Annotated in this window: 55 protein-coding genes and 1 riboswitch; of the genes, 25 read left to right on the forward strand and 30 right to left on the reverse strand. The window is 67.8% G+C overall.

The features are described from left to right. Positions 1-135 precede the first annotated feature (135 nt). The 4 genes from LDO86_RS17950 to LDO86_RS17965 all read left to right on the forward strand — a co-directional run bounded on the left by LDO86_RS17950 (position 136) and on the right by LDO86_RS17965 (position 6,658). Positions 136-1,548, forward strand: coding sequence for an MFS transporter (locus LDO86_RS17950; RefSeq protein WP_018771783.1), 1,413 nt, complete (start codon positions 136-138; stop codon positions 1,546-1,548). 256 nt (positions 1,549-1,804) lie between these two features. Further along, positions 1,805-4,312: an FAD-dependent oxidoreductase gene (locus LDO86_RS17955; RefSeq protein ID WP_018771784.1), complete on the forward strand. Its 2,508-nt coding sequence runs from the start codon at positions 1,805-1,807 to the stop codon at positions 4,310-4,312. A gap of 514 nt (positions 4,313-4,826) precedes the next feature. Beyond that, positions 4,827-6,305 (forward strand): HNH endonuclease signature motif containing protein, encoded by a 1,479-nt coding sequence (locus LDO86_RS17960; RefSeq protein ID WP_018771785.1) that lies wholly within the window; start codon positions 4,827-4,829, stop codon positions 6,303-6,305. 134 nt (positions 6,306-6,439) lie between these two features. After that, the gene (locus LDO86_RS17965; protein ID WP_018771786.1) at positions 6,440-6,658 is read left to right on the forward strand and encodes a hypothetical protein; all 219 of its coding nucleotides are present in this window, start codon (positions 6,440-6,442) and stop codon (positions 6,656-6,658) included. A gap of 77 nt (positions 6,659-6,735) precedes the next feature. Here the strand turns inward: LDO86_RS17965 and LDO86_RS17970 are convergent, their stop codons facing one another. The 3 genes from LDO86_RS17970 to LDO86_RS17980 all read right to left on the reverse strand — a co-directional run bounded on the left by LDO86_RS17970 (position 6,736) and on the right by LDO86_RS17980 (position 10,948). Beyond that, positions 6,736-9,084 carry an FdhF/YdeP family oxidoreductase gene (locus LDO86_RS17970; RefSeq protein ID WP_018771787.1) on the reverse strand — a complete coding sequence of 783 codons (2,349 nt, stop codon included), beginning with the start codon at positions 9,082-9,084 and terminating at the stop codon, positions 6,736-6,738. A 140-nt stretch (positions 9,085-9,224) separates the two neighbouring features. Continuing rightward, positions 9,225-9,845 carry an MBL fold metallo-hydrolase gene (locus tag LDO86_RS17975; RefSeq protein WP_018771788.1) on the reverse strand — a complete coding sequence of 207 codons (621 nt, stop codon included), beginning with the start codon at positions 9,843-9,845 and terminating at the stop codon, positions 9,225-9,227. Continuing rightward, on the reverse strand, positions 9,842-10,948 hold the full coding sequence (locus LDO86_RS17980) for an S-(hydroxymethyl)mycothiol dehydrogenase (RefSeq protein ID WP_224084132.1): 1,107 nt from the start codon (positions 10,946-10,948) through the stop codon (positions 9,842-9,844). Before LDO86_RS17980 ends, LDO86_RS17975 begins: the two co-directional genes overlap by 4 nt. 317 nt (positions 10,949-11,265) lie before the next feature. Between LDO86_RS17980 and LDO86_RS17985 the strand changes: the two genes are divergently transcribed. From LDO86_RS17985 to purM, 3 genes are read left to right on the forward strand one after another with little or no spacing between them, the layout of a single operon-like run. Continuing rightward, positions 11,266-11,580, forward strand: a complete 315-nt coding sequence (locus LDO86_RS17985; RefSeq protein WP_018772123.1) for a hypothetical protein — start codon at positions 11,266-11,268, stop codon at positions 11,578-11,580. 57 nt (positions 11,581-11,637) lie between these two features. After that, complete coding sequence (purF, locus tag LDO86_RS17990; RefSeq protein WP_018772124.1) at positions 11,638-13,308, forward strand: amidophosphoribosyltransferase; 1,671 nt, start codon at positions 11,638-11,640, stop codon at positions 13,306-13,308. Beyond that, the gene (purM, locus tag LDO86_RS17995) at positions 13,305-14,450 is read left to right on the forward strand and encodes a phosphoribosylformylglycinamidine cyclo-ligase (RefSeq protein WP_018772125.1); all 1,146 of its coding nucleotides are present in this window, start codon (positions 13,305-13,307) and stop codon (positions 14,448-14,450) included. Before purF ends, purM begins: the two co-directional genes overlap by 4 nt. A gap of 47 nt (positions 14,451-14,497) precedes the next feature. Here the strand turns inward: purM and LDO86_RS18000 are convergent, their stop codons facing one another. Further along, positions 14,498-15,271, reverse strand: coding sequence for a VOC family protein (locus tag LDO86_RS18000; protein ID WP_018772126.1), 774 nt, complete (start codon positions 15,269-15,271; stop codon positions 14,498-14,500). A 126-nt stretch (positions 15,272-15,397) separates the two neighbouring features. After that, complete coding sequence (locus LDO86_RS18005) at positions 15,398-15,631, reverse strand: DUF3073 domain-containing protein (protein WP_018772127.1); 234 nt, start codon at positions 15,629-15,631, stop codon at positions 15,398-15,400. A gap of 272 nt (positions 15,632-15,903) precedes the next feature. Here LDO86_RS18005 and LDO86_RS18010 point away from each other — a divergent pair, with 272 nt between their 5' ends. Further along, positions 15,904-16,581: a septum formation family protein gene (locus LDO86_RS18010; protein WP_018772128.1), complete on the forward strand. Its 678-nt coding sequence runs from the start codon at positions 15,904-15,906 to the stop codon at positions 16,579-16,581. Between the two features lie 46 nt (positions 16,582-16,627). On the opposite strand, the gene clpB is transcribed toward LDO86_RS18010, so the two are convergent. From clpB to LDO86_RS18035, 5 genes are all read right to left on the reverse strand, one after another. Further along, the gene (gene clpB / locus LDO86_RS18015; RefSeq protein WP_018772129.1) at positions 16,628-19,270 is read right to left on the reverse strand and encodes an ATP-dependent chaperone ClpB; all 2,643 of its coding nucleotides are present in this window, start codon (positions 19,268-19,270) and stop codon (positions 16,628-16,630) included. Between the two features lie 161 nt (positions 19,271-19,431). Then, on the reverse strand, positions 19,432-20,517 hold the full coding sequence (locus LDO86_RS18020) for an ABC transporter ATP-binding protein (RefSeq protein ID WP_018772130.1): 1,086 nt from the start codon (positions 20,515-20,517) through the stop codon (positions 19,432-19,434). After that, positions 20,514-21,374 (reverse strand): ABC transporter permease, encoded by an 861-nt coding sequence (locus LDO86_RS18025; protein WP_043425686.1) that lies wholly within the window; start codon positions 21,372-21,374, stop codon positions 20,514-20,516. Before LDO86_RS18025 ends, LDO86_RS18020 begins: the two co-directional genes overlap by 4 nt. 38 nt (positions 21,375-21,412) lie before the next feature. Next, entirely contained in the window at positions 21,413-22,315 is a 903-nt protein-coding gene (modA, locus tag LDO86_RS18030) for a molybdate ABC transporter substrate-binding protein (RefSeq protein WP_018772132.1), read from the reverse strand. Further along, positions 22,312-22,722: a TOBE domain-containing protein gene (locus LDO86_RS18035; RefSeq protein WP_018772133.1), complete on the reverse strand. Its 411-nt coding sequence runs from the start codon at positions 22,720-22,722 to the stop codon at positions 22,312-22,314. The genes modA and LDO86_RS18035 overlap by 4 nt, the downstream gene beginning before the upstream one ends. 118 nt (positions 22,723-22,840) lie before the next feature. Between LDO86_RS18035 and LDO86_RS18040 the strand changes: the two genes are divergently transcribed. From LDO86_RS18040 to LDO86_RS18050, 3 genes are read left to right on the forward strand one after another with little or no spacing between them, the layout of a single operon-like run. Next, complete coding sequence (locus LDO86_RS18040; RefSeq protein WP_018772134.1) at positions 22,841-23,710, forward strand: DUF4031 domain-containing protein; 870 nt, start codon at positions 22,841-22,843, stop codon at positions 23,708-23,710. Continuing rightward, positions 23,707-24,516, forward strand: a complete 810-nt coding sequence (locus tag LDO86_RS18045) for a 2-phosphosulfolactate phosphatase (RefSeq protein ID WP_018772135.1) — start codon at positions 23,707-23,709, stop codon at positions 24,514-24,516. The genes LDO86_RS18040 and LDO86_RS18045 overlap by 4 nt, the downstream gene beginning before the upstream one ends. 56 nt (positions 24,517-24,572) lie before the next feature. Further along, a complete protein-coding gene (locus LDO86_RS18050; RefSeq protein ID WP_018772136.1) occupies positions 24,573-24,956 on the forward strand; it encodes a VOC family protein in 384 nt (127 codons plus the stop codon). Here LDO86_RS18050 and LDO86_RS18055 read toward each other — a convergent pair. Both LDO86_RS18055 and LDO86_RS18060 read right to left on the reverse strand, forming a co-directional pair. Next, positions 24,953-25,369 carry a YccF domain-containing protein gene (locus LDO86_RS18055; RefSeq protein WP_018772137.1) on the reverse strand — a complete coding sequence of 139 codons (417 nt, stop codon included), beginning with the start codon at positions 25,367-25,369 and terminating at the stop codon, positions 24,953-24,955. The two genes, LDO86_RS18050 and LDO86_RS18055, sit on opposite strands and share 4 nt — an antisense overlap. Positions 25,370-25,453: 84 nt before the next feature. Beyond that, the gene (locus LDO86_RS18060) at positions 25,454-26,065 is read right to left on the reverse strand and encodes a phosphoribosylanthranilate isomerase (RefSeq protein WP_018772138.1); all 612 of its coding nucleotides are present in this window, start codon (positions 26,063-26,065) and stop codon (positions 25,454-25,456) included. Between the two features lie 105 nt (positions 26,066-26,170). On the opposite strand from LDO86_RS18060, the gene LDO86_RS18065 reads away from it, so the two are divergent. Then, complete coding sequence (locus LDO86_RS18065) at positions 26,171-26,740, forward strand: HutD family protein (protein WP_018772139.1); 570 nt, start codon at positions 26,171-26,173, stop codon at positions 26,738-26,740. Here LDO86_RS18065 and LDO86_RS18070 read toward each other — a convergent pair. The 8 genes from LDO86_RS18070 to LDO86_RS18105 are packed head-to-tail and all read right to left on the reverse strand — an operon-like array spanning position 26,724 to position 34,868. Beyond that, positions 26,724-27,998, reverse strand: coding sequence for a Gfo/Idh/MocA family oxidoreductase (locus LDO86_RS18070; protein ID WP_018772140.1), 1,275 nt, complete (start codon positions 27,996-27,998; stop codon positions 26,724-26,726). The genes LDO86_RS18065 and LDO86_RS18070 overlap by 17 nt on opposite strands. A 45-nt stretch (positions 27,999-28,043) precedes the next feature. After that, a complete protein-coding gene (locus LDO86_RS18075) occupies positions 28,044-29,399 on the reverse strand; it encodes a hypothetical protein (protein WP_018772141.1) in 1,356 nt (451 codons plus the stop codon). Beyond that, on the reverse strand, positions 29,396-30,484 hold the full coding sequence (locus LDO86_RS18080) for an ABC transporter ATP-binding protein (protein WP_018772142.1): 1,089 nt from the start codon (positions 30,482-30,484) through the stop codon (positions 29,396-29,398). The genes LDO86_RS18075 and LDO86_RS18080 overlap by 4 nt, the downstream gene beginning before the upstream one ends. Positions 30,485-30,507: 23 nt before the next feature. Beyond that, positions 30,508-31,392 carry a carbohydrate ABC transporter permease gene (locus tag LDO86_RS18085; RefSeq protein WP_018772143.1) on the reverse strand — a complete coding sequence of 295 codons (885 nt, stop codon included), beginning with the start codon at positions 31,390-31,392 and terminating at the stop codon, positions 30,508-30,510. Next, the gene (locus LDO86_RS18090) at positions 31,389-32,303 is read right to left on the reverse strand and encodes a sugar ABC transporter permease (RefSeq protein ID WP_018772144.1); all 915 of its coding nucleotides are present in this window, start codon (positions 32,301-32,303) and stop codon (positions 31,389-31,391) included. The genes LDO86_RS18085 and LDO86_RS18090 overlap by 4 nt, the downstream gene beginning before the upstream one ends. Further along, on the reverse strand, positions 32,303-33,631 hold the full coding sequence (locus LDO86_RS18095; protein ID WP_018772145.1) for an ABC transporter substrate-binding protein: 1,329 nt from the start codon (positions 33,629-33,631) through the stop codon (positions 32,303-32,305). Before LDO86_RS18095 ends, LDO86_RS18090 begins: the two co-directional genes overlap by 1 nt. 59 nt (positions 33,632-33,690) lie before the next feature. Next, positions 33,691-34,545, reverse strand: a complete 855-nt coding sequence (locus LDO86_RS18100; RefSeq protein WP_018772269.1) for an IS3 family transposase — start codon at positions 34,543-34,545, stop codon at positions 33,691-33,693. Further along, positions 34,542-34,868: a transposase gene (locus tag LDO86_RS18105; RefSeq protein ID WP_018772270.1), complete on the reverse strand. Its 327-nt coding sequence runs from the start codon at positions 34,866-34,868 to the stop codon at positions 34,542-34,544. Before LDO86_RS18105 ends, LDO86_RS18100 begins: the two co-directional genes overlap by 4 nt. Before the next feature lie 332 nt (positions 34,869-35,200). Here LDO86_RS18105 and LDO86_RS18110 point away from each other — a divergent pair, with 332 nt between their 5' ends. From LDO86_RS18110 to LDO86_RS18140, 7 genes are all read left to right on the forward strand, one after another. Continuing rightward, entirely contained in the window at positions 35,201-36,382 is a 1,182-nt protein-coding gene (locus LDO86_RS18110) for an ROK family transcriptional regulator (protein WP_056391782.1), read from the forward strand. A gap of 88 nt (positions 36,383-36,470) precedes the next feature. Further along, a riboswitch (guanidine-III (ykkC-III) riboswitch) is annotated at positions 36,471-36,535 on the forward strand. 10 nt (positions 36,536-36,545) lie between these two features. Continuing rightward, positions 36,546-36,869: an SMR family transporter gene (locus tag LDO86_RS18115; protein WP_018770085.1), complete on the forward strand. Its 324-nt coding sequence runs from the start codon at positions 36,546-36,548 to the stop codon at positions 36,867-36,869. Beyond that, entirely contained in the window at positions 36,869-37,246 is a 378-nt protein-coding gene (locus LDO86_RS18120) for a multidrug efflux SMR transporter (RefSeq protein ID WP_018770084.1), read from the forward strand. Before LDO86_RS18115 ends, LDO86_RS18120 begins: the two co-directional genes overlap by 1 nt. Before the next feature lie 22 nt (positions 37,247-37,268). Then, positions 37,269-37,895: a nucleoside/nucleotide kinase family protein gene (locus tag LDO86_RS18125; RefSeq protein ID WP_018770083.1), complete on the forward strand. Its 627-nt coding sequence runs from the start codon at positions 37,269-37,271 to the stop codon at positions 37,893-37,895. Positions 37,896-37,934: 39 nt separating this feature from the next. Next, positions 37,935-38,948: an aldo/keto reductase gene (locus LDO86_RS18130; protein ID WP_018770082.1), complete on the forward strand. Its 1,014-nt coding sequence runs from the start codon at positions 37,935-37,937 to the stop codon at positions 38,946-38,948. A 45-nt stretch (positions 38,949-38,993) separates the two neighbouring features. Then, positions 38,994-39,296, forward strand: coding sequence for an antibiotic biosynthesis monooxygenase (locus tag LDO86_RS18135; RefSeq protein WP_018770081.1), 303 nt, complete (start codon positions 38,994-38,996; stop codon positions 39,294-39,296). Positions 39,297-39,317: 21 nt separating this feature from the next. After that, positions 39,318-39,968, forward strand: a complete 651-nt coding sequence (locus LDO86_RS18140) for an MBL fold metallo-hydrolase (RefSeq protein WP_018770080.1) — start codon at positions 39,318-39,320, stop codon at positions 39,966-39,968. A 72-nt stretch (positions 39,969-40,040) separates the two neighbouring features. Here LDO86_RS18140 and LDO86_RS18145 read toward each other — a convergent pair whose 3' ends face one another. Then, positions 40,041-41,933: a DEAD/DEAH box helicase gene (locus LDO86_RS18145; RefSeq protein WP_018770079.1), complete on the reverse strand. Its 1,893-nt coding sequence runs from the start codon at positions 41,931-41,933 to the stop codon at positions 40,041-40,043. Between the two features lie 316 nt (positions 41,934-42,249). Between LDO86_RS18145 and LDO86_RS18150 the strand changes: the two genes are divergently transcribed. Beyond that, positions 42,250-43,008 carry a class I SAM-dependent methyltransferase gene (locus tag LDO86_RS18150; protein ID WP_018770078.1) on the forward strand — a complete coding sequence of 253 codons (759 nt, stop codon included), beginning with the start codon at positions 42,250-42,252 and terminating at the stop codon, positions 43,006-43,008. Here LDO86_RS18150 and LDO86_RS18155 read toward each other — a convergent pair. Both LDO86_RS18155 and LDO86_RS18160 read right to left on the reverse strand, forming a co-directional pair. After that, complete coding sequence (locus LDO86_RS18155; protein WP_018770077.1) at positions 43,005-44,411, reverse strand: MFS transporter; 1,407 nt, start codon at positions 44,409-44,411, stop codon at positions 43,005-43,007. The genes LDO86_RS18150 and LDO86_RS18155 overlap by 4 nt on opposite strands. 8 nt (positions 44,412-44,419) lie before the next feature. After that, positions 44,420-45,766, reverse strand: coding sequence for an MFS transporter (locus tag LDO86_RS18160; protein ID WP_018770076.1), 1,347 nt, complete (start codon positions 45,764-45,766; stop codon positions 44,420-44,422). Positions 45,767-46,167: 401 nt separating this feature from the next. Here LDO86_RS18160 and LDO86_RS18165 point away from each other — a divergent pair, with 401 nt between their 5' ends. Together LDO86_RS18165 and trmB are read left to right on the forward strand one after the other, a co-directional pair. Beyond that, positions 46,168-46,350, forward strand: a complete 183-nt coding sequence (locus LDO86_RS18165; protein ID WP_224084133.1) for a hypothetical protein — start codon at positions 46,168-46,170, stop codon at positions 46,348-46,350. 44 nt (positions 46,351-46,394) lie between these two features. Then, the gene (trmB, locus tag LDO86_RS18170) at positions 46,395-47,318 is read left to right on the forward strand and encodes a tRNA (guanosine(46)-N7)-methyltransferase TrmB (RefSeq protein ID WP_018770074.1); all 924 of its coding nucleotides are present in this window, start codon (positions 46,395-46,397) and stop codon (positions 47,316-47,318) included. Positions 47,319-47,335: 17 nt separating this feature from the next. Here the strand turns inward: trmB and LDO86_RS18175 are convergent, their stop codons facing one another. Together LDO86_RS18175 and LDO86_RS18180 are read right to left on the reverse strand one after the other, a co-directional pair. Continuing rightward, complete coding sequence (locus LDO86_RS18175; RefSeq protein ID WP_018770073.1) at positions 47,336-47,782, reverse strand: hypothetical protein; 447 nt, start codon at positions 47,780-47,782, stop codon at positions 47,336-47,338. 5 nt (positions 47,783-47,787) lie between these two features. Beyond that, complete coding sequence (locus LDO86_RS18180; protein WP_018770072.1) at positions 47,788-49,362, reverse strand: hypothetical protein; 1,575 nt, start codon at positions 49,360-49,362, stop codon at positions 47,788-47,790. Between the two features lie 286 nt (positions 49,363-49,648). Here LDO86_RS18180 and LDO86_RS18185 point away from each other — a divergent pair, with 286 nt between their 5' ends. Further along, on the forward strand, positions 49,649-50,467 hold the full coding sequence (locus tag LDO86_RS18185; RefSeq protein ID WP_043425048.1) for a DUF1206 domain-containing protein: 819 nt from the start codon (positions 49,649-49,651) through the stop codon (positions 50,465-50,467). A 29-nt stretch (positions 50,468-50,496) separates the two neighbouring features. Next, on the forward strand, positions 50,497-50,976 hold the full coding sequence (locus tag LDO86_RS18190) for an SRPBCC family protein (RefSeq protein ID WP_134165060.1): 480 nt from the start codon (positions 50,497-50,499) through the stop codon (positions 50,974-50,976). On the opposite strand, the gene LDO86_RS18195 is transcribed toward LDO86_RS18190, so the two are convergent. Both LDO86_RS18195 and LDO86_RS18200 read right to left on the reverse strand, forming a co-directional pair. After that, on the reverse strand, positions 50,973-51,626 hold the full coding sequence (locus tag LDO86_RS18195; RefSeq protein WP_018770069.1) for a zf-HC2 domain-containing protein: 654 nt from the start codon (positions 51,624-51,626) through the stop codon (positions 50,973-50,975). The two genes, LDO86_RS18190 and LDO86_RS18195, sit on opposite strands and share 4 nt — an antisense overlap. Next, positions 51,623-52,123 (reverse strand): sigma-70 family RNA polymerase sigma factor, encoded by a 501-nt coding sequence (locus tag LDO86_RS18200; RefSeq protein ID WP_056391805.1) that lies wholly within the window; start codon positions 52,121-52,123, stop codon positions 51,623-51,625. Before LDO86_RS18200 ends, LDO86_RS18195 begins: the two co-directional genes overlap by 4 nt. Before the next feature lie 233 nt (positions 52,124-52,356). Here LDO86_RS18200 and LDO86_RS18205 point away from each other — a divergent pair, with 233 nt between their 5' ends. Beyond that, positions 52,357-52,914 carry a hypothetical protein gene (locus LDO86_RS18205; RefSeq protein ID WP_224084134.1) on the forward strand — a complete coding sequence of 186 codons (558 nt, stop codon included), beginning with the start codon at positions 52,357-52,359 and terminating at the stop codon, positions 52,912-52,914. A 23-nt stretch (positions 52,915-52,937) separates the two neighbouring features. On the opposite strand, the gene LDO86_RS18210 is transcribed toward LDO86_RS18205, so the two are convergent. From LDO86_RS18210 to LDO86_RS18220, 3 genes are all read right to left on the reverse strand, one after another. Continuing rightward, positions 52,938-53,690 carry a hypothetical protein gene (locus tag LDO86_RS18210; RefSeq protein ID WP_224084135.1) on the reverse strand — a complete coding sequence of 251 codons (753 nt, stop codon included), beginning with the start codon at positions 53,688-53,690 and terminating at the stop codon, positions 52,938-52,940. Further along, the gene (locus tag LDO86_RS18215; protein ID WP_224084136.1) at positions 53,683-54,261 is read right to left on the reverse strand and encodes a sigma-70 family RNA polymerase sigma factor; all 579 of its coding nucleotides are present in this window, start codon (positions 54,259-54,261) and stop codon (positions 53,683-53,685) included. The genes LDO86_RS18210 and LDO86_RS18215 overlap by 8 nt, the downstream gene beginning before the upstream one ends. Before the next feature lie 182 nt (positions 54,262-54,443). Then, the gene (locus LDO86_RS18220) at positions 54,444-55,139 is read right to left on the reverse strand and encodes a protein tyrosine phosphatase (RefSeq protein WP_224084137.1); all 696 of its coding nucleotides are present in this window, start codon (positions 55,137-55,139) and stop codon (positions 54,444-54,446) included. Positions 55,140-55,194 lie beyond the last annotated feature (55 nt).

Genomic DNA, 55,194 nt, shown 5'->3' on the forward strand with positions numbered 1-55,194 from the left:
ATGGCAGCACCATCGATCAAAGCAGCGCGGGGCGCCGGAACCGGGGAACGACGCCGAAGCCTGTCCGTGGGTCCAGGAAACAGCGCTCTGGCACCTTCAGCGGTTTGCGCTGAAGCCGGAAGGGAACGAATCTCAATGATCAATCCAACCAAGACGACGGCCCCCGTCGACACCTCCTCATCAAAAGAGACCAGCTCCAAGTTCAAGCGCCGCTTCATGATGCGGCTTGTAGCGGTCTTCATAGGCGGGATGTTCCTCGACGGTTACATCCTCGGAATCATCGGCCCGGTCACCGGATCCATGCGGTCAGATCTCCAGCTCGACGCACTATCGCTGGGCATGATCGCTGCAGGCCCGCTGGCTGGTATCTTCATCGGCTCCCCGCTGGCTGGCTGGGCTACTGACAAGTTCGGACGCAAGCCAATGTTCCTGGTGGACATGGGCCTGTTCCTGGTCGCCTCAGGAGCCCAATTCTTCGTAACCTCTGGAGACGGCGCCGTGATCCAGCTGGCCATCATCCGATTCATGATGGGCGTCGCGATCGGCGGCGAGTACTCAATCGGTGGGCCACTGCTGTCAGAGTTCTCCCCACCCAAGCTCCGCGGGCGGTTGCTCGGGCTGACCCTGATCGCCTGGTACGTCGGTTTCATGATGGCATTCATCATCGGCACGCTCCTGCACGACGCCGGCACCCCATGGCGCCTAGTACTCGGCACGAGCACGATACTGGCATTCGTTCTGTTCCTCGCCCGCATGGGCCTCCCCGAATCGCCGAGCTGGCTCATTACTAAGGGACGGCACAAGGAAGCACTCGAGATCGCACACCGATATGTCGAATCGCCGCAGATGCACGACAGCATAACCGGAGAGATGGATCTGAGGATGCTCCAGGAGGCCCAAGCCGCGGAGAGTGGGACCAAAATCAAGAACGCCTCCTTCGGAATGCTGTTCTCGAGGCAGTACTGGCGCGCCACTGTCTTCACTGCAGGTTTTTGGTTCTGCGCGGTCACTCCGTACTTCGCGATCGCGACCTTCGCCGACGAGGTACTCAACCAATTCGGCTTCGGCGGCGGCTGGGCCGGTGGAGTCGGCCTGTCCGCACTTGCAGTCGCGGGCGTTGTCACCAGCGTACTTCTGATTGACAAGCTCGGCCGCCGAATCCTCACTGTGCCCGGGCAGTGGCTCTGCGCGGGCATCCTGCTGGTCATCGGAGTATGGGGGAACGCACCAGCGATCCTCGTGCTCGTCCTGTTTCTCGCCTTCTCCTACTTCAATGCCGGCTACACCACGATGACCCAGGTCTATCCGGCCGAGGTATTCCCCGGCCACCTGCGCGGCGTCGGTATGGGCTTCGCCGCGTCCTTCAGCCGGATTGGAGCCGCACTCGGCACCTTCGCCCTGCCATGGGCGATCGCCAACATCGGCATGGGCGCAACCATGGTCGTAGCCGCCGCCGTCGCATTACTCGGCGCAGTCCTCTCGCAATGGCTCGCGCCTGAGACGAAAGGGCGCACCCTCGCCGAGATTTCAGCAGACTTCTCCCACTGACACCGGGACCGCACGGACACACGCCGCCGGATAACCGGAGCTGCACCAAAGAGGCCTTCGCCGCACCAGCGGCGGGGGCCTCTTTGCCGCCTGTGATCACAGCACCGCCCATCCCCGCAACAAAGCAGGAAACCCTTGACATCCTATGTGAGCTGAGACACCCTGTTGCATATAGTGATGCGCGTTGCTCATAGCGAAGCGAACTCCATCACCCCGGCCAGGCGGATTTCAGCACCAACCAGGAGAACCAAGAATTATGAGCGCATCACCCCGCGTCGTCATCATCGGAGCCGGCATCGTCGGCACCAACCTCGCCGACGAGCTGGCAAGCCGCGGCTGGAACGACATCACCGTCGTCGAGCAGGGCCCGCTGGAGCTCGCAGGCGGCTCCACGTCGCACGCCCCTGGCCTCGTGTTCCAGAACAACCCGTCCAGGACCATGACGGAATTCGCAACCTACACCGTTAACAAGCTGCTCGCCCTGACCAAGGACGGCCAGTCCTGCTTCAACCAAGTGGGCGGCCTGGAACTGGCAACCACCCCAGAGCGCCTGGCCGACCTCAAGCGCAAGATGGGCCTGATGACCTCCTGGGGCGTCGAAAGCCGGATCGTGGACGCCGACGAATGCGAAAAGATCTACCCGCTGCTGAACACCGGCAAGCTTACCGGCGGCCGCGAGGTCCTGGGCGGCCTGCTTATCCCCACCGACGGTATCGCCCTGGCGGCCCGGGCCGTGCAGCTGCTGATCGAGCGGACGCGCGAACTCGGTGTCACCTACCTCGGCTCCACCACCGTCACCGGCATCGCACGGGAGGGCAGCAAGGTCACCGGTGTCGAGACCTCCTCCGGTGTGATCCCAGCCGACATCGTGGTGTCCTGCGCAGGGTTCTGGGGCCGTGAGCTCGGCCGGATGGCGGGCCTGGAGGTGCCGCTGCTGCCGCTGGCCCACCAGTACGTGGTCACCACGCCCCTCGCCGAACTTGAGGGCGTCAACGAGCTTCCGAAGGGTGCCAGCAAGCCGATTCTGCGCTACCAGGACAAGGACCTGTACTACCGCGAGTGGGGCGACCGCATTGGCATCGGCAGCTACGCCCACCGTCCCATGCCCGTGGACATGGCTGCACTGCCCAAGGTCCCGGCCGGGGAGATGTCCGACCACCGCATGCCCTCCCGCCTGGACTTCACCCTTGAAGACTTCGTGCCCGCGTGGGAGGACAGCCAGGACCTGCTGCCGGCACTGCGCAGCACCGGAATCCAGGACGGCTTCAACGGCATCTTCTCGTTCACCCCTGACGGCGGCCCGCTCATGGGCGAGGCGCCGGACCTCGACGGCTTCTTCGTGGCCGAGGCAGTGTGGGTCACGCACTCGGCCGGCGTCGCCAAGGCCATGGCCGAACTGCTCGTCGACGGCCAGCCGCAGACCGACCTGCACGGCTGCGAGCTGACACGCTTCGAGAAGGTGCAGACCTCCGACGCGTACGTCAGCGAGACGTCGCAGCAGAACTTCGTGGAGATCTACGACGTCCTGCACCCGCTGCAGCCCCGCGAATCCCCGCGCGACCTGCGCGTCAGCCCGTTCAACGTCCGCCAGAAGGAACTCGGGGCCTTCTTCCTGGAGTCCGCCGCCTGGGAGCGCCCGCACTGGTTCGAAGCCAACCGCGGACTCCTGGCCGAACTGCCGGAAGAATGGCGGGCTCCTGGGCGCGACGAATGGTCCGCCATGTTCCACTCCCCCATTTCCGCCGCCGAAGCGTGGAAGACGCGCACCGCCGTCGGACTTTTCGACATGACGCCGCTGAAGCGCCTCTCCGTCGCCGGCCCCGGCGCCCAAGCACTGCTGCACCGCCTGAGCACGGGCAATATCGCCAAAAAGCCGGGTGCCGTGACGTACTGCCTGCTGCTGGCGGACGACGGCGGCATCCGCAGTGACGTGACCGTCGCCAGGCTCGCCGAGGAGGAGTTCCAGCTGGGCGTCAACAGCAATGTTGACTTCGACTACCTCCGGGTGGAGGCCCGGAAGCAGTCGGCCGCTGATCCTGCCCAGTGGGTCCACGTCACCGACATCACGGGCAGCACCTGCTGCATCGGGCTCTGGGGCCCGCTGGCCCGCGAGGTCATCGGCAAGGTCAGCGGGGACGACCTCAGCAACGACGGCCTCAAGTACTTCCGCACCAAGGAAATCTCCGTTGGGGGCATCCCCGTTACGGCCATGCGGCTCTCCTACGTGGGCGAGCTCGGCTGGGAGCTCTACACCACGGCCGAATATGGGCTGAAGCTCTGGGACCTGCTGTTCGAGGCGGGCCAGGAGCACGGCATCGTCGCCGCCGGCCGCGGTGCCTTTAACAGCATGCGCCTTGAGAAGGGCTACCGGCTGTGGGGCACGGACATGACGTCCGAGCACCACCCCTACCAGGCCGGCCTTGGCTTCTCCGTGGCCAAGGACAAGACGGGCTTTGTTGGTGCCGAGGCCCTGGCGTCGCTCCGCGAACAGCCGGCGGCCAAGACACTGCGCTGCCTGACGGTCGACGACGGCACGTCCGTGGTGCTGGGCAAGGAACCGGTGTTTGTGGCTGGGGAAGCCGTTGGGTACGTCACGAGCGCGGCGTACGGCTTCACCATCCGCAAGCCCATCGCCTACGCCTGGCTGCCCTCGTCAGTGTCCGAAGGGGACGCCGTGGAGATCGAGTACTTCGGCCGGCGGGTGGCCGCCACCGTCACCGCGGAGCCGCTCTTTGACCCGGGCATGGAACGCCTCCGCGGCTGACCTGCCCCGGGGTTGAACCCGTCAAAACCTGGGTGGTTGGGCCTGCTTGAGACCGGCAGGCCCAACCACCCTTTTTGCTGCCTCGGGGAGGGCACTGATTCGCGCGGCAAAACCGCGACGTAGACTCACCGGAGCAACAACAAATTTGAGGGAACAGGTGTTTGGGGGAACAGCGTGCTGACCAGGGTGTGGCCACATGACATTCTGGCGTCACTGCCGTGATTCAGCAGCGCCCGGGCCGCCGCCCTTGGACGTTCGCCGCGGTCTGCGTGATGGTGACCTCGCTGACGCTCCTGTTGTTCGGCCCGTCCCTGGGTCCTCCCGCTCGCCGTCGACATACGCGGGAGGGGCAGCGACGGCAGGACTCATGATTGCGTACTGGGCCTGGCGCCTCCCCCGCCGTTCCCGCCGGGTGCAGCGCCATGACGGAGCCGTCGTTTAGCTCCGATCTCCCCTGCCGGTGAAAGGTCCGGCCGCTCCTCTTAATGTCAGACCCTCCCCCGATGATTAGTTCATGGGGAAAGCAGCGGTGGCCAAGGCATATGCGGATATCCGTGGTGCCCTTGCTGTGCTTCATGCCGAGGTGGAGGGGCACGGTCCCGAGCCGTTCTCGCCGGCTGATCCCTTGGCGGGGCTCGCCGATGGTTGCCTTGATATTCTTGCCGGGGCCCGTCAAGTGGAGGCAGGGTTCGCGGCGTTGAAGGCGAAGGCCGCGGTGACGTACTCGGACAGCGCCCATCGTGTTGCCGGGCCGGATGCTTCGGTGCAGGCGCAGGAGATGGCTGTCGCGGCTGAGGTCGGGTGTGTGCTGTCTCTGGGGCCGCGGGCCGCGTCGTCGTTCCTGGCCGCCTCCCACGCCCTGGCCACCACGCTGCCCCGGACGCTGTCGGCACTGGAAGCCGGGGACCTGTCGTGGCAGCATGCCCTGGCCATGGTTGACGAGACGGCCAGCCTTGATGCCGCCGGTGCCGCCGCACTGGAAGGGCACTTCCTGGACCCGGGCGCCCCGGACCCGGCACGGGGCTGCCCGGCCGGGCAGATGCCCGCGCACCGGTTCAGGGCCAAGGCAAGGATTTGGCGGGAACGCCACCATGCCGAGAGCATCGGAAAACGCCACGCTAAGTCCGTGGCGGATCGGCGGGTGGAGTTCCGGCCGGACCAGGACGGCACGGCCTGGCTCTCCGCACACCTGCCCGCCCACCAAGCCTTGGCCGGCTGGAACCGGCTCACCGCCCTCGCCCGGAGCATGCAGGGCCCCGACGAGCCCCGCAGCCTGCCCCAGCTCCGGGCCGACACCTTCGCCGACGCGATTCTGGGCAGCGGCACCGCAACCGGGGATGTTGAAGACGGTGAAGCAGCACATGTCCCATCGCCACGGATCCAAGCGCAGGTGCTGGTCACCGTCCCGGTGTCCTCGCTGATGGGATTGACCGATGAACCAGCCATGCTCGACAGCTACGGGCCCATCCCGCCGTCCATGGCCAGGCAACTCGTCGCCAACGGCGCCAGCTCGTTCTACCGGGTGTTGGTGGATCCGCGGGACGGGGCGCCGCTGGAGATCGGGCGGACCAGCTACAGGGTCACGGGCGCGATGCGGGCCTGGCTGCGGCTGCGGGACGGAAAATGCCCGTTCCCCGGTTGCAGCAACAATTCACTCGACAACGACGCCGACCACATCATCGCCTGGAACAACGGCGGCACCACCGGGATCTCCAACCTGGGACAACCCTGCCGAAAACACCACAAACTCCGGCACAGCACCGGCTGGACACCCACCCCGGCCACCAGGAACGAACCACCCGGCTGGACCTCACCCACCGGCCGCCATTACACGTCCGAACACCAGGATTGGGAACCACCATGGTGGCCCCAGCGGCTCAAACGGATAGTGGGACCCCCCGGAAGGTCACTCGGCGGCCCACCGGACCTTGCGTTCATTCCGCTGTCCCCGGGAGAAGAAGCCTTGGAACGGTTCCTCCACGCCCCCGTATGAGGACTGCTGCACCCCGGTCTGTTTTGGACGTGCCCCACGGATCTACTGGGCGGACTGTATGCCGGGAGCATGGCCGGAACGCGGCCCACGTCTACCCCTTGCCGCCGTTATGACCCAAGTGTTTGGCTGTTGGCATGGCTGATGAAGAGGTATCCAAGAACGTTCCTTCCGACGAGCACCTGCGGCAGGATGTCGCAGGCGGGTCGGAGGGGGAAGCCCAGGACCCACAGGACGGGCAGTTTTCCCCCGGTCAAACGAACGCCGGCCAGCAGGTGTCGGGGCTTGCCTCGGCCAGCGGTTATGGCAAGGACCTGGATCCGGAGGCCGAGCCCCACGGAAACAACCCTGTTTAGGCCGTAAACGACGGAAGAGCGCCCCCGCCTCCCCGCTGTTATCCAGCCGGGGACGCAGGGGCGCTCTGTCGCGCCATCTACACGCTGGCCTGCAGCAATCCTGCCTCTTCGGCCACCGCGTCCTCGCCCTTGTGCGGCTCGAAGCGGACGAACATGGCCTTGAAGCCGGGGGTGTTGGAGATGCGGGCCACGTTCTCCTTGTGGACCAGGGCGTTGGCCTCGGGGAAGTACGCCGCGGCGCAGCCCTTGGCAGTCGGGTAGGCCACCAACCGGAACTTGTCCGCGCGGCGGTCCACGCCCTGGAAGGTGCTGACTACGTCCACGAGTTCCCGGTCCTGGAAGCCCTGCTCGGCGAGGTCGTCGGGGTGGATGAGGATCACGCGGCGGCCGCCGGAGATGCCGCGGTAGCGGTCATCCAGGCCGTAGAACGTGGTGTTGTACTGGTCGTGGCTGCGGATGGTCTGCAGCACCAGGTGCCCCGGCGGCGGGGTGAGGTATTCCAGCGGGCTGACCGTGAACCGGCCGCGGCCGATGTCCGTGGCGAAGGAGCGGGTGTCGCGCGGCGGGTTGGGCAGCACGAAGCCGTTCCTGGTCCGGACCCGGGCGTTGAAATCCTCGAAGCCGGGCAGCACGCGGGCAATGTGGTCGCGGATCACGTCGTAGTCCTCGGCCATGGCCTTCCAGTTGACGGGGTGGTCCGGGCCGAAGGTCGCCTCGGCCATCCGCGCCACGATGACGGGCTCGGCCAGCAGGTGCTCGGACACAGGGGTCAGGCGGCCCTGGGTGGAGTGGACCACGGACATGGAGTCCTCCACCGACAGGAACTGTGCGCCGTTGGGGTGCTTGTCGTCCTTGTCGGTCCGGCCCAGGGTGGGCAGGACCAGCGAGGTGCGGCCGTGCACGATGTGGGAGCGGTTGGGTTTGGTGCTGATGTGCACGGTCAGGCCGATCCGCTGCATCCCGGCTTCCAGGGCCTTGGTGTCCGAGCAGGCGAGCGAGAAGTTGCCGCCCATCGAGACGAACACGTCCACCTCGTCGCGCTCGAACGCCTCCATGGATTCCACGGCGTCGTAGCCGTGGTGCCGGGGGGAGGTGATTCCAAACTCGCTGTCCAGGGCCTGCAGGAGCCATTCCTTGGGTTTCTCCCAGATGCCCATGGTCCTGTCGCCCTGGACGTTGGAGTGCCCGCGGACGGGGCAGGCGCCGGCGCCGGGCTTGCCGAAGTTGCCCTGCAGCAGCAGCACGTTGACCATCTCCTTGATGGTGTCCACCGAGTGTGGCTGCTGCGTCACGCCCAGCGCCCAGCAGAAGATCGAGGCCTTGGACGCCACCAGCATCGACGCCACTTTCTCGATCTGCCCACGGGACAGGCCGGTGGCCCGCTCGGTCTCGTCCCAGTCCAGAGTCCGGCGGGCTTCACGGTAGGCGTCGAATCCGTCCGTCTGCGCGGCGATGAAGGAATGGTCGACGACGGTCCCCGGGTTTTGTTCCTCGGCCGCCAGGAGCAGGTGGCCGAGCGCCTGGAACAGCGCCAGGTCCCCGCCCACCTTGATCTGCAGGTATTCGTCCGCGAGCGGGGTGCCGCCGCCCACCACGCCGGAGACGGTCTGGGGGTCCTTGAAGTTGAACAGGCCCGCCTCTGGCAGCGGGTTCACGGCCACTACCTTGCCGCCCTTGTCCTTGCATTCCTTCAGCGCGGACAGCATGCGGGGGTGGTTGGTGCCCGGGTTCTGGCCGACGACGAAGATCAGTTCGGCGTCGTGGATGTCGTCCAGGGACACCGTGCCCTTGCCGATGCCGATGGTCGGGTTCAGCGCCGAGCCGGAAGACTCGTGGCACATGTTGGAGCAGTCGGGCAGGTTATTCGTCCCGATGGACCGGGCGAACAACTGGTAGAGGAAGGCTGTCTCATTCGCGGTGCGTCCGGAGGTGTAGAAGACGCAGCGGTCCGGGGTGCTGGCCCGGATGTGCTCCCCGATCAGCTCGAACGCGTCATTCCAGGAGATGGGCGAGTAGTGCGTCTCGCCCTCCCGGATCACCACCGGTTCGGAAAGCCGGCCCTGGTTGCCCAGCCAGTACTCGGTCTTGGTGGACAGCTCGGCAATGGAGTGCCTGGCCCAGAACTCCGCACCCACGGTGCGCAGGGTGTTCTCCTCGGCCACCGCCTTGGCGCCGTTCTCGCAGAACTCGGCCGTCTTGCGCTTCTTGTCCGATTCCGGCCACGCGCAGCCCGGGCAGTCGAAGCCGCCACGCTGGTTCAACCGCAGCAGTGACTGCGCCGTGCGGGCCACCCCTGCTTGGGCGACTGCACGCTCCAGGGCAACCATGACGGCCTTGACGCCGGCGGCCTCGGTCTTGGGCTTGTGGACCTCAAGGTTGTCCTCATTGATGTCCGCGACGGGGGCGGGCTGCTTACCGAACTTCATCGTTCCAACTTCCTTACCGGCCTGTGTTGTTCGAAGGTGAGTGTTGTTCGAAGGCGAGTGGTGTTCGAGGGCCAGTGAAAAGCGCGCCGGGCCTCCCGGCGCGCCTCTCTCCGGCACGTCACCTTACTGAATGTCGCTTGCTACTGGGCTACCTTCGCCAGCGTTTCCTGCTCCGCGGCGATGGTGGTGTCCTCGCCGTGGCCGGTGCGGACCACGGTGTCTGCCGGCAGGGTCAGCAGCCGTTCGCGGATGGAGGTAAGAATGGTGGGGTAGTCGCTGTAGGACCGGCCGGTGGCGCCTGGGCCGCCGTTGAACAGCGTGTCCCCGGTGAAGACCGTCCCCTCGCTTTCCAGGTGGAAGCAGGTGGACCCGGGCGAGTGGCCGGGCGTGTGGATTGCCTTCAGGGTTGCCCCGCCCACCTGGAACACGTCGCCGTCGGAGTGGTAGTGGTCCGGTGTGGCGTCCGGGTAGACCTGCTCCCAGAGCACCAGGTCCTCCTTGTTCAGGTGGATCGGTGCGCCCAGGGCATCGGCGACCTCGCGTGCGGCACCGATGTGGTCGTTGTGCGCGTGCGTGAGCAGGATGGCCTTCACCTTCCGGCTGCGGACCTGGGCGATGATCGCGGCGGCGTCGTGCGGCGCGTCGATGATGATGCATTCCTCGTCATTGCCCACGATCCAGACGTTGTTGTCCACGTCCCAGGTGCCGCCGTCGAGCGAAAATGTGCCGGAGGTGACCAGGTTTTCGATGGTGACGCTCATGCGGACGCTCCCGCCGGCTGGACCTCGACGACGGAGCGCAGCACCTTGCCCTCGTGCATCTTGCCGAACGCTTCCTCCACCTGGTCGATGGTGATCCGCTCGGACACGAAGGCATCCAGGTCCAGGTTGCCCTGCTTGTAGTGCGAGACGAGCATCGGGAAGTCGCGGGAGGGCAGGCAGTCGCCGTACCAGGAGGACTTCAGCGACCCGCCGCGGCCAAAAACATCCAGCAGCGGCAGTTCCAGCGTCATCTCCGGCGTCGGCACACCCACAAGGACCACGCGGCCGGCAAGGTCGCGGGCGTAGAAGGCCTGCTTGTACGTTTCAGGGCGGCCGACGGCGTCAATCACCACGTCCGCTCCGTGGCCTCCGGTGAGTGCACGGATGGCTTCCACGGCGTCCTCCCGGCGCGAGTTCACGCCATGGGTGGCACCGAGCGACTTGGCCATGTCGATCTTGTTGTCGTCGATGTCCACGGCGATGATCGTCGTGGCACCGGCCAGCCTGGCCCCGGCGACCGCAGCGATGCCCACGCCGCCGCAGCCAATGACGGCCACGGATTCCCCGCGCTTGACCTCGCCGGTGTTGATCGCGGCGCCGATGCCGGCCATGATGCCGCAACCCAGCAGGCCCACGGCGGCTGCGTCAACGTCCGGGTCCACCTTGGTGCACTGCCCGGCGGCGACCAGCGTCTTCTCGGCGAAGGCGCCGATGCCCAGGGCCGGCGAAAGCACGGTTCCATCCTCCAGGGTCATCTTCTGGGTGGCGTTGTGCGTGCTGAAGCAGTACTGCGGCTGGCCCTTGGCACACGCACGGCACTGCCCGCAGACGGCACGCCAGTTAAGGATGACCCGGTCGCCGGGGGCCACCGAGGTCACATCCGGGCCAACGGCACTGACCACACCCGTGGCTTCATGGCCCAGGAGGTACGGGAAGTCGTTTCCGATACCGCCCTGCTTGTAGTGCAGGTCGGTGTGGCAGACACCGCAGGTCAGGATGTCCACCAGCGCCTCGCCCGGGCCCGGATCCGGCACCAGGATGGTCTCCAACGACACCGGAGCGTCCTTCTCCCGGACAATGACAGCTTGAACCTTGTGGACCATTGTTCTTGTGTTCCTTTCCTGGACCTTGGCAGTCCGGTAAGTCGGCGACGTGTGCCAATCTAGCTGACGCAGCTGTTCAAGGACGGGGTCTTGGGCCCAACCCCTGAACAATTGCGTAATGCACAACAGAATGCACATAGCGCTACCTAGCAATATGACAGCGGCCACACCTCGTGTCAATAGATATATCAGTTGCAGGGCAGCGGGGCGATAGGCGTCCGGCATTGGCCGCCTGGGCGTTTTTGGTCGCCCGGGGCGCTCAATGGCGGCGTACGCCCCGTTATGTCCCCAAAATCTCCGGCAGTACGCTTGATGGCATGGCTTTTGAAGAATCCGCTGCCGAGCGGCGCGAAGTAACCGTCCGCCGGGCACCCAAGTACGTTCCCTTCCTGGTCCTGGGTGCGCTGGTGGGTGTTGCTGCAGCCGCAGTGGTTGCCTACGCGGTACCGGGCGATGCAACGTTCGACCCCGGCGCTGTCTTCGGATTCTTCCTGGTGATGTTTGCCGCGTGCGGCGCAATCCTGGGCGCCGCACTGGCGCTGGTCCTGGACCGCCGCAGCCTGAAGCGGCAGGACCGGGCCGTCGTGGAGGCCGTTCCCGACTCGGAGCCGGACACCGATCCCCAGGCGTAGCAAGTCACAAACGGGCGGCCGGAAAAGTCATACCCCATATCGTGAGATAATCGACCAGTGGCACGCGGCGATGGAAAACTTTCCCATGATCTTCTCCCCGGCGAAAAAGGCCCGCAGGACGCTTGCGGCGTCTTCGGCGTCTGGGCCCCAGGCGAAGAGGTAGCAAAACTTACCTATTACGGGCTGTATGCACTGCAGCACCGCGGTCAGGAGTCGGCTGGCATAGCAACCAGCGACGGCAAGCGGATCAACGTCTACAAGGACATGGGCCTCGTGTCCCAGGTCTTTGACGAGACCACGCTGAACACCCTGACCGGGCACCTGGCCGTGGGCCACTGCCGCTACTCCACCACCGGCGCCAGCCACTGGGCCAATGCGCAGCCCACCCTTGGCGCCACCGCCACCGGCACGGTGGCCCTGGCACACAACGGCAACCTGACCAACACCGCCGAGCTCAATGCCATGATCACCGAACGCAACGGCGGCCACCTCACCGGCGAAATGAAGCAGGGCAACACCTCAGACACTGCCTTGGTCACCGCCCTGCTGGAGGGCGAGCCCGGCAAGACCCTGGAAGAAACCGCCACCGAACTCCTGCCCAAGATCAAGGGCGGCTTCTGCTTCGTGTTCATGGACGAGGGCACGCTCTATGCTGCACGTGACACCTTCGGCATCCGCCCGCTGGTCCTGGGCCGGCTGGAGCGCGGCTGGGTGGTTGCCTCCGAGCAGTCCGCCCTGGCCACCGTGGGCGCCAGCTTCATCCGGGAGATCGAGCCGGGCGAGTTCATTGCCATCGACGAGGAAGGCGTGCGGTCCAAGCGGTTCGCGGAGCCGACGCCGGCAGGTTGCGTTTTCGAGTACGTCTACCTCGCGCGCCCGGACGCGGCCATCGCCGGCCGCTCCGTGTACGAGTCCCGCGTGGAGATGGGCCGCCAGCTGGCCCGCGAAAACACGCAGCAGGCGGACATCGTCATCCCCGTGCCGGAATCCGGCACCCCCGCGGCTGTTGGCTACGCCGAAGAATCCGGCATCCCGTTCGCGCACGGCTTCGTCAAGAACTCCTACGTGGGCCGTACCTTCATCCAGCCCTCCCAGACCCTGCGCCAGCTGGGCATCCGGCTCAAGCTCAACGCCCTTGAATCCGTGATCCGCGGCAAGCGTGTTGTGGTGGTGGATGATTCGATCGTCCGCGGCAACACCCAGCGCGCCATTGTGCGGATGCTCCGGGAAGCCGGCGCCGCCGCAGTGCACGTGAAGATTTCCTCCCCTCCTGTGCAGTGGCCGTGCTTCTATGGCATCGACTTCGCTTCCCGGGCCGAACTGATTGCCAACGGCGCCACCATTGAGGAGATCTCCCAAGCCATCGGCGCAGACTCGCTGGCCTACATCTCCGAGGACGGCATGATCGGTGCCACCCGCCAGCCGCGCGAACGCCTCTGCACCGCCTGCTTCACCGGCAAGTACCCCATCAAGCTCCCGGATGCGGACAAGCTGGGAAAGAACCTCCTGGAACGCACCGACCTGGGCGGCCTGAAGCCCTCCCCGTCCGCGCTTCCCGGCCAAACCGCCGCCCTGGCCGTTGACGCCACCGAGGACCCCGCTGAGAAGGCCGGGGCTACCGGCTGTGATCCGGGCCCGGACTCAGAATTCGAGAACCTGCTGACCGAAGCCGACCTTGTGCCCGACGTACCCGCCGCCACCAGCGCCGATAAGAAAGAGTCCGTATGACTTCCGTTAGCCCCGCCGCAAACAACTCCGGCATCACCTACGCCTCCGCAGGCGTGGACGTTGAAGCCGGGGACCGCGCCGTCGAGCTCATGAAGGATGCCGTCAAGGCAACCCACAACTCCTCGGTGATCGGCGGGGTGGGCGGCTTCGCCGGCCTTTACGACGTTTCCCGGCTGCTGACCTACAAGAGGCCGCTGCTGGCCACGTCCACCGACGGCGTGGGCACCAAGGTTGCCATCGCCCAGGCCATGGACATCCACGACACCATCGGGTTCGACCTTGTGGGCATGGTGGTGGATGACATCGTGGTGGTAGGCGCCGAGCCGCTCTACATGACCGACTACATCGCCTGCGGCAAGGTGGTCCCGGAACGCATCGCGGGCATTGTCCGCGGCATCGCGGCCGCCTGCTCCGTGGCCGGCACCGCCCTGGTGGGCGGCGAGACTGCCGAGCACCCGGGCCTGCTGGGCGAGCACGAATACGACGTTGCCGGCGCAGCCACCGGCGTGGTCGAGGCCGATGCCCTGCTGGGACCGGACCGCGTCCGTGCGGGCGACGTCGTGATCGGCATGGCCTCTTCCGGCCTCCACTCCAACGGCTACTCGCTGGTCCGCCGCGTCATCAACCACGCCGGCTGGGCCTTGGACCGCCAGGTGTCCGAACTGGGCCGCACCCTGGGTGAGGAACTCCTGGAACCCACCCGCGTCTACGCGGCCGATTGCCTGGACCTGGCCCGCACCTTCCCGGTCAGCGCCGAAGCGGCTGTTCACGGCTTCAGCCACGTCACCGGCGGCGGCCTGGCCGCCAACCTGGCCCGCGTCCTCCCCCAGGGCCTCGTGGCCACCGTGGACCGCGCCACCTGGGAACTGCCGGCCATCTTCAAGCTGGTCTCGGAGCTGGGCAACGTGCCCCTGGCGGACCTCGAGCGCACCCTGAACCTTGGCGTGGGCATGGTGGCCATCGTGTCGCCCCAAGCTGCCGACGCCGCCGTTGCCCGCCTGAACGACCGGGGCCTGCCGTCCTGGATCATGGGCACGGTCACCGAGGATTCGGACTCCATCCTGAAGTCCGGCCCGGATTACGTCCAGGGCGCCAAGGGCGTGGACGGCGGCGCTGTCCGCCTGGTCAACGCCTACGCCTAGCCAACTGCTGGAGGCTCCCCACTGCACGCGGTGGGGAGCCTCCACTTTTAAGCGACCTGGATGAGGTTCAGCACACCGCCCTGCGGGTCCTCGATGGTGGCCAGTGATCCCATCGTGGGACGGTCATCCGGCTCCACCAGGACTTCGCCGCCTGCTGCCAGGGCGGCCGCTGCCGCCGCGGCAATATCTGCCGCGCCAAAGTAGATCTGCCAGTCCGCTTCCTCGCCTTCGTCGGCAGGAACGATGCCGGCCACCTCGCTGCCGTCGATGAGCAGCGTGCTGTAGCTGCCGCCGTCGTCCTGGGGGTACTCGGTGACTTCATGGCCGAAAAGCTGCTGGAAGAAACCGATGGCGGCCTGCGGCTCGGGTGTAAAGAGCTCAGCCCAGGCCAAGGCGCCCGGTTCGTTGAAGAGCCGGCTGCCGAAGTGGGTACCCGCCTGCCAGATCCCGGTGGTTCCGCCGCCGGGAGGGGCCAAAAAGCCCAGCACCCCGGTGTCGCCCACCGTCTCAGGCCCGAACTGGGCGGTTCCGCCGGCATGGCCCGCTTCCTGGAGCAGGTCCGCGGCATCTGCGGCCGCAAAGTAGACGTTCCACTCGGCAGCGGTGCCGGCCTCAAGCTGCAAAGGATTTTGCGGCGCAATGGTGGCCACCAACTGCCCGCGGACAAAGGCCTGCGCGTAGCTGCGGCCGTCCGGAGTGGGGAAGTCCTGGTAGGTCCAGCCGAACAGGCGGCCGTAGAAATCTTTGGCGGCATCAACATCGGGGGTCTGGAGATCCGCCCAGCAGGGCTCGCCGCTGGCGTACGTGGTCCGAACAGTCATGCGGTCAGGTTACCAACCAAACACGGAAAGCCCGCTGCCCTGCCGGTAATTCGGTGGGGCAGCGGGCTCCATGACGTAAGCGGCGCCACAGCAGCCGGGCCAGGGGCCACAGCAGGCTTGCGACAACTAGCCGATGCGACGGTTGTCTACCTCGTCGTCATCGTCATCCAAATCATCCGCGTACTTATCCACATAAGCCGAATAGTCCGGTTCGACCGGTTCATTCGAGTAATGGCTCGTTGAACGACTTCCAGGGCCCGTCAGCTCACGCTGAAGTGCCGAGTAGTCAGTGTTCGGGGAGTAGTACTTAATGTCCCGAGCCTGCTTGGTAGCTTTTGCCTTTTGACGGCCGCGCCCCATGGCGTGACCCCCTTTTGTACTTGGACCGGAGGTGGTCACCTTGGCGATCGGTGAGGCCCCGGAATGTTTGGTCAATTTGTCGTACACCTAGATTACATGCTTTCGGCGGGCCCCGCTTGCCGCCCGGCGCCCCGAACGGCCGGGTGGGGTACCATGATGCACCTCCTCCCGCGGGATTCCGGCATTTTTCTTCGGTAGAGTCGCTTAAGAACTGCCGATTTTATCTGGCCGTTGGCGAGCCGTGGCACCAAAACCCAGGAGGATGCGCACCCGTGAACCACCAGGACATCCCGCCGAAACCCGCTTCGCCTCCGCGGACCGGAAGCCTGCCGAAGATCCACAGTGGGACCGGTTCAGCCCCCGCCCCGGAATCCGTTACCTGGTCCCAGCCGCGCCATGATCCTGCGCCGGAAAAACACACCAACAGGAAGCCTGCCCTGTGGAAGGCGTTTCTGGTCGTCGTCATCCTCGCCGTTGCCGGCTCACTGGTGTGGCTTGCCGTCTGGTTGAACTCCTCGCCTGGCACCGATGCGGCAAAGAATGACGCACAGGGCGTGCTGCAAACCGCGGTCACGCCGCCGGCCACTCCCCAACCCCTTCCCCGCGAAGGGGTCGCACCCCCGGCGTACGCACTGGGTGACTGCTTCAAGGATTTCGATCCCCAGGCCCTGACGTCCACGCTGGTGCCCTGCGATACGGGCCATTCGGCCCAGCTGGTGGCCACCTTGACATATCCGGAAAGCGCCAAGTACCCGGGGGCGGAGCCGCTCAAGGCCAAGGCACTGGAAGTCTGCCAGGCGGCGAAACTCGGCCCGGCGGCGAAAAACTTCCAGCTCAACTACCAGCGCAGCTTCCCCAGCAGCACCAGTTGGGAATCCGGCGACCGCAGGGTTGATTGCTACGTCACGGCAGACACCGGCAATGTGATTAACGCGAGCGTGCTGCCCTGACGGTCAGCCCGCCAGGGCAGCACGGCCCGCTTCAGAGGCCCTGCGGCTAGTCCTTCCGCCGCACCGACAGTCCGGAACTGGGGGCGCCCGTCAACGCGTCGACGTTGCCTTCGGTCAGTTCCCCAAAGTCCGGCGCGGTATCAACCAGGACGGTGTCGCCGTCGCTGATTTCACCGGCGAGGATGGACTTGGCCAGCCGGTCGCCGATCTCGCGCTGCACCAGGCGGCGCAGCGGCCGGGCGCCGTAGGCGGGGTCGTAGCCGGACAGCGCCAGCCAGGCCTTGGCGCTGTCGGTCACATCGAGGGTGAGCCGGCGCTCGTGCAGCCTGCGGCCCAGTTCCGCCACGTGCAGTTCCACAATGTGCGCCAGCTCCTCCACCGTGAGGGCATCGAACAGCACCACTTCATCGAGCCGGTTGAGGAACTCCGGCTTGAAGGACGCGTTCACCGTGGCCATGACCGCATTGCGCTTGGCCTCGGCGTCCAGCGTCTGGTCCACCAGGAACTGGCTGCCCAGGTTGGAGGTGAGCACCAGGATCACGTTGCGGAAGTCCACGGTACGGCCCTGCCCGTCGGTGAGGCGGCCGTCGTCGAGCACCTGCAGGAGGATGTCGAACACCTCGGGGTGCGCCTTCTCCACTTCGTCCAGCAGCACCACCGAGTAGGGACGACGGCGCACGGCCTCGGTCAGCTGCCCGCCTTCCTCGTAGCCCACGTATCCCGGAGGCGCCCCGACCAGCCGGGCGACGCTGTGCTTCTCGCCGTACTCGGACATGTCGATCCGCACCATGGCGCGTTCGTCGTCGAACAGGAAGTCCGCCAGGGCCTTGGCCAGCTCGGTCTTGCCTACGCCGGTGGGGCCCAGGAACAGGAAGGAACCCGTGGGCCGGTTGGGGTCACTGATGCCCGCCCTGGCGCGCCGGACGGCGTCTGAGACTGCGGCTACAGCCTTGCCCTGGCCGATGAGGCGCTTGCCGAGCTCCTCCTCCATGTGCAGCAGCTTCTGGCTTTCACCTTGCAGCATGCGGCCGGCCGGGATGCCGGTCCACGCGGAAATGACCTCCGCGATGTCTTCTGCCGTCACTTCCTCCGCCACCATCTGCGCGGACTTGTCCGTCACGGCGGCCTCCGCTTCGGCAGCGGCGTTCAGCTCGCGTTCCAGCGCCGGAATTTCCCCGTAGAGGATCCGCGAGGCGGTCTCCAGATCACCCTCGCGCTGGGCCTTGTCCGCGGCGGACCGCAGCTCATCGAGCTTGGCCTTCAGGTCACCCACCCGGTTCAGGCCGGCCTTTTCAGCCTCCCAGCGGGCGTTGAGCGCGGAGAGCTCCTCCTCCTTGTCCGCCTTGTCGGCCCGGAGCGCAGCCAGCCGCTCCACGGAGGCAGCGTCGGTCTCGCCCTCCAGCGCGAGCTCCTCCATGGTGAGCCGGTCCACCTGGCGCCGCAGCTGGTCGATCTCCTCCGGGGCGGAGTCGATCTCCATGCGCAGCCGGGACGCGGCCTCGTCCACCAGGTCGATGGCCTTGTCCGGCAGCTGGCGGCCCGAAATGTAGCGGTTGGACAGCGTGGCTGCCGCCACCAGCGCGGAGTCGGCGATGGAGACCTTGTGGTGCGCCTCGTAGCGCTCCTTCAGGCCACGGAGGATGCCGATGGTGTCCTCCACGCTGGGCTCGCCAACGTACACCTGCTGGAAGCGGCGTTCCAGGGCTGCGTCCTTCTCGATGTTCTCCCGGTACTCGTCCAGCGTGGTGGCGCCGATCAGCCGCAGCTCGCCACGGGCCAGCATGGGCTTGAGCATGTTGCCGGCGTCCATGGAGGAATCGCCGGTGGCGCCGGCGCCCACCACGGTGTGGATCTCGTCGATGAAGGTGACAATCTGGCCGTCTGAGCCCTTGATCTCCTCGAGGACCGCCTTCAGCCGCTCCTCGAATTCGCCGCGGTACTTGGCGCCGGCCACCATGGAGCCGAGGTCAAGGGAGATGAGGGTCTTGCCCCGCAGGCTCTCCGGGACGTCGCCGGCCACCATCCGCTGGGCCAGGCCTTCCACCACGGCGGTCTTGCCCACGCCGGGTTCGCCGATGAGCACCGGGTTGTTCTTGGTGCGGCGGGACAGGACCTGGACAACGCGCCGGATTTCGGCGTCCCGGCCGATCACGGGGTCCAGCTTGCCGGCGCGGGCCATGGCGGTGAGGTCGGTGCCGTACTTCTCGAGCGCCTGGAAGGTGTTTTCGGGGTCCGGGCTGTCCACCTTGCGGTCGCCGCGGACGCCCGGCAGGGCGGCGAGGAGTGCCTCGCGGGAGGCGCCGGCGTCGCGCAGCAGGCGGGCGGCGGCATCGTTGCCGGTGGAGAGGCCCACCAGGAGCACCTCGGTGGAGACAAAGCTGTCGCCCAGACGGTCCGCTTCCTCCTTGGCGTGCTGGATGGCCTGCAGTGCGGGCCGGGACAGCTGCGCCTGCTGGCTGGAGCCGCCCGACGTGGCGGGCAGTGCCTTGATGGCACTGCTGGCCTGGACGCTGACGGCATCGGGATCGGCGCCGGTTGCGCGAAGCAGCGCGACGGCGACGCCCTCACGCTGGTCCATCAGCGCCTTGAGGAGGTGGGCCGGTTCCACCTGGGGGTTGCCGGCCGTCGAGGCGTTCATTGCCGCGGCGGAAAGAGCCTCCTGGCTCTTGGTGGTGAATTTGACGTCCAAAGAGAGCTCCTTTCGGGGGCTTGTTGACTAAGTTGAGTCTACTACGCTCAACTTTGGACGGCGACGTCCACTAGCCATGTTTGCCCACGGCGAAACGGCTGTCCAGAGCCGGAGGTCCCGCCGGGCCTGCTTGGACAATCGGCTGCCGGGACATACTCCGCCTAGGTCCCGTACACGGACACGGCCGCAGCCTTGACCACGAAGTGCACCGTCATGCCGGGGACAAGGCCCAGGTCGGCGGAGGCGGCAGGGGTGATGTCCGCGGCCAGGCCGCCGGCCCGGACGCGGATCTGGTCGCCGTGCGGCTCGAGGTCCGTGATGGTGACGGCAAACGAGTTCCGCGGGCTGCCGTGCGCATCGTCGAGGAACACGGAAACGGCCGACGGCGGGAACACGGCGACGCCGGGACCGCCCGCCCTGGGCAGCGGGCCAGGCTCCCCGGACGCCGCGGCGGGGACGGCTTCCTCGTCGTGGCCGGCAATCCGCAGGCCGTGGCTGGTCCGCACCCCCGCCCCGTCGAGGATGCCCGGAATGAAGTTCAGCCCGGCGAGCCCGGCGGCAAAGGAGCTGCGCGGCCGCTCCAGCACGGCCCGGGTGGGGCCTTCCTCCGCGATCCGGCCGTTTTCCAGGATGACCACCCGGTCCGCGAGCACCAGCGCGTCCAGTACGTCGTGGGTCACGATGATGGCCTGCCGGCCTGCGAGGACGCGCTTGAACAGGCGGCGCAGCAGCGGCGCGGAGTGGATATCCAGGGCTGCCAGCGGCTCGTCGAGCAGGAGGAGGGCGGGGTCGGCGGCGAGCGCACGGGCCACGGCCACGCGCTGGGCCTGGCCGCCGGACAGCTGGGCGGGACGCCGCCCGGCCAGTTCTCCGGCCTCCACCTCGGCCAGCCAGTGCAGCGCCTGCTCCTCCGCATTCCGCTTGGAAACTCCGGCGCTGCGGGGCCCGAATGAGACATTGTCCAGGGCATTCAGGTGGGGGAAGAGCAGCGGTTCCTGGGCCAGCAGGGCGGTGCCGCGGCGGTGCGGAGCCGCCCACGTACGTTTTCCGCCGTCGAGGTCAAAGAGGGTCCTGCCGTTGAGTTCGGCCCGGCCGCTGTCCGGCCGCAGGAGGCCCGCGATGCCGGCCAGCAGGGTTGATTTGCCGGCACCGTTGGGCCCCATGACGGCCACGGTTTCGCCCGGTCGGACGCTCAGGGCCACGTCGAAGCTGCGCCCGGCCACCACTGCGTGGAAGGACAATGTCACCGGACACCCCCTCCTGCCGGGGCCGGCGCCGTCGTCCTTTTGCCTGACCCGGAACGGCCCGGTGCCGGGCGCCGGTATGCAAGGGCAACCACCGCCACGGCGACGGCCACGAGTACCAGGGACAGGGCGACGGCGGCGTCCGGGTCCGTTTCGCGCTGCAGGTAGATTTCCAGCGGCAGGGTCCGCGTCACCCCCTGCAGGCTGCCCGCGAACGTCAGCGTGGCGCCGAACTCGCCCAGGCTCCGCGCGAAGGCGAGGACCGCGCCGGACGCCAGCCCCGGGAGCACCAGCGGAAGCGTGACGCGACGGAACACCGTGCCGGGGCGTGCGCCCAGCGTCGCCGCCACCGCCTCGTAGCGGGAGCCCGAGGTGCGCAGGGCACCCTCAAGGCTAACCACCAGGAACGGCAGGGCCACGAACGTCTGCGCCAGGACCACCGCGGTGGTGGAGAAGGCGATCTGCAGGCCGAGCACGTTCAGCGTCTGCCCCAGCAGCCCCTGCCGGCCGAACGTGTAGAGCAGCGCGATGCCGCCCACCACAGGAGGAAGGACCAGCGGCAGGAGCACCAGCGAGCGCAGCAGCCCCTGCAGGCGGAAGGTGTCCCGGGCAAGGACCAGAGCCAGCGGTACGCCCAGCACAATGCACAGCAGGGTGCTGGCGGCCGAGGTCCGCAGGCTCAGCCCCAGCGCGGTCAGCGACGGCCCGGAGGTCACCAGCGGGAGGAACCGCGGCCAGTCCACGCGGAGCACCATCGCCAGCAGCGGAAGCACGACGACGACGGCGGCCAGGACGGCCAGCGCGCGGACCCAGCCGGGGATGCCGGAGTAGGCCGGGCTTGGGGTGCGTGGCCGCACCATGGGCAGAAAGGGCTGCCGCCTTGCTGCCTGCTCCCGGGTCACTTGACGCTTCCGTCACCGGCGCCGGCCGGCCCAAACCCCGCTGCAGCGAGGACGCGCCGGCCTTCCGGACCGGTGACGAGGTCCAGGAAAGCCCGGGCGGCGGCCTTGTTCCGGCCGCCGGCGACGCCGGCGATCGGGTAGGTGTTGACCGCACTCCCTGATTCCGGGAACTGGATCCCGGCCACCTTGGACCCGGCGGACTTGATGTCCGTGCCGTAGACCAGCCCGGCGTCGGCCTCCCCGGAGGCCACCTTGCCCAGGACGTCCGTGACCGCGTTCTCCTCGCTGACCGGATTCAGCGCCACTCCGGCCGCCTCCGCGGCCGTGGCCGCGGCAGTCCCGCAGGGAACCTGCCTTGCGCAGGTGACCAGTTTGAGGCCCGGCCGGGCAAGGTCCTTCAGTGCGGTGATTCCTGCCGGGTTGCCCGGCGCTACTGCGATGGCGAGCGTGTTGGTGGCGAAGTTCCTGGCGGCGCCGTCCACCAGCCCGGCGTCCTGCACCTTCTTCATGTTGGCCAGGTCCGCCGGCGCGAAGACATCCGCCGGCGCCCCCTGGCTGATCTGGCTGGCCAGGTCCGAGGACCCTGCAAAGCTCAGGGCAACCGTGGTGCCGGGGTTTTCCGCCTCGAAGGTGCGGGCGAGTTCGGTGAAGGTGCCTTTGAGGGAGGCGGCCGCGAAAACGGTGATGGTGCCTTCCGGCTTGGCGCCTGAGCCGGCTGCGCTGTTGCCTGCGCTGTTGCCCGCGCTGTTGTCCTCGCCAGGGCCTGTGCCCTGGGCCGCTCCGCCCGCAGCGCAGCCGGTGAGGACGGCCAGCAGCAGCACGGCGGCCGGCAGGACAGCAAGCGAAAGGAGCCGCGCCAGGGAGGCGGGCACCGCGGTACGCGTGGAGGTCCGGGTCATGCGGCGGCCCTGCCCTTCGGGGATTCGATGATGACCGTTGTTGCCTTGACCACCGCCGTGGCCACCGAGCCCGGTTCCAGGCCCAGTTCCCGCACGGCCTCGCTGCTCATCAGCGAGACCACCCGGAACGGCCCGCACTGCAGTTCCACCTGTGCCATCACCTTGTCCGTGATGACGTTGGTGACCAGGCCCACGAACCGGTTCCGGGCCGAGCTGCTCCCGCTCTTGGGGTCATCGGGCAGCTGGGCCAGCTTTTGCGCATGCGTCGCCAGCTCGAGTCCATCGACGGCGAGCCGGCCGGAACCGTCCCGGAGCGGGGTAAGTGTTCCGTGCTCCGTCCAGCGGCGGACGGTATCGTCACTTACGCCCAGGAGACGGGCAGCTTCAGAAACGCGGATAAGGGTCATTTCTTGATTCTAGTCCGCAGATGCGGATTAGGCCTCCGCTTCTGGGAGCATATGCAAAATGACTGCGTGCCCCGTGGCTGCGCGTCCCCTGCCCGAAGGGCGGCACTAGACTCCTTCCATGGCCATCTACATCGACCCGCCGCTGTGGCCTGCACACGGAACACATTTCTCGCACCTGGTCTCGGACTCTTCGCTGGATGAGCTGCATGCGTTCGCAGCTGCCGCGGGGATCCCGGAGCGGGCGTTCGACGGCGACCATTACGATGTGCCGGAGCGCCGCATTGAGGAGCTGGTGGCGGCAGGCGCGGTCCGGGTGGAGGGCAGGGTGCTGGTCCGCAAACTGATCGCCAGCGGGCTCCGGATCCCGGCACGCCGGCGGAACAAGTCGCTGAAGGTCCCGCTGCTGACCCGCTGGGAGGCCATCATGCCGGGCCGTGACGCACTGTTCCTGGACCTGCTGGACCGGTGGAGCGAACCACACCGGCATTACCACGGCTGCACCCACCTGCTCTCCGTCCTGGAGGCACTGGACCTGCTCACCGAACCGGGCGAGGCGCCGCCGACCGTGCTGCTGGCGGCCTGGTTCCACGATGCCGTGTACCGCGGCGCGGCGGGCAGGGACGAGGAGGAGTCCGCCCGGCTGGCGGAAAGCCGGCTGGCCGGGACCGGGCTGCCGCCGGACGAGGTGGCGGAAGTGGCGCGGCTGGTCCGCCTCACGTCGGACCACCGGCCCGAACCAGGGGACCACGACGGCGCCCTCCTCTGCGACGCGGACCTCTCGGTCCTCGGCGGCGATCCTGAGGAATACGCCCGCTACCTTGCCGCTGTCCGCAAAGACTACGCGCACATCGGTGACGCCGACTTCGCAGCCGGCAGGGCCGCCGTCGTGCGCCACCTGCTGGAACTGGACCCGCTCTTCCACCACCCGCGGGCCCGGGAACTGTGGCAGGACGCCGCGCACCTGAACCTGAAAGGTGAACTGGCATGAACGCCCCGGGCTCCGGTTCACGGCACACGCACTCCGCCAATGCCGCGCACCGCCAGCTTCCGTTCACGGTCAGGCTGGACTGGGGCCTTGATGGAGCCGGGACCGTGGCGTCCGGCGCCGACATTGCGGTGGTGGTGGATGTCTTTTCCTTCAGCACCTGCGTCAGTGTGGCGCTGGACCGCGGCGCGGAGGTGTTTCCCTACCCGTGGCGGGACACCAGCGCCGAAGACTTCGCCGCCCACCACCAGGCGCAGCTGGCCGGCCCGCGCGGCGGTGGCGGGCTGAGCCTCTCCCCCGCAAGCCTCCGCGCGGCAGAAGCCCTGGGAAAAGTGGTCCTTCCCTCCCCCAACGGGTCGGAACTTTGCCACGCGCTGGCCGGGGACGTACCGCTGGTGGCCGCAGTGTGCCTCCGGAACGCCGCAGCCACGGCCGACTGGGTGGCGGCGAACCTTCCGGAGGACGCGGTACTGGCGGTGGTTGCTGCCGGGGAGCGCTGGCCGGACGGCACGCTGCGGCCTGCGGTGGAGGACCAGATCGGGGCGGGCGCGTTCATCGCCGGGCTGGCGGCCGCCGGCAGGGGCGGCTACGAAGCCGGGGACGGCAGGCACGGCTACGCGCCGGAGGCCGTAGCTGCCATGGCCGTTTTCGAAGCCGCCGAACCTCGGCTGCGTGAGATGCTCCAGTTGTGTTCCAGCGGCCGCGAGTTGACCGGGGCCGGCTACCCAGAGGACGTGGACATCGCCGCGGAACTGGACCAAAGCGATTCGGTGGCCCTCCTGCGCAACGGGGCGTTCCGGCCGCTCTAAGGGGCTGCGGCTTCCACGGGTTTACGGATGCCGGAACCGGATGCAAAACTGCACGGATGAGCCTGCGCATCCAAGCCCTTGCCATTGATTCCACCGACCCCCGGGTTCCTGCTGCCTTTTGGGAAAAAGCGCTTGGCTGGCGCCGCACCCATGAAGAGGACGACGAGATCGTGCTGGAGCCGCCGGCAGGCAGCGCCGGGGACGGCGTGTTGCCGGACCTGCTTTTCCTCAGGGTCCCGGAGCAGAAGGAACTCAAGAACCGCCTTCACCTGGACCTCCGCCCGGAGGACCAGGACGCGGAGGTGGCCAGGCTGGAAGAGCTGGGCGCCCGGCAAATCTCGGTGGGACAGGGGGCAGCGGCAACCTGGGTTGTCATGGCTGATCCCGACGGCAACGAGTTCTGCGTGCTGCGGGCGATGCGCCCGGACGGATCCGCCTAGCGGTGGCGGCTGACGGGGTAGTTGCTCACAAACGGCGCATTGGTGGGCACGATCTGCTTGCCCAGCGGCATAAGGGATACCGGGATGAGCTTGAGGTTGGCGATGGCCAGCGGGATCCCGATGATGGTCACGGCCATGGCGAACGCGGTCACCACGTGGCCAATGGCGATCCAGATGCCGGCCACGAGCAGCCAGATCACGTTGCCCAGCAGCGAGAAGACACCGGTGCCGCCGGGCTTGTCCACCACCATCCGGCCGAACGGCCACAACGTGTAGGCGGCGATCCGGAACGAGGCGATGCCCCAGGGGATGGTGACGATCAGCAGGCAGCAGACCACGCCCGCGAGGAAATAGCCCAGGGCCAGCCACAGGCCGCCGAAAACCAGCCAGATGATGTTCAGAAGTGTCTTCATGCACCCATTCTGCCCCCAGCCCCTGCCACACGGCGCTGGGGGACTCCCCTGATCCTGCCCTGATCCCCGGCCGGGCTGCGGCGCCTACACCGTGGCGGCCGACTTTGCGGCGTGGACAAAGGCGCGGATCTTGGCAGGGTCCTTCACGCCCCGGGATGCCTCCACGCCTGAGGAAACATCCACTCCCCAGGCATGCGCGGCCGCTGATGCCTGGCCAACATTGGCAGCGTCCAGTCCGCCGGCGAGCAGCCAGTTCCGTCCCTGCAGCACCGGCAGGTCCGCCACGGAGGCGTAGTCCCAGGATTCCCCTGAGCCCGGCACCGCGGCGTCAATCAGGAGCAGGTCCTCGCCCCAGTCGTCGAACTCATCCTGGCCGGCACCCATGGTGACGGCCCTGACCAGCTTCATGCCGGCGTCGTGCACTGTTGCCACGTCCGCACGCGACCGCTGGCCGTGCAGCTGGATCCATTCCAGGCCTGCGGCCCGGGCAATGGCGATGGCGTCCGCCACGGGCTCATCCCGGAAGACCCCGATCGGGGAAACACCCTTGGGGACCCCTGACAGCAGGGAGGCCACCTGCGACGGCGAGACAACGCGGGGGCTTGCGGTGAGGACGAACCCCACGGCGTCCGCGCCGGCATCCACCGCTTCACGCACCGATTCGGGCGTGCTGAGACCACACACTTTAACGAACATTCCCGGCTCCTTCAGGCTGTTTTCGTGATGACCCCCCGCAGGAGAGTAGCAGGGACAGGGTACGGGCTGCGACGCGTGACCACCGCAGCGAACTAGGCTGGGCTGATGCAGATCATCCGCTTCGCTGAACTCAAGGCCGAACCATGGCGCAACGGCGGCGGGGTGACCAGGGAAATCGCCCGCCAGGGCGCGGCCGACGGCGGCTGGGACTGGCGTGTGAGCATCGCAGACGTGGCCAAGGCCGGGGACTTCTCCGCGTTCCCCGGCATGGAGCGGGTCCTGACGGTCATCGAGGGGGAATTGCTGCTGCTCACCGTGGACGGGGCGGAACAGCCCCTGGAGAAGTACCGTCCCTTCAGGTTCGACGGCGGCGCCGCCACCGTGGCCAAACTGCCCACCGGGGACATCCGGGACCTGAACGTCATCACGCGAACGGCCGCCTTCAAGGGCTACACGTCCATCATCGAGCTGTCCAAGAAGCGCGCCCACCCAGTGTTTGAGGGCCAGCTTGCGGTGCTGCTGCAGGGGCAGGCGACGGTCAGGGACAGCGGAAATGAGCCGCTGGAGCTGGGCAGGTACGACGCCGTGGTGGGTTCCGACGCCGACTCGCCCGAGGTCCTGGGCCGCGGCTTCCTGGCCGTGGTGTCGCTCGATCCGGTTACAGCCGTGAACTGAACCCTTCCACCGGTACCACGGCGCCCCTCCGGCGCGCCTCCTCAGCCGCGAAAACCACCGCATGGCTGACCAATGACTCCTCCAGCCCCGACACCACTCCGGACCAGTCACCGCCGGCCAGGGCAGCGACCCAGGCCTGCACGAGTCCCCGGTCGCCGCCTTCATGCTTTTCGCCGGGCACCGTGGGGGCAGCGGCGGGGGCGGGGTAGGCGGTGGTGGTCCCGGTCAGGAAGTCATGGACCGAGATGCTGCCTGCCTCGATGGAGATTTCTCCGTGGCTCCCGAAGATCCTGGTGCGGCGCGGGCCTGCGGCGGTGAAGGCCGTGGCGGTGAAGGCGGCGGTGGTGCCGTCCTCGTAGTCGATGTTCACCACCTGGTGGTCCACCACGTCGTTGCCTCCTGAGTAGACGCACCGCCCGTAGGGCCCCGTTGCCAACGCCTTCCACAGCGATTCCGGTGTGCCGCCCGGGTCCACCACGTCGGCAAAATAGGCCCTGCCGGGGTCCGCAGGGGCACCGTCCGCCGGCCGGCCCGGCGCGTAGATGCGCAGGGCCGAATAGGGGCAGCGGGCTTCCGCCGGGCAGTCCGTGCAGCGCCCTGACGCGCCTTCCGGCGCTTCCTCCGGACGGAAATGCGACAGCCTGCCAAAGGAGGACACCCGAAGGGGCCGGCTTCCAATGATGAAGGAGAGCCAGTCGACGTCGTGCGTGCACTTGGCCAGCAGGAAGGGGCTGGACTCCGCCTCACGCCGCCAGTTCCCGCGGACGTAGGAGTGCGCGAAATGCCAGAAGCCCACGGGTTCCAGGTGCTGGACGGAGATGACCCGGCCCACTGCCCCGGCGGAGAGAAGTTGCCGCAGCAGGGTGGTCAGCGGCGTGTAGCGCAGGACGTGGCAGACGGCTGCCCTGATTCCCGATTCCTGCTGCAGGCGCGCCAGCTCCGCGCAGCCGGCGGGGTCGGGCGCGATGGGTTTCTCCAGGAGGACCGGGTAGCCGTGGGCTGCGGCGGCCGCAAACGGCCTTCCGTGGTCGCGGTCCGGGGTGGCAATGATGATGCCGTCGGCAGGCAGCCGGGTGCGGAGCATGGCCTGCCAGTCCTCGAAGACACGCTCCGCCGGCACGTGGAGCTCCGCCGCGATGGCTTCGCGCAGGTGCCGTCGCGGCTCCGCGATCCCCACCACGGCGGCCCGGCCGGTGTCCACGGCAAGCCGGGCATAGGCGGAACCCCGTGCACCGGCGCCGGCAATGAGGAGGCGCACCGGTGGTGCGGTTACTGGAATGGACGACGGCGGCGCCTCCACGGGTCAGCCGGCGTCAGGATCGGCGAGCCATTCCAGGGCAACGGCCGCCGTCCAGGACTGGTCCATGCTGCCAAGCGGCTCGCCGGTAAACGGTTCGTAGTACTCGGCGAAATGGCCCTCCATCAGCTGGGCAAGGGAAGCGTCCCGCAGCCGCAGGTACCGTTCCCCGTCGCCGCGCCTGCGCAGGCAGCCCGCCAGGAACCAGTTCATCACCGGCCAGACCGGTCCGCGCCAGTACTGCCGGGGTTTGAGGCCCTCATAGGTGGTGGAGGTTGATGCCGGCAGCGGGAAGGCCAGGCGCGGGTCGCCTGTCCAGTCCGGTCCTTCGAAGATGTCCAGCTGCCGCCGCATCAGGGAGTCATCCGCCGTGGAGATGAGCGGCGCGAACCCGGCCATCGTGGGCAGCCCGATCCATTCACCGGCCAGCACATCGCGGTCCCGCGCCAGCCCGGTTTGGTCATCCACGGTGGCGTCCACGCCCTCCCGGAACTCCTCCGCCCACTCCCGCAACCGGGCCACATCCCCGCGCAGGCCGATGTGTTCAGCCAACACGGCCAGGTCCTCGTTGGCCGCGGCGAAGATCGCCGACATGAAGACGTCCTTGACCTGGAAGTCCATCACTTCCGGCAGCCGGGCGTCGTCAAACCGGACGCCGGCCATCTGCTGCACCAGCCAGAGGTAGCGGCTGTATTCCTCGTCGCTGGGCCGCTGGCTCCGGTCGGTGACCTTTTGCGTGTCCGTCCGGACAAAGGGCTCCATCGGCCCGGGATGGACCCTGGAGTATGGTCCGTCGAACCGCGGCGAGTTATCCATGCCGGACTCCCAGCCATGGTAGATCGTGAGCAGGCCCGAGCCGTCGCCACCGCGGCTGGTGCGCAGCCACGCATGCCAGCGGATCCACTGGGACAGCGTCCGCCGGGTGAACTCTTCGGCGAGCCGGGCGTCCTCGCCGCCCGCCGCCGTCGCGCGCTCCACGATGCGGCGCAGCAGCGTCGCGTGGACGGGCGGCTGGCAGATGCCGCTGGACTGCACCCCCTCGGGCGATGCTCCGCGCGTTCCCCACCGCTCCACGTCCGGGAAGTAGCCGGGGACGTCGGAGAACACGATGTGCGGAATCATCCCGCTTTTCCACTGCGCCGCGAGAAGGTAGTCCAGCTCCTGCAGCGCCCGGGCCACGCTCACCGTGGACAGGCCGGTGGCCACGAAGGCCGCGTCCCAGCTCCACATGTGCGGATAGAGATTCGGCGCGGCGGTGACCATGGTGCCCAGGTCATTGGCGGCCAGGACATCCCTGGCCCGCTGCCTCATGTCCGCCAGGTCCCGAAGCGGAAAACCAGTCGCGTCCGCTTCGGCGCTCACGCCGTCAGCCCCAACTGGGTTTCCGTGTCGAAAAAGCGGAGGGCGCTTTGCTCGAAACGCAGTCCCACCGTGTCCCCCGCCGAAACCCGCGCTGTTGAGGGAACCTGGACCTTGACGGTCTGCCCACCCAGGTCCACGGTCAGCAACGTGGCGTGTCCGAGCGGTTCCACCACCTCCACGGCCGCATCCAGGGAACCCTCCGCGCCCCGCTGCTCCAGCGAAATGTTCTCGGCCCGGATGCCCACCATGACCGCCGTGCCGCCGGTACGGGCCGCTGCCCGGGCCAGGAATTCGGGCGCCGCGATGCTCTGGCCGCCCACTTCCAGGCCACCTTGCGGGGTGATCCGGCCGTCCAGGAAATTCATGGGCGGGGATCCGATGAAACCGCCCACAAAGCGGTCGGCCGGCTCCTCGTACACCGTGATCGGGTGGCCGAGCTGGGCGATCTGGCCCTTCTTCATCACCGCCACCCGGTCCGAGAGGCTCATCGCCTCCACCTGGTCGTGGGTGACGTACAGCGTGGTGGAACCGAGCTGCTGGACGATCTTCTTCAACTCGGCGCGGAAGTCGAGGCGAAGAAGGGCATCCAGGTTGGACAGGGGCTCATCCATCAGCAGCACATCGGCGTCCATGACAATGGCCCGGGCCACGGCGACACGCTGCCGCTGGCCGCCGGAGAGGTTGGCGGGGTAGCGGTCCAGGTACGGGCTCAGCTGCAGCAGGTCCGCCGCCCATTTCACCTTCCGCTCCAGCTCTTCCCGGGGGACCTTCTTCATCATCAGCCCAAACGCGATGTTGGTGCGGACGTTCCGGTGCGGGAAGACGGCGTAGGACTGGAAGACCATGGACAGGTTGCGGTCCTGCGGGGGCAGGTAGGTCACGTCCCTCCCGCCGATGGAGATGCTGCCCTGGTCCGGGAAGTCCAGGCCCGCCACCATGCGCAGCAGGGTGGTCTTCCCGCAGCCGGAGGGTCCCAGCAGCACCATGAACTCGCCCTCGGCAACCTCGAGGGAGACGTTGTTCGTGGCCAGCTCGGTGCTGCCCGGGTAGGTCTTGTGCAGACCCTTGATGGAGATGTCAGCCATGGGACGGCCTCTCTGGGACGCAATCAGCGGATGGTGGAGCCCCACATGTTGGTGAGGTAGCGGCGCATGAAGAAGATGAAGACCAGGGCCGGGACCACCAGCAGGAAGCCGCCGGCGAAGCGGTAGGCAAGTGGCGATTCGGCGAGGGAGCTGAGGACCTGGGCAGGGAGGGTGCGCTGGTTCAGGGTCAGGATCGACGCGCCCAGGACCTCGTTCCAGGACATGACGAACGTGAAGATCGAGGCCGCCGCGATGCCGGGTATGGCCATGGGCAGCACCACTTTGAGGAAGGCCTGCACCGGGCTGCAGCCGAAGATCCGCGCCGCTTCCTCCACGTCCCGCGGAACACCGAGGAACACCGAGGCCGTAATCAGGATGGTGGTGGGCAGGGCCAGCGCCGAGTGGAGCAGGACGACGGCGAGCGCACTGTCGTACAGCCCCGTCTGCAGGAAGAGCTGGGCCAGCGGCACGGACAGCACCACGATCGGCAGGGCGCGGGTGAACAGCAGGAAGAGCTGGTACGGCTCCCTGCCCCGGAAGGCAAAGCGCGCCACGGCGTATCCTGCCGGAACGCCGATGAGCAGCGACAGCACAAGCGTGAACACGCCCACCTGGACGGAGTTGATGAGGCCGCCCAGGATGCCGGTGGACTGCAGGAAGGTCTGCATGGTCTCGGTGGAGAAGTTGTCCGGGATGAAGCTGAGCGGGAACTTCTGCAGCGATTGCCGGCTGGACATCGCGGCCAGGGCGATCAGGTAGATGGGCAGTGCCATGAAGAGCGTGATCAGGATGCAGGCCACCTGGAGGAGCACCCGGTTGCGGCGCTGCCGGGCCAGGGGCCGGCGGTCCACCGCGGGTTCGGGCCGGTCGGCACCGGCAGTGGTCCTGGCCGTCGTTGCATGGCTCATCGCGCCGCCTCCGTCTGGTCCCTCAGGAGTTTCAGGTAGCCCACGGCCGTGACCATGGAGACGAACATGACCACCAGCGCCAGCGCCGATGCCACGTTGGGATCCTGCAGGCCTGTGTACCAGCGGTAGGTCTCGCCCACCACCAGCGGAAAGTTCTGGCCGGTGAGGGCAAGGGCAACGGCGAATGTCTGGAAGGCCAGGATGGTCCTCAGGATCAACGCTGTTTGCAGGCTGGGACGCAGCAGCGGCAGGGTCACGTGCCACAGCCGGTTCCAGAAGCTGGCCCCGAATACCCCGGCAGCTTCCTCGTAATCCTTGGGAATGGACTGCAGGCCGGCCACGACAATCACGAACACCAGCGACGTGGCACGCCACACCTCCGCAATGAGCACCGCCGCGAACATGGAGGGGTAGTTGTCATAGGCGAGCCAGGAGACGGGCTGCTGGCCCATGGATGCAAGGAGCGAGTTGAGGTAGCCGCGGTCCGTGAAGACCGTCAGCCACACCAGGCCGGCGGCGAGGTCGCTGACCGCGAGCGGGATGGCCCAGATGTAGAAGTAGGCAGACGCCCCCCGGGGCTTGGCCCGGATCAGCAGGGCCATCGCCAGGGCGAGGACGAACTGGATGGGGATCATCACCACGATGAGCAGGAGGGTGTTGCCCACCGAGGACCAGAAGTACGGGTCTTGGGACATCCGGGTGAAGTTGGCCGTCGTCAAGCCTTCGGGGCCGCCGAATGCCTGCAGGACGCCGCTGACCATCGGCCAGCCAAAGAGCAGCGTCATGAACACGATCGACGGGGCGATCAGGAGCAGGGCCGCGGAGCTTCCCCTCCTCCTGGGGGCACGGACCTTGGGCCCCGCAGGGGGAACGTGCGGCCTGGCTGCCGCCGGCGCGTCCGGTGCGGCCATCACGCGACCTTGCAGGGGGATGTCTTGGGATCCGGCGCCCAGCACGGGACGTTGAGGGTGTCCATGATCTTGGCCAGTTCCGCGCCCTGCTTGTCCAGCGTGGCCTTGACGTCCGAGTTGTTCAGGCAGATCTCCTGGAAGCAGTTCTTGAACAGCTGGGAGACCTGGGGGTCCTTGTCGCCCAGGCCCACGGGCGGCAGGGCGAGCAGGGCGTCGGAAGCCTCCTGCTGCGCCTTGACGGCCTTCGCTTCAAGGGCGATGCCGCCTGGCAGGTCGCCGCCGATGTCCGTCTTCACCACAGGGAAGAATGCGTTGGATTTCAGTGTCTCGATCTGCGCCTCGGGCTTGGACAGGGCCTTGATGAGCTCAAAGGCTTTGTCCTTCTCCGGGGAACCCTTCGGCACTGCCATGCCACCCACGATCAGGAGGTAGCCCCTGCCCTTGGGCCCGGACGGGGCCGGAACCATCTGCCAGTCGTCCGGCTTGTCCTTGACGGCCGTGATGAGGCGCGCCACGTGGTCCCAGGCCACCAGGACCTCGCCGTTGGCCAGCGGTTCCTGCATGAAGTCGTAGTTGGTGGACGCCGGATTCGTGTTGGCCCAAAGCTCGCGCATGTACGTCCAGGCGCTGACGGCGTCCTGGTTGCGGAAGGTGGTGATTTGCCCGCCCGTGAAGCTGGGCAGCAGGAAGCCCTGGTAGAAGCGGTGGTGGAGTCCCTTGGGGCCGGCGGGAAGGCCGAAGACGGGCCGGCCGTTGGCGTCCTTGGCCGCCTTGGCCCACGCAAGGTACTGGTCGTAGGTGAGCTTGTTGACGTCAGCTCCCGACGGCAGCCACTGCAGCGCCTTCTTGTTGATGGCCAGCACGTAGGTGGCCTGGATCCAGGGGATGTACCGGGGGACGTCGGTGCCCAGCTTGGCCAGCTCGGTCACATCCTTGGAGTAGCCCGCCGAGGAGAGGTCGTTCATGAGCGAGCTGAGATCCTCAAGCTGCGAGGCGAAGGGGGCCAGGTCACCGTGCAGTCCGCCTGCGATTCCCACCTCGACTTTCCCCGCTGCCAGCTGGGATTTCAGCGTGGTGTTGAATACGCCCGTGTCAACGGGGTTGTAGGCCACGCTGATGTCCCCCGCGAATTTCTTGAGCGTGGCCTCGTACTTCTGGCGTTCCTCCACCGGGGAGAACTGCGTGGAGAGGAAGCTGACTGAACCCTTGCCTCCGCTCCCGCTGGTATTCACCCCGCAGGCTGCAAGGACCGGACCGGCCGCCAAAACCGTCAGGCCCCCCTTCAGCAATGCTCGCCGGCTGACGTCGTGGTGGGCGGAAACGGACATTAGAGCCTCCTGGGGTGAAGTGAACTGCTCCCCGGAAGTTGGACTGACTAAATAAGAGCCTAAGCCGCGAGGGTCTGGGTCCGGTATTGCACCGGGCTCAGGCCCTTGAGCTTTGTCGAGATTCTTTCGGTGTTGTACCAGCGGATGTATTCGTGCAGTGCCCCTGCCAAGGCGTCGGTGCTGAGGTATCGCACGTGGTGGAAGAGCTCTTCCTTAAGGTGGCCGAAGAAGTTTTCCATCACGGCGTTGTCGTAGCAGTTGCCCTTGCGTGACATCGACTGGCTCGCGCCGGCTTCCTGTAAGAGTTTTCGCCACGAGACGTGCTGGTACTGGAAGCCCTGGTCCGAATGCACGAGTGGCTGCTGGTTATCCTCAAGGCAGGCAAGGGCCTGGCGCAGCGAATTATTGGTGAGCTCCAGATTCGGAGACGGGCTGATCGAGTAGGAGATGATCTGCCGGTCGAAAAGATCCATAACCGGCGAAAGGTAGAGCTTACGGTCGCCGACGCTGAACTCCGTCACATCCGTTACCCACTTCCGGTTCGGGGCATCAGCCTCGAACTCCCGGTTCAACACGTTCGGAGCAACCCGGCCCTGCCCGCCCTGGTAGGAGTTATAACGCTTCTTCCGCCGGACCTTGCACACCAGATTCAGGGACCGCATGAGCTTCAGAACGGTCTTTTTCGCGACCGTCCACCCTTGCTTGACCATCTCGGTGTGGACCCGCCGGTGCCCGTACCGGCCATGGTTCTTCTCGAAAATTTCCCTGACAGCGGCCTTGATGAACTCCTGCGGATCAGGGCCTTGGATGCGTGCCTGATGATAGAAGAACGTCGATCTGGCAAGAGATGCTGCCTGCAGCAGGACCGGAAGCGGGAAGTCAGCCTTGAGAGCGATGAGGGCTTGGACCTTCACCGTCGTTCCTGCGCCCTCAAGGCCCGCAATTTTCCCAGGTAAGCCACTTCCGCCCGCAACCGTTCGTTCTCCCGCCGTAACCGCTCCAGTTCCGATACCTCGGCCGGCTGCGGGGCATCAGGTGCCTTAGGCCTGCCCTTGGACTTGGGACGTAATGCGTCCGGGCCCTCGCGGCGATACGCCCGGGCCCACGTCTTCAGTAGCGTGGGCGAGGACAAACCCACCTCCGCCGCGAGATCCGGGGCAGTCTCACCGGCGATAAACCGTTCAACCAGCGCGAGCTTGAATTCGAACGAGTACACCTGTTTCGTCGGCTTGGCCACCAGCGCTCCTCGACCATGGATCTTCCACCGCCGATAGAGAACCCTTATCGGCGGGCGGGACACCCCTAGCAACGTCGCCGCCGCACTATCCGCGATGCCCTTCTCAAACCACGCTACAGCGGCCTCACGCTGAACCTCAGACAACGAACTACGTGCATGCATAAAACTGCTCCCCGGAAGTCGGAACTGAATTTCTCAGTCCAACTTCCGGGGAGCAGTTCAGAAGGGCTGCTAGGTATTTTGTCTGATGATCGATCATAATTGTGTGATACAGATCGCGTCAATGATGGACGGGCCATACCCGCGCCCGCAGTGGAAAGGAGGCCTGCCGCATGACGGAGCAGAGGACGCTGGTGGGCGAGACCGCCCAGCCGTCGCCGGGGCCGGCCACCAGCGCCGGGCATCTTCTCCAGCTCCTGCGCTCCAACACCGCGGGGTACAGCCGGGCGGACCTGCTGGAGATCACCGGAATGGCGCGATCCACCCTCTACGAGCGGCTCGATGCACTTTTCGCGGCGGGCCTTGTCTACGAGTCCACTCCCCTGCGCGCCCAGCGGGGCCGGCCGCCCCGCTCCCTCCGGTTCGATGACCGCGACAAGCTGGTGGTGTGCCTGGAAATCGGCCATACGCACGCCGGAATCCATCTCCTGTCCCTGAGCAGGGAGGTGGTGGCTTCCGTCCGCATCCCTGTGGAGATCGGGAATGCGCAGGAGGTGGTGGTGGACCAGGTGGTGGGTGAGGCGCTGCGGCTGCTGGACGGCCGGCAACCCGTAGGGGCAGGAGTGGGACTGCCCGCCCCCGTTGACCCCCTCCACCGCCTGGGCCTGGAGCGGACCGTCCTTGCCCATTGGGACCTGCAGCTTTTGCAGGAGGCCATGGAATCCAGGCTCGACTGCCCGGTCCTGCTGGAAAACGACACCCGGTCAATGGCGGTGGGGGAGGTCCGCGGCCCGCTCGACTCCCTCGTCGCGGTGAAGGTCAGCACCGGGATCGGCTCCGGCATCATTGTCCGGGGCTCGTTGGTGCGCGGCGCCCACGGGGCCGCCGGTGACATCGGGCATGTGCGCATCCCGGAAGCCGCCGGCTGCCGGTGCCGGTGCGGCAGGGACGGCTGCCTTGCGGCGGTGGCCTCCGGGCGCGCGCTGCTTGCCGCCCCGCAATTTGCGCATTATGGGTCGCTGCGGCGGCTCGTTGACGCGGCCGACGACGATCCGGACGTCCGTGCCGCAGTCGCAGACGCCGGAAGGGTGCTCGGACGCGTCCTCGCCGCCATCGTGGGAACGCTGAACCCCGGCCGGGTGGCGGTGGGCGGGCTGGTGGGGGTCCTCCCTGGTTTCCTGCAGGCCTGCCGGCAGCAAATCCTGGCCGATGCCTTCGAACCCTCGCTGGTGGATCTGGAGATCGTCCCTGCTGACAGCCGGAAGGCCACCGCAGTGGGCCTGTGCCGGCTGGTGGAGGAGAGCCTCTACGCGCCGGAGCGGGTGGAACAGCTGCTGGCGCAACGCGCCGGCTGAGAGCGCCGGTTGATCCGGCCGGCCACCGCGGGTGGTGAGGTTGGGCACCAACGTGGCCGCCCGCCGTCGTGCGTTGCTACGCTGGGATCCAAGGCTCCACCCCGAGCCTCCGGACGACGGTTCAGTACCCGGCACGCGACAAGACTGGCCAAAGGATCTGGTCATGGCGTGGTTAATCCTCATTCTTTCCGGCGCGCTGGAGGCCGTCTGGGCAGCCGCCCTGCACAACGCCTCCCGGGCTTCCGGCCGCCGGCGCGTGGCCCCTGCCGCCCTGTTCCTTGTGGCCGTTGCCGCCAGCACCGGCGGACTGGCCGTGGCCATGCAGTCCATTCCCACCGGCACTGCCTACGCGGTTTGGGTGGGGGTGGGCGTGGTCCTGACCTCCGCCTATGCGATGGCCAGCAAGGTTGAACGTCCGACGGCGGCGCGCCTGCTGCTGCTGTCCGGCATCGCCGCGTGCGTGGTTGGCCTGAAGGTGGTGGCGTGATGATGAAGAGCCCGTTTCCCTGGCTGGTGCTCCTGGCCTCCGCTGTCCTGGAAGCCGTGTGGGCCACGGCGCTGGGCTTGTCCGACGGTTTCAGCAGGCCGCTGCCCACGCTCGTCTTCGCCGTCACGGCCGCCCTGAGCATGCTGGGCCTGGGCATGTCCATCCGCAGCATTCCGCTCGGCACCGCCTACGCCATCTGGGTGGGCATTGGCGCCGCATTGACGGTGGGCTGGGCGATGGCCACCGGGGTGGAACCGTTCAGCGTGGTGAAACTGCTGTTCATCGCAGGCATCGTGGGCTGCGCGGCCGGCCTCAAGGCGCTGCCGGCCAGGGACCACGCCGCCGCTGACTATCCCGTGGAGTCGAGCCGCCGCTGATCCCGGCGGTTAGGCTTTTGCCATGGACTCCCCCGAGATCACTGACGCCTTGGACGCCCTGCGGCACCGGGTAGCGCCCGGAACGCGGACCATCCTGGGCATCGCCGGGGCGCCGGGCTCCGGGAAGTCCACCTTTGCCGCCTGGCTGCAGGAGCAGTTCGGCCCGGGAATGTCGGTTGTGGTTCCCATGGACGGTTTCCACCTGGGCAACGCCATCATCGAGGGGACCCCGCTGCGGCAGCGTAAAGGCGCCATTGATACGTTCGACGCCGGCGGGTACCTTTCGCTGCTGCGCCGCCTGGTGCGCCGGGACGAGGCCGTCGTCTACGCACCGGAGTTCCGCCGCGCCCTGGACGAGCCGGTGGCGGCTTCCATTGCCGTGCCGGCGGACGTCCCGCTGGTCATCACGGAGGGCAACTACCTGCTGGCGGACCAGGAACCGTGGAAGGAGGTACGGGCGCAACTGGACCAGGTCTGGTTCCTCGAGACCCCGCCCGCGCTGCGGCTGCAGCGGCTGGTGGACCGGCACGTATCCTTCGGGATGGACCGGGAGGCTGCGGTGGCCTGGGCCGGCGGACCCGATGAAGCAAATGCCCGGCTGATCCAGGCCACCCGCCCGGCCGCGGACCGCATCATCCCCTGGCTTTAGACAACCAATTCCAAGAGCAGGAAACGAACAGGAGCACCCATGGCAAACGCACCCACCGACCGCCGCGGCACCGTCCAGCTTGGCGACGGCCTGGCCGTCAGCCCCCTTGGATTCGGGGGCATGGCCCTTACCCCCGTATACGGCGAGGTTGACCCCGCCGAGGCACTGCGGACACTGCATCACGCCGTTGACGCCGGCGTCAGCTTCATCGACACCGCGGACATCTACGGCGGCGGCAGCAACGAGGAACTGATTTCCCGGCTGCTCAAGGACCGGCGGGGCGAGGTCCAGCTGGCCACCAAGTTCGCGCTGGTGGGCACGCCGACTGACGGCTACACGGACATCCGTGGCGACGCCGGGTACGTGCACCAGGCCGTTGAGCGGAGCCTGCAGCGGCTGGGCACCGACGCCATCGACCTGTACTACATGCACCGCCGGGACGTCAGGGTGCCCATCGAGGAAACCGTGGGCGCCATGGCGGAACTGGTCCAGCAGGGCAAGGTCAAGCACCTGGGCCTGTCAGAAGTGACGGCGCAGGAGCTGCAGGACGCGGCAGCGGTCCACCCGATCGCCGCGGTCCAGAGCGAATGGTCCATCTGGAGCCGGGACGTGGAACGCAATGTTGTTCCCGCCGCAGCCGCCCTGGGAGTGGGATTCGTCCCCTACTCGCCGCTGGGCCGCGGATTCCTCACCGGAACCGTCGATACCGCAAGCCTGGGCGAGAAGGACTTCCGGCGGAACATCCCCCGCTTTGCGCCGGACGCCGCAAGCGCCAACCAGGCGGTGGTGGACGCCGTCCGGGCCGTGGCGGACCAGCTGGCCGCCACGCCGGCGCAGGTGGCCCTGGCCTGGCTGCTCGCCCAGGGCAAGCGGCTCGGCCTGCCGGTCGTCCCCATTCCCGGCACCCGCAAGGCCGCACGCATCGACGAAAACCTTGGCGCGCTTGCCCTGGACCTCACCCCGGCGCACCTGGAGGCCCTCGACGCAGCGTCGGACGCCGTCGTCGGCTCCCGTTCAGCGGACCCCGCCTGGGTGTCCGAAGGCCGGGAATAAAGCCGCTCTCCAAAAACCCGTCCCTCACCCAACCCAAGGAGCCCCATGCCTGCCATCGTCCACTTCGAAGTCCAGATCGACCCCGCCCACCGCGAGAACGCCGCGAAGTACCTGTCCGAAACGCTGGCCGCCACCCGGGCGTGGCCCGGCAACCAGGGCATCGAAGCGCTGGTGGATGACGCCGACCCCTGCCACATCCTGGTGGTGGAAACCTGGGCCACCACGCAGGACCATGACGACTACGCGGCCTGGCGGAGAACACCGGAAGGCAAGAGCGCGCTGCATGAGGTCCTGGCCGCGCCGCCATCCAAGCAGGTCTACTCGACCACCCTGCCGCTGGACCTGTAGCCCGTGGCTGGAACAAAGCCCATGGAATCACTTCGCTACGACCTGCCGGCCCTGACCATCCGCAGCATCTCCGTCAGTGCGATGGACAACAACGTGTACCTGCTGACCGCCAAGGAAAGCGGGGCACAGCTGCTGATTGACGCCGCTGACGATCTCCCTGCCATCCAGCAGCTGCTCGCGGACGGCGCTGCGGACACATCGGCCACTCCGCGCCTGGCGCTGGTCGCAACCACGCACCAGCACTGGGACCATGTCCGGGCGCTCAAGGGGCTGGTGGAGGCCACCGGCGCGCGGACAGCCGCCGGAGCGGACGACGCCGATGCGTTGCCGGTTCCCGTGGACGTGCGGCTTGGCCACGGGGACGTCGGCAATTTCGACGGCTTCGACGTGACCGCCGTGCACCTGCGCGGGCACACGCCCGGCTCGATCGCTTTTGTCTACCAGGATCCGGACGGCCCCGCCCACATCTTCTCCGGCGACTCGCTGTTCCCGGGCGGAGTGGGCAACACGCAGAAGGATCCCGGCCGGTTCACCCAGCTCCTGTCCGATGTCACGGAGCGGCTGTTCAACGCCTACCCGGACAGCGCCGTGGTGCACCCGGGGCACGGCAAGCCCACCACGCTGGGCGCCGAGCGGCCGCATCTGGAAGAGTGGCGCGCCCGCGGCTGGTAGGTACGTCAAATACAAAAAAGGCGGGCTCAACCGTGTGGTTGAGCCCGCCATTTTCATTGGCTAGTTCATTGGCTAGCGGCCGCGGCGTTCGTTCGACGCCGGGGCGGACGCGCGGCGCGGGCCGCTGCGGGCCGGACGGCCGGAGCCGCCGCCATTGCCTGCACTGTAGGAGCCGCCTGAGGTTCCACCGGTGTTGGAGGACCAGACAGCCTTGCTGCCGCCGGTTGCACCCGCACCTGAGCGCTGGCCGGATGCCCCCGCTGCTGCACGCTGGCCGGTTGCGGGGCGGCCGCTGCGCTGGCCGCCGCCGGCGGGGCGTCCGCCTGAAGCCGGACGGCCGGTGCCGCCGCGCGGTGCGTCGCTGCGGGTGATCCGGGAATCGCCCCGGCCCTCTGCTGCACGGCCGTCCGAACCGCGGCCGGCCGATGAGCGGCCACCTGCTGCGGGGACGTCGTTGCGGTGGGTCGAAGCGGTACCACGGCCACGGGCGTTGCGGCGGGCAGCGGCTGCTGCCACCGCGCGGTCCTCATTTTGCTCGGCATTGCGGTCGAATGCCGCGCGGGCTTCCGTGCGGCCCTCGAAGGCCACGGCCCGGCGCTCGGCGCGGGGAACATCGGTGCGGGCCGGTTCGGCCGAAACCTTGCCGCGTCCGCCCCGGCCGCCGCGCCCACCGGCAGACGGTGCAGCCTGGCGGCGTGCACGCTTGCGCTCAGCATTGGCACCGGTGGAGGTGCCGCCGCCCTGGCGGGGAGCCTTGGCGGCCATCAGAGCGGCGCGGGTGCGGGGGTCGACCTTGTCGGCGATCTCGCCCACCAGGTCGGCCACGAGCGGGGAGTTTGCCGTGACGCGCTCAAAGTTCACGTCGACGCCGGCAGCCTTCATGAGTTTCTTGACGTCGGACTGCTGCTCCGGGAGGGTCAGCGTGACCACGGTGCCGTCGGAGCCGGCACGCGCGGTGCGGCCGGAACGGTGCAGGTACGCCTTGTGCTCGGTGGGCGGGTCCACGTGGATGACCAGTTCGACGTCGTCGACGTGGACACCGCGGGCAGCGACGTCGGTGGCCACCAGGACGCGGACGTCGCCGTTGGAGAACTCGGCGAGGTTGCGGTCGCGGGCGTTCTGCGACAGGTTGCCGTGCAGGTCGACGGCGGGGATGCCGGCGTCGGTCAAGGTCTTGGCCAGCTTGCGGGCGTGGTGCTTGGTCCGCATGAACAGGACGCGGCGGCCGGCACCCGAAGCGAGCTCAACGATCAGCTGCTTCTTGACGGTCTGGTCGTTGACCACCAGCACGTGGTGCTCCATGGTGGTCACCGCGGCCTGCGGGTCGTCCACAGAGTGGGTGAGCGGGTTGGACAGGTAGCGCTGGACGATCTTGTCCACGCCGTTGTCCAGGGTGGCGGAGAAGAGCAGGCGCTGGCCCTGGCTGGGGGTCATGTCCATGAGCTTCTTGACCACGGGCAGGAAGCCGAGGTCGGCCATGTGGTCGGCCTCGTCCAGGACCGTGATCTCCACTGCCTCCAGGGTCAGGATGCGCTGGCGGATCAGGTCCTCCAGGCGGCCTGGGCAGGCGATGACGATGTCGACGCCGGCACGCAGCGCCTTTTCCTGGCGGGCCTGGGAGATGCCGCCGTAGATCACGGTGGTGTTCAGGCCGGCGGCCTTGGCCAGCGGCTCGATGGTGGCGTTGATCTGGGTTGCCAGTTCACGGGTGGGTGCCAGGACCAGGCCCATGGGGCGGCCGGGTTTGCGGAAGTGCTTGGCTTCCCGCTCAGCGAGTCTTGCTACAAGCGGGATGGCGAAAGCGATGGTCTTGCCGGATCCGGTCCGGCCGCGGCCCAGGACGTCACGACCGGACAGCGTGTCCGGAAGGGTCTTCACCTGGATGGGGAACGGTTCAACAATTCCCTGGGCGGAAAGGGTGTCTGCAAGGGCCTTGGGAGTACCGAGGGCAGCAAAAGTTGTCATGTAGTTTTTACGGTCTTTCAGGCGGTATCCATGCGGATATCGGCCCCCGATGCCGGTTGGACCAGGGGTTCGCCGAAGAAAAGTCAGGTGATCAACCGTGCCGCTGCAAATAAGGACAGCCGGCAGGGACCAAATGGAACGCGTTCATCGACGCAGGATGTGCCTCTCACATGAAGAAAGCCCACTCCCTGGAAAGGTTCTCCAGATCAGGAGCAGGCGGCATCACTGCACATCAAGTTCCTCCAGTCTAGCACCCCGCGGCCCTGTAACCGACCCCGGCGTTGCCTTCGGGGCTCCGGCGGGGCACTGTTGAGGCATGAGCGAACAGCCGGGCCGACGCCAGGAGACGCAGCACGAGGAGACCCACCGGCATCACGGGAACGACGGCGGCGGCGCGCCGGAAGGGGGCGGCGGCGGCATCGATCCCGCAGCGGCATGGGACGAGCGGTACCGCACCAAGGCGCGGCTTTGGAGCGGAAAGCCGAACCCGCAGCTGGTCCGGGAAGCCGGCGGACTGCGTCCGGGCAAGGCGCTGGAACTGGGATGCGGCGAAGGCGCCGACGCCATTTGGCTTGCCCAGCAGGGCTGGTCCGTGACCGCCGTCGACGTTTCCGCCGTCGCCCTGGAACGGGCGCATTCCCACGAACTGGCGGAGCTGGCGCGGGAAAGCGTACGCGCGTCCAATGGCGACATCGCCAGCCGGATCACCTGGCAACTGGCGGACCTGACGCAGTGGCAACCCGGCACTTCCTATGAACTGGTGACGTCCCAGTTCCTGCATTCCCAGGAACTGGACTGGCGGATCCCGCTGCGCACGGCTGCCTCCGCCGTCAAGCCCGGCGGAACCCTGCTGGTGGTGGGCCACCACCCGCACCGGCTGCCGCCCTGGGGCAACGACCACCACCAGCACCTGGACATGTTCTACACGGGTGATGACGTGGTCCGCGAACTGAAGCTCAACGGCCCCGGGTGGCAGATCGAGGTCCTCACCAGCAGGGAGCGGCCGGTGACCGGGCCGGAGGGGCAGGAGGCGACCATTGCCGACGTCGTCCTGCGCGCCACCCGCCTGCCCTAGTTCCCCGCGGGCTTCCCGGCGGTGACGCGGGGTGCCACCAATGCCGCGGCGACGCCGATGGCCGCGGTGAAGGCGAAGACGCCCGCGAAGGACTGGGCCGCCGTCGTAAAGGCTGCGAAGACGAGCCCTGTGGTGGCGAGCGACAATGCCCCGCCGAGGGAATCGGAGATGGACATGGCGGAGCTGTTGAAGCCTTCGTTCTCCTTGGTGGACAGCGCCAGGGTCATCACGCTCAGGCGCGGGTAGAGCAGGCCCATGCCGCCGCCCGCCAGGACCCAGCCGGCGATGGCGACGGCGGCCGGCCAGTGCAGCGCGGTGGTGGCCAGGGCCAGGAGCACGGCCGCCAGGACCATGAGCGACCCCACCCGGACGGCGCGGAGATCCGGGAGCCGGGAGCCCAGCCGGCCCTGGACAGCGGCGGCACCGGCCCAGGCCAGCGCACCCCCGGTGAGGGTCAGGCCCGCCAGGGTGGGCGGGAATTCGTACCGGTCGATCAGCAGGTAGGGCAGATAGACCTCGGCGCCGAAGAACGACGCCGAGGCGAGGCCCCGCGCCAGGATCACGCTCGGCAGCCCGCGGCGGGCTGTGAGGGTACCGGCGGGCACCAGGGGCCGGACAGCCACCAAGGCAAGGACGACGGCGGCGGACGCCAGGAGTGCCGTGGCGGCGGGAAAAGCGGGGATGCTGACGTCGGCGGAAAGGTTCAGGCCCAGCACGGCGAGCGCGGCCAGCGCCGCCCACCCCAGGCGTCCGGGGGCCCAGGGCGGAGCAGTGTTATCCGGCGCTCCTGTCTTTTCGCGCTCTGCAAGCCCCCGCAGTACCGGGGCGATCATTGCCAGCGCCGGAATGACCAGGCCAACCACACCCAGAAACACCCAGTGCCAGCTGAAGACCTGGGCCACGACGCCGGCGGCGAAGGGCCCCACCAGCGAGGGAACCACCCAGGCGGCCGAGAATGCGGCGAAGATCCTGGGGTGCAGCGGCCCGGGAAAGAACCGCGCCACCAGCACGTAAAGCGCCACGGTGAGGGCGCCGCCGCCGAGCCCCTGGACCAGCCGGCCGGCAACCAGCACGGGCATGGAGCTTGAGGTGCCCGCGATCAGCAGGCCGGCCACGAACAGTGCCACGGAGGTGTAGAGCGGCATGGCCGGGCCGCGGCGGTCGGACCAGTTTCCGGCGCCCACCATGCCGATCACGCCGGTTGCCAGGGGTCCCGCAAAGGCCAGGGCGTAGAGGCTTCCGCCGTTCAGTTCCCGGCTGACCAAGGGCATGATGGTGGTCACGGCAAGGGATTCGAAGGCGGCCAGGAACACCAGGGCGCAGGTGCCGATGGTGACCCAGAAGTACGGGGGCCGGAAGATCCCGGTGGCGGGATGGGCGGCCGGGAGGGTGGAGTCGCGCACAGCGTTCCCTAGCCCACGTACCGGTCCCGGCCGGAGCGGTAGCCGAAGACCGCCGCGAGCAGGCCGACCACCATGAACAGGACTCCGGCGGGAATGAAGGACCCGGTGGCCTGGTGCAGCTGGCCCACCATGAGGGTTCCCGTGGAGCCCACCCCGTAGCCAACACCCTGCATCATGCCCGAAAGATGCGCGGCGGTATGCCCGTCGCGCGTGCGGAGCATGATCAGGGTCAGCGCGCAGGCGGTAAGGCTTCCCTGCCCCAGCCCCAGCAGCCCGGCCCACACCCAGACCAGGTCCAGGGGGCCCAGGATGCTCAGCACGAACCCGCTGCCGGTCATCAGCGCCACCACCGTGTTGATGGCGCGCTGGTCCCGGAACCTGGCGGCCAGTGCGGGGGCGAACAGGGAACCCAGCATCTGCAGCACGATGCACACGGCAACGATCAGCCCCGCGGTGGCCCCGTCAACACCCCTCTCGCGGAGGATGGGGGCCAGCCAGGCGAAGCCGCTGAAGGACATCATGGCCTGCAGCACCATGAAGATGGTCACCTGCCAGGCGACGGGTGAGCGCCACACGTTGACCCCGTCCCTGACCGCCTGGTGCCGGACGGTCCCCTGCCGAACGGCCACGGGAAGGAACAACAGAAGGACGACGGCGGCGGGCACCGCCCAGACCCACAGCGCCCTGGTCCACTCCCCCGTCGCGGTGTAGACCGGGTAGGTAAAGCCGGCACCGAGCGCGGCGGAGGCGCAAATCGCGGTGGTGTAGAGGCCGCCCATAAGTCCCAGCCGGTGCGGGAAGTCGCGCTTCACCAGGCCCGGAAGAAGCACGTTGCACAATGCGATGGCCGCGCCGCAGGCTGCCGTGCCCACCAGGAGGGCAGGCAGGTGGCCGGCGCCGCCCAGGGCAGCACCGGTGTCCACTGGCCGCAGCAGCAGCCCCGCAGTCAGCAGGGCCATGGCCCCCAGCAGTACCCGCTCCGCACCGAACCGGCGGGCCAGGACCGGCGCAAGCGGCGCGAACACACCCAGCAGGGTGACGGGAACGGTGGTCAGCACCACCACGGACCAACCCGGCAGCGCGGCCTGCGAGGTCACCTCCGGAAGGACCGCGGAAAGGCTGGAAAAGACGCTGCGCAGGTTCAGTCCGATCAGGACCAGGCACACCCCCAGATAGGCAAGGGCACGGCGGCTGCCCACCCGGGTGGGCTCCGCTGCCGGAAGCTCATCGATTTCTGCGTCCACGAGGGTGCTGGTGTCCACCACGCTGCTGCCTGTCCGGGCCCTTCCCCGGGCGTCGGCGGAGGCATCCCCCCGCCGCTGCTTCTTCGCTTCGGCATTCGTTGCGTCCGTCATGCGCCCATTCTTGCAGGGAAGCGCCGCCGGGAGTTTTCCACATACGACGCCGGGTACCTTCCCGCACCCCCTGCAGCTTCATAGGTTGTAAGCAGCCGCAGGCCGGCAAATGGCTGGACCAACAAGCCGCACCAACTTGAGGGAGCATCATGGAAACGACGCCATCACAGGACCCCCACCCTCCCCTGCCCCCGGGCGTGCACGGCAATGGAGGGCCAGGCAACGGAGGAACAGGCAACGGAGGAACAGGAAATGCAGGGCCAGGCAACAAGGGAACGAACAGCCTGGTCCTGGCGATTCTTGCCCCAGCGAGCATGTTCCTCACCGGGCCGCTGTCCATGTTCGCCATGTTGATGACCTACCCGGACGAAGGGCCGTCCCCAAGGCCGTGTGTAACCCCCATGGTGCTGTTCAGCCTGCCTCTCCTCTTCGCCGTACTGGCGCTGCGGCTGGCACTGCCCGCCCTGAAGGGGTCCCCGCGGGGATCGGGCAACTGGTCTGCCGCGGCAGTTTCCCTCTGCATCTGCGGCCTGGTCTTCGCCCTGGCCTTGGGCCCGGCACTCGACGCTATTGGCCTGTTCTGACCGCCCTGATCTTCCGCTGCCCCCGCGGCGCTATTCTGGAAGGGATGAGCGAATCCCCTGAAAACCCCCAGCAGCCGCATGTCCCCAGGCCCGTTACGCCCGGGACCCAGGCCTCCTTTGGCACCTACGGCGGCCGGCCTGTCAGCTTCGTGCGCCGCGGCACCAGGCTGCAGGGCCGGCGGCAGGCTGCCTGGGCAGAGCACGCCGAGCGCTGGGCCGTCAACGTTCCACGTCACGTGGCCAACACCTCGGTCCACCCCGACTACACCTTCGACGCCGCCGCAGAGTTCGGCCGGGAGGCCCCGCTTATCGTCGAAATCGGCTCCGGCCTTGGCGACGCCATCTGCCATGCGGCCGAACAGAACCCGGACACCAACTTCCTGGCCGTCGAGGTCTACACCCCGGGCTTGGCCAACACGATCATCAAGATCAACAGCCGCGGCCTGGACAACGTCCGGGTGGTGGAGGCAAATGCCCCGGAGGTGCTGGCAACCATGCTGCCCGAAGGCTCGGTCAGCGAACTGTGGGTCTTTTTCCCCGATCCCTGGCATAAGTCGCGGCATCACAAACGCCGGCTCATCCAGCCGGAGTTCGCCAAGCTGGCGGCCCGGGCGCTGAAGCCCGGCGGCCTGTTCCGGATCGCCACCGACTGGTCCAACTATGCCGTCCACGTCCGGGACGTCATGGCAGGCTCAGCGGACTTCGAGAACCTGCACACCGGAGAGCGCCGCGGACCCGAAAGCCCGCTCACCCAGGTGTGGCAGTCCGGCGTCGAATCGGTGGTGGGCGGCGCCCCCGTCCGCGAGGGACGCGCACCGGTGAGCACGGAGCACACCGGTCCCAACGAAGGCGTGGATGAAACGGGCGGCTGGGCTCCCCGCTTCGAGGGCAGGATCCGGACCAGCTTCGAGTCGAAGGCCCACGAGGCAGGCCGCCTGATCTTCGACCTCTGCTACCGCCGCCGCTGAGGGGTGCCGGGCGGCGGTCAGGCCACGCTGATCGAGGCCACGATCTCCTTGAGCATGTCCAGCCGGGGTTCGGCCTCCGGGTTCAGGTAGGGCCAGATGACCACCACGCCAATGAACCGCCCGCTTTCCCACACGCCCACAGTGGCCGCCACCTTGGCCGGCCCGCCGTCGTCGTCATATCCCACAACCACCGCATAGGCGGCCTTGCCGGGCAGGTTCAGCCCGCCCTCCGCCAGGAGGGTGCCGCCGCGTTCCTCAAGGTAGAACCCTGACATCAGGTGCGCCCAGCCGGTGGCCTGCGGTGCATCCTGCACCGAGGTATCGTCCTTGATCACCGTGACCAGGACGCCGCCCAGCAGGCCGTACTGCTCGCTGTTGGGCCCGGCCGTGGAATCATCCAGGACCTGGGTGTGCTCGGGAAAGTCTGCGGTGAAGCCCAGCGGGGATTCGATGTGCACTGACATTGGTTTCAGAGCCTCTCGAGCTTGGTGTCATTGGGGACTTTGTAGTATGTGGACACGTTGGTGGTGGACTGGTTCTCGGTCTTGACCTCCACCTCACCCACCTTGACGTCGAACCCTGCCTCGTTGGTGGCCGTCAGCACGGAGTTCACCTGGATGGTGGCGGAGCCGGCCTCGTACAGGCGGGCGGCGTCGCGGGCGGCGCCCGCCTCATTCCCCAGGGCGACGTTGCGAAGGTAGCTGTCAATGACGGGCCGGTTCTCCGGTGAGTAGTCCACATCAATCTTCACCGTCCCCTGCGTTCCGGCAGTCACGGTGGAATCGAACTTGGCGGCCTCGGATTTCACGCCGGAGGTCACCCCCTGGGCCACGGTGCCGTCCATGGATACGGAGACTGACTCGATGTTGTTGCCCTTGTCCATGGTGACCTGCAGCCCGCCCTTGCCGGAGGCCTCGAAGACCCTGCCGTCCAGGTTGAGCTTGCCCTGCGCCGAGACCTCGCCGCTGGCTGTGGAGGTACCGTCCGTGAGGTTCCGCTCGTACGCAAGGTCAAGCTTTGCCCCGCCGGACGCGGTGCCGGCCTCACCCTCGGCAGCCAGCGAAAACGTGCCCTTGGCCTTGTCCGTCTGCCCTGTGGAGCCGTTGTCCTTCGCCGCATCATTGATGGTGTCCAGGATGTATCCGGGCGGGTTGCCCGCCACGTCCTTGATCTCGCCGATGCTGTCCGGCGGGAGGTCGCGGTACATCTGTTGGCGCGCCGCCATCGCTTCCTCAACGCTGGCGAACGTGTACTCGCGGGAGACCTCCCCGGTCAGTGTTGCCCCCGCCGTACCGGTGGTGTCGTTGACGCCCAGGCCCATGTTTCCGTAAACCTTCATCGTGGCGGAACCATCGGCGTTCTCCACCACTTCGGTCCCCACCTCGGCACCGCCATGGACCCAGGCCACCCGGGCCTCGATGGAGGCCTTCCCGGTCTCCGAGTAAACCGGAATGTCCGCCTTTGCCAGCTCCTGCAGGTGCTGCTTGGCCAGCTGCTGGGCGGCGGCGGGAATGCCGCCATCCATGCGCATCAGGTCCTCGGCGAAAGGGCCGTCGCTGCCTTCGCCCTCAATCAGGTATTTCCGGTCCGCGTCGGAGAGGGCGGCCCACCACTTCGCCTGCTCTTCCGGGCTGGCGTTAAGCATCCGGTCCAGCCCCGACTCGAGCTCCCGGCGGTGTTCCGCCGCCGCCCTGGCTGCCTCGGCCTTTTCCCTGAGCCATTCCCTGGCCTGCGCGGCCAGCGACGTCAGCCGGTCCCAAGCGCTGGTGCCGGACCCGCCGGCGGCCGACGCCTTTTCCTGCTCGTCGGCATGCTTCATCAGGATTTTCGAGTTCTCCCGCAGGCTGGCCACCACCTTGTCCAGGCCGGGCCGGTGGCTGGCACTCCACTCCTGGCGGAAGCGGTCCCCGTCCCGGCCCCTCCACGGCGCGGACTGGATCTGGCTGTGCAGTGACCCTGCCCGGCTGCTCAGCAGCGACGCTGCCTGGTCTGCCGCCTTGGCCAGCGCCCGCAACTGGCTGGTGTCTGCGCCGTAAAAAGTCATGGTTCCCCCGGGAAAGTGCGGTACGTGTCAATCGCTGGTCCTTATGGTTGCACAGGCTGCCGGGGCCCGGCGATGGGGATCCCTCCCCATCGCCCGCGGCTGCCTGTGCAACCGGGCATCGGGTGGCCGGTCTCCTGTGGAGCCGTGCCGGCCCGGCTGCTCGAGGCCAGCGGTTCCAGGCCGGCTGTTCCGGGCCCGGCCGGCATGGCACGATTACCCGTGTAAGAAGGGCACGCACAGCGGCGCACAACGCGCCTGTCCAAAGGGAACGACGATCAAAGAAGAACTGAAACAGGCCGTCGACACGGCAGAGGACGTCACCAATTCGCGCGTCCTCGAGATCCTGGCACGGTCCGGATTCGCAGCCAGCGGCATCCTGCACCTGCTGGTGGGTGCCATCGCCATCCGCCTGGCCATGGGCGGCACGGGCCACGCCGATTTCAGCGGCGCCGTTGCCGAACTTGCCACCATGCCCGTGGGGCCGTTCCTGCTGTGGGGAAGCTTCGCCGCCTGCGCCGCACTGTCCCTCTGGCAGACCGGCGACGCCATCTTCGACTTCAACCACCAGCCCACCAGGAAGAAGATCAAGAACAAGGCCAAGGCCGCCCTGCAGGCGATCGTGTACGCCGTCCTGGCCCTGACCCTGTGGCACTTCGCCATGGGCACGGGGACGGGCGATGACAACCGGAAGGCCGCCAGCGACTTCACCATTTCCATGATGCAGGCCCCTGGCGGGGTGGCGCTGCTCGTCCTGATCGGCGTGGCGGTGGCAGTCACGGGTGTGGCGTACGGCATCCGGGGACCAAAGAAATCGTTTGAGAAGCAGTTGCGGATGCCTTCCCCCGGCCCGGCCAGGACAGCGGTGACGGCCCTGGGGGTGGCGGGCTACCTGGCCAAGGGAACCGTGCTGCTGCTGGCCGGACTGCTTATCGCCATCGCCACGCTCAAGGAGCACCCTGAGGATTCCACCGGCCTGGACGGCGGGCTGCGGGCCCTCCGCGACCAGCCGCTGGGCCCCTACCTGCTGGCCGCGGTGGGAGCCGGACTGGTCTGCTACGGCGCATACATGATCATGCGCGCGCGGCTGGCCAAAATGACCAAGTAAGCCGTCAATCAGCATGGTTAGGTAGAGGCATGCCCCAGGTACGTGCCGAACGCTTGATCCGCATCGATCCAGAGACTGCCTTCGCCCTCTCCCAAACCACCGGGGACTTCCGGCTCAAGTGGGACCCTTTCATCTCCGCCCAGGGCTTCCTTGACGGCGCCCGGGCGCCAGGAAAAGGCGTCCGCACCCGCACCAGGTCCCGGCTTGGCCTGGCGATGGTGAGCCAGTATGTCTCCTATGCGCCGCCCCGCAACGTGGGCATGACCATGGTCTCCGGCCCCTGGTTCTTCACCAACTTCGGCGGCGGCTGGCGTTTCACGGCGGACGACGGCGGCACCCGGGCGGTCTGGAAATACACCTTTTCGTGCCGGCCGGCTGCGCTCCGGCCCCTCATGGAACGGATCGGCAGCCGGCTGCTGGGCTACGAGATCGAACGGCGGATCGAGGCCTTCGCCCGCGCCTGCGAGGACGAGTCACTGGTCGCGGAGTTCAGGGGACTCACACCCTAGGGAACGGTAATGACCGCCACCGCGTGCTGGGCGCCGTCGCGCAGTTCCACGCTTGAGATGCTGCCCAGCTGGATGGGGGTTGCCCCGGTGACCTTGACCTTCCCGCTCGGGGTGGCCGTCCAGGCGCAGGCACGGTCCTCCCCGCCGGCGCGGTCGCGCACCCACAGTGAAAGGGTCCCTTCCGCCGGGAGGCTGCTGCCGCTCACCGCAAGCTCGGTTCCCCACGTCTTCCGGGCCATGTCGATGTTGACCTGCAGCCCTCCCCCGGATGCCACCGAGTAGGTGGCGTCCGGATGCGGCGGCCTGGCGAGCAGGGGACCCACCGCCAGTCCCACGGCCAGGCACGCGGCGGCAAGGGCACCTGCCAGCGCCGCCCACCGCCGTCGTAATGTCCGACGCCGGCTGGCCAGTTCGTCGAGCAGGCGGGCAGGGGTGGCGCCGGCACCCCCGCTGCCGCCGGGGACGGCGGTCAGGGCCACGGCGTCGGGGACCGGAACGGAGTCAAGGAGCATGGGCACCTTCTCCAGCACCGCCAGTTCCCTGCGGCAGGCGCCGCAGTCCTGGAGGTGCGCCTCGAAGAGTGCGAGGTCGTCGGGATCCAGGCCGCCCAGCACGTAGGCACCCAGCAGGTGGTGGAGGTCGGTGTTCACCGCTCCACCCCCATCTCGTCCAGGATGGTGCGCAGTGCCCGAAGCGCGTAGAAGGCGCGGGATTTGACCGTTCCGCTGGGGATGTTGAGCTGGACGGCCGCCTCGTTGACCGTGAACCTGCGGTAGTGCAGGGCCACCAGGACGTCCCGGTGTTCCTTGCTCAGCCGCAGCAGCGCTTCCTCCATCAGGACCCGGTTGAGCATCTCGTCAACGCGGCCCATCACTGCGGCGGGGTCGGTAAGGCTGCTCTCCAGCGCCTCGTTCGGCCGGCGCTGGCTCCGGCGGTAATTGTCGATCATGATGTTCCTGGCCGTGCGGTACAGATAACTGCGGAAGCTGCCGTTGATGTCCGGCGCATGCTGCCAGACGCGCAGCACGGTTTCCTGCACCACGTCCTCCGCGAGCTGCGGATCCCGGACGGCGCTGAGCACGAACCGGCGCAGGGCGCTGCCGTGTTCACGGTAGATGGCTTCCACCACCTTGTCGTCAAGTGGCATCCCGCTTCCCCCGTCCCTGCCCGTTCACATCACTGCACAGCGTGGAACGCCACGGCATCCTGCGCTCCCGGCTGTTACCACGTTGGGCAGCAGGAAAAGGTTCAACCGGGCGGCTCCGGAGCGCGCCTGTGAACCATTCTTTACCTGGAAGCGTCGTAGGGGTTAGCGTCCGGCAATTCAGCTCCGGGCGCCTGCACCAGCATCAGCAGGAAACACCAGCCAAGGAGCACATCATGAAGCACCATGTCGGGCCAGGCCTTGCCATCCTGGCCCTGGCGGCAGCCCTCACCGGCTGCGGCAGCAGCACCGGGACCACTCCGTCGGCCACCAGCCCGGCCACGGGTGCCTCCAGCACCGCGTCCGCCACGGTTTCTTCGTCCGGCACCGCCTCAGCCTCCGCGTCATCGACCCAGGCGGGCGCCGCCGTCGACCTCAAAACGGCATCCTCATCCGCAGGCAGCATTGTGGTGGATGCGAAGGGAATGAGCCTCTACTTCTTCACCAAGGACACCAAGGACTCCGGCACCAGCGCCTGCACCGGCTCCTGCCTGGTCCAGTGGCCGCCGCTGACCACCACCTCGGGCTCCCCCGCGGGCGAAGGCGTGACCGGCAAGCTGGGCACCATCAGCACCCCTGACGGGAAGAAGCAGGTGACACTGAACGGCATGCCACTCTATTACTTCGCAAAGGACACCAAGCCGGGCGACATCCTGGGCCAGGGCGTGGGCGGCGTCTGGTACCTGTCGGACCCGTCGGGCGCGATGATCAAGGCAGCCGGCCAGGGCTACTAGGCCTGCAGGCCCACCGGTCCGGCCTACTTCAGGGGAACGTCCGGGACCTTGCCCGGGAGGGGGACTTCCGTGGGCACGGGAACGGGCAGCTTGGAGCTTGGTTCCAGGCCCTTCCTGACATCCTCCGTAACGGTGGCGGGCAGTGACGGCTCGGTAGCCGCGGGCTGCTGCGTGGCAGCCCCATGGCTCGGCGTGTTTCCGTGTGCCGGAACACCCGACGGCGCCGCACCGGCAGGTGCCGAAGCCGGGGCCGGTGCCGCCGGGACGGCGTCCGGGCCGCTGGTTGCCTGCGGGGCGGGCGCCGCAGGCTGTGGCGCGGGCACCTGCGGCATGTCGTGGCCGGTGGGTGCCGCACTGGACCCTGTCACGAATGACGTGACGGCGTGGTTCAGCTGGGTGAAGGATTCCCGGAACCCCTGGTCCGAAGCAGCGGCAACGGCACCACCTGCCGCGAGCGAAGCGGCAACAGACAAGGTGGTGAGCGTGACCCGGCGCTTGGCCTTGCGGCGCGCGGCGAGTTCATCGGCCGGGCGGCCGGCCGGACGCGTGGACGGTGCCGCAGGTTCGGCGGCGGAGAGCACCGTGGTGGGGGCGGGGCCGGCAGCGGAAGTTCCCGCCATCAGGGCCGCGATTTCGGCGGAGGGCTCAGGGACGCCTGCCCCGAGGGCGCGCAGGTTGACCAGGGCATCACGGAGCTGGCCGTCGTCGTCCACGCCGGCCTCCAGCAGGAGCTGGTCAACGGTCCCGTCGTTGCGGGATCCTGCGGTGTCACTCATGGTTCGCCTGGTTTCTCTTGAGCGTTTGGGCCTTGAGGTTCTGCAGGGCACGGCGCTGGAGCTGTTTGATGGCTCCGGCGCTCTTGCCCATGATGTCGGCCACCTGGTCGATGGACAGGTCCGCCACGACGCGCAGGGCCAGCACTTCCTGGTGTTCCGCGCTGAGGCCTTCCAGCATCGCCGCGGCCCCGGCGGTCAGTTCCACGGCCTGGTCCTCCGCGGACGGCGAGGTGCGGCCGTCCTGCTGGGGATCGTACGGTGTCAGCTGCGGCCTGCGCTCCAGCCGGCGGTAGTGGTCCACCATGCGGGCATGCGCGATGGAAAAGAGCAGGGACTTGGCGCCCGCCAGACCGCCGGTGAGGCTGCCGATTTTGGGATAAAAGGCCAGGAAGACGTCCTGGGTGACAGCTTCGGGATCATCCAGGCCGCGGGCCTTGAGGTAGCCGTGCACCGGCCCCGCGAAGGTTCGATAGGCAGCCGCGAACAACACGGCCGGATCGGTTCCGGCCGCGTTGTCGAATATGTCGATCTCTTCCTGGACCAAAGTGTCTAGCACCAGCGGCTCCTCCATCCCGGGATCCGGCCCGCGCCCTGTCCCGGTTTCCGGTACGGACTGCCAGTCTCCGTGGCCTTCCAGCTGCCTCTTTGCAGGCCTGGCGGGGGTGCACTTCCAAAGGCGTGCGCGCCCGGCCGGCTGCCTGGACTGCGGCCGCAGCCGGAGCGGCGGCCGCAGTCCAGACTAGCCAAGGTGCCTTAGCGGGTGGAAACCGACGGAGCGTGCACGGTGTCGCCGCCCACGGCGGGAACGGCAGGAACGGCAGGAACAGCGGTTGCGCCGTCGGCACCCGGGACGGCAGGAACTGCCGGAACGGCGGGAGCGGACGGAAGCTCAGGCTTCTCAGCCTCGACGGCAGCGGAGCCCTTGGCCTCGGCCGCAGCCTTGGCAGCGGCATCGGCCTTGGCCACGACGTCGGTGCAGTAGCCCTCGATGTTCGCCTCACCCTGGGCTGCGATGGACAGCGAGGAGAACGCCTTGGAGGAAGCGTCCACGCCACCGTGGGTGTAGGCGGTGCACAGGCCCAGGGCCGCCGGGCCGGCGGCGTCAACGGCGGTGTTGGCTGCCGCGGAAGCAGTCGCACCGGCGGTGACCTTATCGTCGGAGGCCGCAGCCGAACCGGAAGCCGTGGCGGAAGCATCGGCGTCGGTGGTCTTCAGGGCACCGGTCACAGCTTCGGTCGCCGTGGGCGCCGGGGTGGCCTGGGCGTCAGCCGCTGCTTCGGCTGCAAGCTTGGGGGCAGGTGCGCCGAAGAGCTCGTGGGCAGTCTGCTGGGCCTGGGTGGGAAGGACGCCCGAGACGGCGGCGGCGCCGGTTCCTCCCACTGCCAGGGTTCCTGCAGCCAGGACTCCGGCGGCGACTTTGCTGGTGGCGAGAACGGTGAACACAGACATCTAACTTCTCCAAACCTAGACAACACATCGGATCGGGTCCGCCGGGCGGACCCAT

Source organism: Arthrobacter sp. StoSoilB19 (assembly GCF_019977275.1).
Classification (GTDB): domain Bacteria; phylum Actinomycetota; class Actinomycetes; order Actinomycetales; family Micrococcaceae; genus Arthrobacter.

Coding starts and splice junctions, on each gene's coding strand:
- LDO86_RS17950 (WP_018771783.1), top strand. CDS start 136: ATGATCAATCCAACCAAGACGACGGCCCCCGTCGACACCTCCTCATCA.
- LDO86_RS17955 (WP_018771784.1), top strand. CDS start 1,805: ATGAGCGCATCACCCCGCGTCGTCATCATCGGAGCCGGCATCGTCGGC.
- LDO86_RS17960 (WP_018771785.1), top strand. CDS start 4,827: ATGGGGAAAGCAGCGGTGGCCAAGGCATATGCGGATATCCGTGGTGCC.
- LDO86_RS17965 (WP_018771786.1), top strand. CDS start 6,440: ATGGCTGATGAAGAGGTATCCAAGAACGTTCCTTCCGACGAGCACCTG.
- LDO86_RS17970 (WP_018771787.1), bottom strand. CDS start 9,084: ATGAAGTTCGGTAAGCAGCCCGCCCCCGTCGCGGACATCAATGAGGAC.
- LDO86_RS17975 (WP_018771788.1), bottom strand. CDS start 9,845: ATGAGCGTCACCATCGAAAACCTGGTCACCTCCGGCACATTTTCGCTC.
- LDO86_RS17980 (WP_224084132.1), bottom strand. CDS start 10,948: ATGGTCCACAAGGTTCAAGCTGTCATTGTCCGGGAGAAGGACGCTCCG.
- LDO86_RS17985 (WP_018772123.1), top strand. CDS start 11,266: ATGGCTTTTGAAGAATCCGCTGCCGAGCGGCGCGAAGTAACCGTCCGC.
- purM (WP_018772125.1), top strand. CDS start 13,305: ATGACTTCCGTTAGCCCCGCCGCAAACAACTCCGGCATCACCTACGCC.
- LDO86_RS18000 (WP_018772126.1), bottom strand. CDS start 15,271: ATGACTGTTCGGACCACGTACGCCAGCGGCGAGCCCTGCTGGGCGGAT.
- LDO86_RS18005 (WP_018772127.1), bottom strand. CDS start 15,631: ATGGGGCGCGGCCGTCAAAAGGCAAAAGCTACCAAGCAGGCTCGGGAC.
- LDO86_RS18025 (WP_043425686.1), bottom strand. CDS start 21,374: ATGGTGCGGCCACGCACCCCAAGCCCGGCCTACTCCGGCATCCCCGGC.
- modA (WP_018772132.1), bottom strand. CDS start 22,315: ATGACCCGGACCTCCACGCGTACCGCGGTGCCCGCCTCCCTGGCGCGG.
- LDO86_RS18035 (WP_018772133.1), bottom strand. CDS start 22,722: ATGACCCTTATCCGCGTTTCTGAAGCTGCCCGTCTCCTGGGCGTAAGT.
- LDO86_RS18040 (WP_018772134.1), top strand. CDS start 22,841: ATGGCCATCTACATCGACCCGCCGCTGTGGCCTGCACACGGAACACAT.
- LDO86_RS18045 (WP_018772135.1), top strand. CDS start 23,707: ATGAACGCCCCGGGCTCCGGTTCACGGCACACGCACTCCGCCAATGCC.
- LDO86_RS18050 (WP_018772136.1), top strand. CDS start 24,573: ATGAGCCTGCGCATCCAAGCCCTTGCCATTGATTCCACCGACCCCCGG.
- LDO86_RS18055 (WP_018772137.1), bottom strand. CDS start 25,369: ATGAAGACACTTCTGAACATCATCTGGCTGGTTTTCGGCGGCCTGTGG.
- LDO86_RS18060 (WP_018772138.1), bottom strand. CDS start 26,065: ATGTTCGTTAAAGTGTGTGGTCTCAGCACGCCCGAATCGGTGCGTGAA.
- LDO86_RS18065 (WP_018772139.1), top strand. CDS start 26,171: ATGCAGATCATCCGCTTCGCTGAACTCAAGGCCGAACCATGGCGCAAC.
- LDO86_RS18080 (WP_018772142.1), bottom strand. CDS start 30,484: ATGGCTGACATCTCCATCAAGGGTCTGCACAAGACCTACCCGGGCAGC.
- LDO86_RS18085 (WP_018772143.1), bottom strand. CDS start 31,392: ATGAGCCATGCAACGACGGCCAGGACCACTGCCGGTGCCGACCGGCCC.
- LDO86_RS18090 (WP_018772144.1), bottom strand. CDS start 32,303: ATGGCCGCACCGGACGCGCCGGCGGCAGCCAGGCCGCACGTTCCCCCT.
- LDO86_RS18095 (WP_018772145.1), bottom strand. CDS start 33,631: ATGTCCGTTTCCGCCCACCACGACGTCAGCCGGCGAGCATTGCTGAAG.
- LDO86_RS18110 (WP_056391782.1), top strand. CDS start 35,201: ATGACGGAGCAGAGGACGCTGGTGGGCGAGACCGCCCAGCCGTCGCCG.
- LDO86_RS18115 (WP_018770085.1), top strand. CDS start 36,546: ATGGCGTGGTTAATCCTCATTCTTTCCGGCGCGCTGGAGGCCGTCTGG.
- LDO86_RS18120 (WP_018770084.1), top strand. CDS start 36,869: ATGATGAAGAGCCCGTTTCCCTGGCTGGTGCTCCTGGCCTCCGCTGTC.
- LDO86_RS18125 (WP_018770083.1), top strand. CDS start 37,269: ATGGACTCCCCCGAGATCACTGACGCCTTGGACGCCCTGCGGCACCGG.
- LDO86_RS18130 (WP_018770082.1), top strand. CDS start 37,935: ATGGCAAACGCACCCACCGACCGCCGCGGCACCGTCCAGCTTGGCGAC.
- LDO86_RS18135 (WP_018770081.1), top strand. CDS start 38,994: ATGCCTGCCATCGTCCACTTCGAAGTCCAGATCGACCCCGCCCACCGC.
- LDO86_RS18140 (WP_018770080.1), top strand. CDS start 39,318: ATGGAATCACTTCGCTACGACCTGCCGGCCCTGACCATCCGCAGCATC.
- LDO86_RS18145 (WP_018770079.1), bottom strand. CDS start 41,933: ATGACAACTTTTGCTGCCCTCGGTACTCCCAAGGCCCTTGCAGACACC.
- LDO86_RS18150 (WP_018770078.1), top strand. CDS start 42,250: ATGAGCGAACAGCCGGGCCGACGCCAGGAGACGCAGCACGAGGAGACC.
- LDO86_RS18160 (WP_018770076.1), bottom strand. CDS start 45,766: ATGACGGACGCAACGAATGCCGAAGCGAAGAAGCAGCGGCGGGGGGAT.
- LDO86_RS18165 (WP_224084133.1), top strand. CDS start 46,168: ATGGTGCTGTTCAGCCTGCCTCTCCTCTTCGCCGTACTGGCGCTGCGG.
- trmB (WP_018770074.1), top strand. CDS start 46,395: ATGAGCGAATCCCCTGAAAACCCCCAGCAGCCGCATGTCCCCAGGCCC.
- LDO86_RS18175 (WP_018770073.1), bottom strand. CDS start 47,782: ATGTCAGTGCACATCGAATCCCCGCTGGGCTTCACCGCAGACTTTCCC.
- LDO86_RS18180 (WP_018770072.1), bottom strand. CDS start 49,362: ATGACTTTTTACGGCGCAGACACCAGCCAGTTGCGGGCGCTGGCCAAG.
- LDO86_RS18190 (WP_134165060.1), top strand. CDS start 50,497: ATGCCCCAGGTACGTGCCGAACGCTTGATCCGCATCGATCCAGAGACT.
- LDO86_RS18200 (WP_056391805.1), bottom strand. CDS start 52,123: ATGCCACTTGACGACAAGGTGGTGGAAGCCATCTACCGTGAACACGGC.
- LDO86_RS18205 (WP_224084134.1), top strand. CDS start 52,357: ATGAAGCACCATGTCGGGCCAGGCCTTGCCATCCTGGCCCTGGCGGCA.
- LDO86_RS18210 (WP_224084135.1), bottom strand. CDS start 53,690: ATGAGTGACACCGCAGGATCCCGCAACGACGGGACCGTTGACCAGCTC.
- LDO86_RS18215 (WP_224084136.1), bottom strand. CDS start 54,261: ATGGAGGAGCCGCTGGTGCTAGACACTTTGGTCCAGGAAGAGATCGAC.
- LDO86_RS18220 (WP_224084137.1), bottom strand. CDS start 55,139: ATGTCTGTGTTCACCGTTCTCGCCACCAGCAAAGTCGCCGCCGGAGTC.